Below are 57671 nucleotides of genomic sequence, written 5' to 3'. Positions count from 1 at the left end.
TGTGAGCGACTGTTTTTGGTGCGAGCGCTGCCAGTATAGAAGCCTTCATTAGATGGATCATCATAACGATGCGGATTATTAATATCTTGAGTTGGTAATGTAAATTTCAGATCGTTGCCATTTGCTCCGTAAATATCCCAACGATAACCGCTAGTAGCGAGCACTAAATCATGAGAAAGTGCACCTGTCATCACATGACCATTAACATTGACTGAATGACTTAAAACAGTAAAACGACCATAAGTAGAAGGAACGGATAACGTTGGTGTAAATTGCTTACCATCATTACTTAGCTGATTAGAAACAGAACGGAATCCGCGATCAGCCGTTTGATAGCCAATTGCTGCACTGATTTGCCAATCTTCGTTAAAATCATGTTTTAGTCGGCTACTTACTGTTCTGGTATGAAGATCAACACCCGCAAAAGCTTGACCATAGCCCGCTTTAGTTGGATCTGGCGCATCAGGTAATGCGGTGACCTTTGGTCCATACGAAAATGCACCCGGATAACCCATTTTTTTAAACCAATAATCACTAAAATTCACTTCTAAGACAGTATCAGACGAGATATTCCAATCAAATGCGGTACTGATTAGCTGGCGACGTGTTTTACTACCTGAGACATAACCTTTACCTTCATCATGCATTAGATTAATGCGATAACCAAAAGTGTTGTTATCATCAATAAAACCACCTAAATCAAGATGGCCTTTAAATTGGTTATCATTGACATAAGTAGCATTCAGTGAAGTTAAGCGTTTTAAGGTTGGGCGTTTTTGTGTGAAATTAAATTGCCCACTTGGACTTGCTGGTCCATAAAGTGAACCTGTTAGGCCATTTATAATATCTACGCGTTCAAGCATTTCGACAGGAAATGCAGTGGTAGAAATAATATTCACACCATCTAAACGAGAGTTAGCGACAACATTACCCTGCATTCCGCGGTTTTGAGGACGACCAACATCCATACCACCACGTGCTTGCATTTGAGAGGAGGCATTATATTTTAAAATATCCGCAACACTGGTAACTTGTTGATTTTCAATCATGGATTGAGTGAAGGTATTTGTTGTGTAAGGTGTATCTAACCATTTTTTTTCACCTAATGGTCCCATATCAACTTCACGAGTTACAAATCCAGCACCGGCTTCACTATTATTCACTGGTTGTGCAGTAACGACGATTTTCTCAGCATTTTCAGCGGCTACACTTGCTGATACGGCTAATGTTTGTGCTATAGCACAAGCTATTGTCGAAATGATAAATTTCTTCACGATAGACTCCCAAAATATAATTTTTAGTTATTTAACTCCATCGATATTAAAAAATTTATACAACGATGCTCATCGCAAATGTGATGCAATGTATATCATTGTATAGGTTTTTATATAGCGAGGATGGGCGCTGACTATACACCGAATAACATGTAAATAAAATGATATATTTGCTAATAATAAGATTATGAAATTGTTTCTGAATTAAGATCAAAAAAATGCCCGTTTATACGGGCATTTTAGATAATAATCTTTCTGTAAGGAGTAACCAGAGGGGATTAATGCTCTGCTTTTTTAGTTACTGAACCATGAGTATCATGTTTTTGGTGGCGATGATGACCATCAACCATACTGCGGAATGTCTGTGTAAAAGTGTCACCTAATGTACATAAATAGAAGTGAGCACAAATAAACATTAATGCCACAATACCCAAAACTAAGTGTGCTTTTAACATCCAATAGCCATAGCCAAGTACTTCTGGGTATAAACATAATAATCCAGTAACAAGTAACAGTGGCACTAAACCAAACATCACACCTAAGTAAGCAAGTTGTTGAAGAGGGTTAAACTTATCAGTTTCAGTTGCAGCAAAAGGATGTGGTTCACCTTTCATTATGCCATAGAGGTAAAAGCGAGCTTGTTTGATACAACGGCCAATTAACCCATTAAATCTTACTTTGTAATGTACACCGTTACTGGTTGTTAGATTAATCAGAATAAAACCAATCCAGAACGCGATAAGTACAAAACCACAGATTTTATGTAATAGCACCATTGAAGTGACATTTCCGATAGAGAAATGCCCTAAAAAGCCACTTAGTAATAATAGGATAAACAATAAAGCATTACCCCAGTGCCAAAAACGGATCGCTTTAGAATATAAATAAACACGCTCTTCTTCGTAATGGCCTGAATGTTTTGGTGCAAGGGCATAGCGTAGCAAGCCATGAATAACTAAAATGGCTATCATAGCAACGATTAATAAACCTGCCGCCATTAACCATACAGGCCAATAATCTGGCGTATAATGGAGTTCTGCTCCCCAGATACTAGTCATGCTTTATCCCCCTGATGGATTTCTTTACGACGGAATAAACTTGGTTTTCCGACATTATCTAACTGGTATTGATAAACGGATTTTTGTTTGATCCAAGCCTGAATTTCAGGCGAGTCGATACGACCAAAAGCAAGTGCATCCGTTGGGCATACCGATACACACGCAGGTAATTCACCTTCAGCTAATCGAGTATCTGAGCAGAAATTACATTTATCTGCGATATGCGTCATTGGGTTGATATAACGAACATGGTAAGGACAGGCACCAACGCAATAATCACAGCCAATACACAACTCTTTTTTTACCTGTACGATGCCATTTTCATCAATAAAAGAGGCGCCAGTTGGGCAAACAGAAACACAAGGTGCATCTTCACAGTGCTGACATGAAACACGGAAAAATTGATAATGTGGATCACCCGCTTCATCGTTGTGTGGGCCTTGAATTTGAACTTGAAGTCGGCTGAAACCTTCAGGAATGTCATTGATGACTTTACACGCAACAGTACAGGCCTGACACCCAATGCAACGTTTTTCATCATGTAGCATGACAAATTGTTTATCATTATTGTTCATCGTTATTTTTTTCCTTAAGCACGACTAATTCTGACACCTGATGTATGCACATCAGTACCCGATACAGGACTAATTTCATGAGGTAATAAGTTGCCACAGTGAACACCTGTTGTAGTCGCTGCTGTTTTTGCACCCGCTTTTGCACCCGAACCCATATAAACAAATACAGTGTCAGGGCGAATACCTTCAGTGATTAAAGCGTGTGCTTTTTCTTTGCCTATATTGTTTTCCAGAATGATTTCATCACCATGTTTAATACCGTGGTTTTTTGCTGTTTCTGGATGAAGCCAAACTGGGTTTTCCCACATTAATTCAGCTAATAACGGTACATATTGTGTTGCACCATTAGTATGAACGGCGACTTTGCCTTGAATAAAATAAAGCTCATCTTTTTCTTTTAATGGGAAGTTGTGGAAGCGAGGAATACCGTAATTTTCTAAACGGCTTTCTAATTCTTCAGAGTAGATTTCAATTAAGCCACTTGGTGATTTAAATGAGAGCGCTTTTTCCATTGTGTTATTGCTATCAACATGTTTGATGGCTTCTGGATATTGCTCAACAAAAGCTTTTACATAAGAAGGTTCGCGTAACAATAATGGAATTCCATAAGAGACATAGCCTTTTTTATGCATCTCTTTGTATAGCGCTTCGCTACCATTAACTTGATAAAGCTGCCTTACCCCCATGTTTTCCCAAGGGAAATAAGCTTCTAATCCCAGCGCTTTACCTAATTCCATCCAAATTAACCAACTTGGTTTGGTATCACCAATAGGTTCGACAACTTGCTGGCGTAATGCATAAGCGGGATTTAAACCTGAAACATCAGCAACTTCTTCATCACGTTCTAAATAGGTGCATTCAGGTAAAAGGTAATCGGCATAAGCGGCACTTTCGCTTAAATACACGTCACAACTAACAATTAAGTCCAACTTCTGTGCTGCTTTTTCTAACTCAGGACGGCAACTGACTGTTTGGAATGGGTTATGACGAGACATAATCCATGCTTTTGTTTGATATGGTACGCCTTCTAATGTTGAGTCGATAATGGATTGAACAATACCGCCGCCTTTATTGATATATTTAAATTGGGGCGCTGTTGCATCAATGCGTTTTGCGGTAATTTCAGGCATACCTTTAACACTTGGTTTTGCCAATTCAGGAGCAATATTAATACCTGCTAATTTATTGTATTTTGCTGCTGCCTTTTTCTGATACATACCACCTTCACGTTCAATGTTGCCTAGTAAGGCATTGAAGGTGAAGATCATTCTGCGCATATTGATCTCTTCTTTATTAAAGGTCGCGCGGTGACCTGGCATAATCAGTGCATGAGGAGCTTTTGCTGCAATTTCTCTAGCGATACGAGCAATATCTTTAGCGGGAACATCTGAGTGTGCTTGAGCCCATTCAGGGGTTGTATCTTGTAGAACTTCTTTTAATTGTGGGAAACCTACCGTAAATTTCTCAACAAACTCTTTATCGTAGAGATCTTCTTTAATTAAGATATGGCACATCGCCATTAGAACAGGTAAATCGCCACCAGGGCGGATTGCGAACCACTCGTCTGCTTTACTTGAAACGACAGATAAACGAGGATCAAAACTGACTAATTTTGCACCACGTTCTTGTGCTGTCATTAATTCATGCGTTTCAGCAACTTCAATGCCCTCATAAAGGTTATGACCAAAAGAGAGAATATATTTAGAGTTCGCTAAATCCATTGCAAGATCACCACCCATCATAACGGATGCAGCAATGGCTTTACCTGCTGGGCAAGTAGTTGCGTGTGTAAATGTATTTGGAGAACCAAATGCGGCCGCTAAATGGAAAAGGTGAGAAGAAAGCGATCCTGACTTAGATGAAAAAGAGATGCTTTCAGCTCCATAGCTTTGTTTTATAGCATTCATCTTTTCAGCTATTTCTTTATAGGCTTGTTCCCAGCTTATGACTTCCCATTCACCTGCACCTCTAGGGCCTTTGTGTTTCATGGGTTTGACAATACGGTTTGGATCGTTAACCAGACTAACGCCACTTCCACCTCTGGCGCAAATACGGCTACTTTGATGCTCTGCGTTTCTGTTTCCTTGGATAAATACAGTTTTATTGTTAACAACCTGAGCTTCTATAGGACAACGATAAGAACACATCTCACATAGACTTGGTGTTAATGTTGACTGACCCTTAAGAGAATCTACAGGATTAAATGCAAGTGCACCCGGTGGTAAACTACTCACAGTACAACCCACACATCCTATCCCCATCCCCTTAATGAAAGAACGACGACTAATACTCATATAACCTCCAGTTTCTTCTTATAGCTAAATATTATATACAGACGGTTAAATAAATATTTGAAGGCGTCTCCAGTTTATTAATCCATAAGTGATGAGTTAGTTGTAAATAATAAATAATAGAGAATAAGACGTTAATAAATGTCACAAAATAAATTAACTAAAATAGACAAAATCAAATGATAATTATTTTCTTCTATTAACTCGTATTATAAAGATTTTGAGGAGAAAGAGAGGATCTTCGAGGCTGTGGCATTAATGCTTACTTCTTTTAAATTCACTTACTTACGACATTAATTTATTTTATTAAAGTGTATTTTAAATATATGATTAAATACAATAAATAATTGACAAAAAAACCTATCGATATATAATTATTTATATATCGAGTTTCAACGTTATTGTAATTAATTTGTTATTTAAAAATCAAACTAAATAATATTTTTTAGCGTTATTTAAATCCAGTTTCTTCTTAAAATATATTTTGTAAAAAATAGCTAACTTATTATTTTGATGATAAATACGAATAAAAGAGAAAAATAAAGAGATGATAATTTGTGCAGAAAATGCTCAGTGAAACGTAATCAAACTGATACTAAAAATGAGACAATCTATAAATTATTATTCATTATGTTTAAACATTAATTAATGAAGCTAATAGTTATGGGGCTGTATGTTGATTGTCAAAAAGAGCTGTTTTTTGTTTTATACATCTTAATAATATTAACGCCAAGTAAATATGCGTAGGAAAAGGTTTAAAGCAAATGTTAAAAATAAAGTGACTCATTGAATATTGAAAGCCACTTTGTTTGCGTGTTGTCAAAATTGTTTTTCTGTTTATCTTTTTTATATAAAAGAAAGGATTTAAAACAACATAACGATTAAGACAAGGCTCAGTAATAAGGGATAAACTCTTGCATGCCATTTATCGGGAATACGAGATAAAAAGCGCTCAGAGATCTTTAACCCTATCCATGTGCTACAAATCAGAATAAAGGCTGCCTTTAGCCAAATATAACCAATAAAGCCAGATTCACTATTTAAAGGTGATGCAAAGGAAAGTGCGACATAAGTGAATGTTGCAGTGAGAGCTAAAGGTAAGGTTAAGGCATTTGCCATTGCTGCAGATTGTGCCATTGGTGTACCTCTACGACGTAATAGAGGAACTGTCATTACACTTCCGCCAACCCCTAAAAAAGCGGCAATAATACCAATCACAGTGCCATTAATGCTTTCTTGTGCTTTGGTTACCTTTTTTGCGTTGTGAGTCGGTGCCATAAAACCAGGGCGAAAATAGCAATCTAAAATAGTGACAAAGAGATAACCAATAAAGATCCATTTGATCCAAGTACCTTCAACGGTTAATGCGAGAAGGGCACCTAAGATCCCCCCAAACGCAATCCCAATAAAAAGGATGAACATGATATGCCAATCAAGCCTTTTTGCCTTATGGTGTTTAATGGTTGTGACTGTTGCAGAAAACAACATAATTAATGCAGAGGTGGCAACTGCGATTTGCATAGCATGTTCGGCAGGTAAACTGTCTATTCCCCAGAGCGTCAGAATAAGTGTATAGAGTAAGGGAACAGTGACAAAACCACCGCCAAAGCCAAATAGCCATGTTGTGATGCCTGAAATTAAACCAAAAGAAATCAGCCAGAGTGTCATTTCAAATCTCCTGTTGAGTCAGGAGATTAACAATATAGAATAAAACGATGGCTTACCCACGCGATAATGACAAGTTTATATGAATTTAGGACAATTTTAATATTATGCGTAATATCGATATTAACAGTGTGGATCATCTTCCTCGTGATATTTTAGCATTAGGCTCTGATTATCCTTATGACACATTACTTGAAGCACATCATCATCGGCGAGCCCAATTTTTATATGCACCCAATGGCGTAATGAAAGTCAAAACAGAAGATGGCCAATGGATTGTATTACCTTACAGTGGTGTGTGGATACCTGCAGAAAAGGTACATCAAGTACTAATGTTGGGTAGCAGTACTTATAGCCTTTATATTGAGCCGAATAAAATTCCTCGCCATTCAGAATATTGTGAGGTTTTACACGTTTCTCCTTTGCTCCATCAGCTATTACTTTCAGCCAATGAACTCCCTTTACTTTATGATTTAGGTGGGAGAGATAGCGCTTTATTAACGTTACTTTGTCATGAATTAGCTCAGGCCAAACCATTACCTTATTTTACGCCATTACCGCAACATGCTTTATTAGATGGGTTGTGTACTGAATTTATGTCACAACCGAATATTCGTACTACGCCAGAAATGTGGGCTGAAAAGTTAAATAAGAGTCTACGCACTTTTACGCGTTTATTTCATAAGGAAACAGGACTTTCTTTTCGAGAATGGCGTCAAAAAGCATGTTTAATGTATGCATTAACGGCGTTAAAGAAAGGTCATTCAGTTACCGAAATTGCTTTAGAATTAGGATATGAGAATCCGAGTGCCTTTAGTGCAATGTTTAATAAAGAGATGGGATACTCACCGAAATTATTTTTGAAGCAATTGAAAGAATTTTAGTAAAACAGTTATATATAAGAATAAACACAATCATTGATGATGGTATTTATTATTCCCTTTTAAGGTAAATTTCACTGTTCAAAAAAGAAACAAAAAAATTCCTTCCAATATCAGTGCGTTAAAACTTGATTAATAGAGAGTGAGGGAGGTAAAATACAGCCCATCCATTAGTCATACATTACCCCCATTACGTATGTTCCCTTAGTTAAATGGATATAACAAGCCCCTCCTAAGGGCTAGTTACAGGTTCGATTCCTGTAGGGAACGCCATCTATTGCCCATTCGGTCATTTTAGAAATTATTCTTAGAGCCACGCTTATCAATTCAGGCTATTATCGCTATTGTTTTACTTCCTCATTCAATAACCAACAATAAATTTAGGTTTTTATATGGATATAAAATCAACTAATGATATTCGCTATTTAAAATTTTTATTTATTGTTTGTTTTTTTCTGCTGGTGGGATGTAATTCAAGGCCAACTGATATTCTTGTGCCGCCTGAAAACTTTTACCAAGTTTCAGAAAAAGTTTATCGTTCAGGGCAACCAACGCCGGGTGAGATGAAATGGTTGGAAACCCAAGGCATAAAGACGATTATTAATTTACGTGAATATCATAGTGATAGTGATGATGTAAAGAACACGCAACTAGAAGCTTTTCAAGTAAAAATGAACGCAGGTAGAATAACGGATGAGGATATTATTGCGGTATTGCGCAAAATAAAAAGTACGTCTGGGCCAGTATTGGTGCATTGTTGGCATGGTAGTGATCGTACAGGAACTATCATAGCAATGTATCGATTAATCTTCGAAAATTGGACAAAAGAGCAAGCAATTACTGAATTAAGAAAAAAAGAGTATGGCTATCATGAGCTTTTTTTCCCTAATATTGTTCAGTATTTAGAAGAAGTGGATATTTCAGCAATAAAACAACAAGTATTCGATTAATAAGTGATAGATAAATAAACAATTTATTGATTTTATACGCTATTGAAAAATAAAAAGAGCGTATTCTAAACAACAAAGATGATGTTTAGAAATTTATGTGGAAATAAAATGTCAAATAATCAGATTAACTTGATGTCAGAAATCACTTGCCCGCATTGTCATACGAAAAAAATGGAAACAATGCCAACGGATGCTTGCCAATGGTTTTATGAATGCACACATTGTCATGCTTTATTAAAACCCCTTGAAGGAGACTGTTGTGTATTTTGTTCTTATGGAACAGTACCTTGTCCACCTATTCAAGAAGCCAAATTATCTGGGAAAACATCATGTTGTTGCCAATATGAGAGCAAATAATTATTTATCTATAACAGTTAAATAAAACAGTTTTATATTCAAAGGTAAATTAAACATCAATTAATTTATTGGTTTGGTTTTAAAAATATATTCTTGTTTAAAAAATAAATTACTGCTAGATTCTATTTAGTCTATTTATAAGGTTTATTTTTATGTCATATTTTACAACCTCTCCAGCAATTATTATTACCATCACTTAGTGGTGGGGATTGGTTGTATTAAGAACCCGCCAGATAAGCGGGTTTTTTTATTTTAAACTCCTTATCTGGTACAAAGAAAAGATAAGGATAAAAAATGTTTACTCCACAAGAAGTTGAACAACATACCCAATCGCTAACACAACTAATTGCAAATGCAGATCAAGCTATTACTGACGAAAATTTTGAGTATTTAATGAACTTTTATACTGAAAATGGCACGTTGGTGGTTAAAGATGATTTGCATGTTTCTGGTAAGCCTTCACTGAAAAAAGTATTTATGGCGATTGCTGAATTTTTTAATCACTCACTGCAAGTTTCTCAAGGTAAAGTAAAAGTTATTTTTGGTGAAGATTGTGCGCTTGTTTTAGCACAAACACTTTTAAGTGCAAATATGCCAAATGAAGGAAAGTTTAATACGGTAAGAGAAGCTACTTATGTTTTTAAACTTATTAATGACCAATGGCTTTGTGTTATCGATAACTCTTATGGTACTGATTTATTAAAGTTATCTTCTGATGCTTGTTTGCATTTTTTCTGTGGAAAAATTGCTTCTGGTAAATCAACGTTAGCAAAATCATTTGCTAAATCACCAAGAACGGTATTAATCAATGAAGATGAATGGTTATCGCGACTTTATCCAAATCAAATAAAGACAGTAACTGACTATATTGAAAAAAGTGAGTTAGTGAAGAGTGTATTAAGCGAACATATTGCAGTTCTTCTTAAAGCTGGAAATACCGTTATTATGGATTTTCCGGCGAATACAGCGAAGCAACGACAATGGTTAAAATCATTAGCTGATAATACGGGAATGCCCTATTTATTTCATGTTTTGAAAGTAGAAAGTGCTGAGTGTAAAAAACGATTATCTTTACGTAATCAATCAGATGAGAACCCGTTTAAAACCACAGAAGTAGAGTTTGATTTTATTACAGAGCATTTTTCGTACCCTGTTCCAGAAGAGCGATTAGTGATAAAAGAATATAATTAAATAACATCATAGATTTTTATATTAGCCCATAATATTGGGCTAATATTTTACATCAGCTCAATAAGATAATCACAAAAACCGAATTATCTTATAAGATCAACACCTAATAAAAGTACCACTTATCATGCATTGACAGTATTATGTGTGGAGTTTATGAATATGCGAACTATGATGCTGTCCATCATAAGATAATTAGCGGAGAACATTATGAAGTATCGCCTGTGCGGTGTTGCTCTTTCAGTCGCCTTACTTTCAGGATGTGCAAGTACCCCTAATAATGGGGAGGGGCGCTCTGACCCATTGGAAGGGTTCAACCGCCAGATGTTTGATTTTAACTACTATGTTTTAGATCCCTATATCTTACGCCCTGTTGCGGTTGTTTGGCGTGATTATGTGCCACCACCAGCAAGAAATGGCTTATCTAACTTTTTAGGTAACTTAGAAGAGCCTGCAAGTATGGTGAATAGCATATTGCGTGGTGACTTTGAGAAAGGTGCGAAACACTTTGGTCGTTTCTGGATTAATACCGTTTTTGGTATGGGTGGCTTAATAGATGTCGCGGGTATGTCTAAAGAAACGATGGAAAAAGAAGTCCCAATGCGATTTGGTAGCACGTTAGGTCATTATGGTATGGATTATGGCCCTTATGTGGTTGTTCCGGGCTATGGTAGCTTCACTGTCCGTGAAGAGGGTGGTGACTGGGCTGACTTAACGTATCCTATGCTGAGTTATTTAACGTTTTGGATGTCAGCAGGTAAGTGGGCATTAGAAGGCATTGAAACACGGGCACAATTGCTCGATTCTGATGCTATTTTGCAAAATTCGTCTGATCCTTACTTAATGATGCGTGAAGCTTACTTCCAGAGTAATGACTTCAAAGCTGGTACGGTAAAAGAGAACCCTAACGCGAAAGCGATTGAAGATGACTTAGATTCTATCGATTAGTTTATTATCTTTGTTAGCTTGATGAATAAATAAAAAATGGTCTTAAAAAAGACCATTTTTTGTATAAAAAGCACAGTGAGAAATTAGAAACGGTAATTAAAGTTCATACCGTATAACCATGCTTTACCTGATGACTCGAATTCATAGGTAGGGGAAAGTGGTGTTTCAGCCAGTTTCTCTTTGATTGTGACTTTTTTACCGTGCATATATGCTAAGCCAACATCAACAGACATATCTTTGTTAAATGCATAGGTTGTACCCGCACTTAACCAGAAACGATCTTGGTCTGGAATAGAGATAGAACGTTTATCAGCAGGGACTGGGCTATCATCGAAAGCGATACCGGTACGGAATGTCCAGTTATCATCGTGATAATAGGTTGTACCTAAAGCCACACGCCATGCATCACGGAAGCCTTCTTCTTTCCTGAACAGTTGTTGACCATCACTTTTACGTGTGGCCTTTAACTCTTCAAACGTACTCCAGCTTGTGTAAGCGAAGTTATAGTGAACCGCCCATTTTGGTGCAACACGGTGATAAGCGGCAAATTCCCAAATCTCTGGTAAGTTAAGATCAAGTTTACCTTTAATGGTTTCGCCGTTGGTGCCAATAATACCCATCGCATCAAGTGCAGGCAGTGGTGGTAGATCGTTTTGGTATTCACCGTCTTTAAATTTCACTTTAACTTTAGAACGATAAGTGAAACTAACTCGGTTACCTTCGTCAAATTCATATAATAGACCGGCGTTCCAACCAAAGCCCCAAGCATCACCTTTAAGTTGAGCAACTCTCGCTGAAGGTGATACAGGAAGACCAAGCATTCCAGGTAGTTCACCAGCATGGCGGGTAATTTCAGCATCAGCATAAAGGGCATTTAATCCTAAGCCGACACTAAATTGGTTATTAACACGATAACCTGCACTTAAGTTTAAGTTCATGGTTTTTAAATCAGTTTTACCGCCGATAATACCAGCAGCATAATCCTTTTTAAAATCAGTCGCTAAGCCAAAGTTTGTTGTGCCTGAGGCACCAATCGCCCATTTATCATTAATAGGGGCAACAAAGTGGATATTAGGGACTAATGCACTTGGTGCGATATCACCAGCATTAGTGCTAGTTCCTGTAAGTGGAGATTTACCTTTAATGTCGACGCTTGGGTTAATATGGATAGCACCAACAGAGAATTCAGGACGATCAAACATAGTGAGTGCAGCTGGATTACGGCTACCTACGCTTGCGTCATCGGCAATAACGCCTTCTCCTGAAAATGCACGCCCTAGTGCTGAAGTAGAATATTCATTTAACTGAAAACCGGCAGCGCCTGCTTGAGAGGAGATAACACCTACCAAGGCAGCTAGTGCTGTGCGGGTAAACAGGTTTTTACGGTTCATGACCTAAACCCTCATAATTTTTTTAAGTTGTTACTTCTGATTAGAAGCGCTGGATTTTAGGTGCGGTTGTCGCTATGACAAATCAGACCAGTTGTTTAAGTATAAAGTTGAACACCCTAAATGTTGCAAGTATGTTTTACAAATATTGCCGTTTTGATTTAATAATTGGGATTTACTTAACATTATTTTCACAAAACATCCCAATAAAGATATTTTTGATTGTTAAATAAACAGAATAATCAATTATTTTTGTAAAATTGTAAGATAATTTGAGCTAAAGCAGTTTATTTTATTTTTTTGCAATTATGATAGATAATTAACATTTCTTTCGTTGGGAGACTAAAATGGCAGACGCAATTAATCGTTGTAGTGCAGAAGAAACCGCTGCTTGCTGTTGTGTAGATGTGGGTACTATTATTGACAATAAAAATTGCACTGCGTCATATCAGCATGTCTTCGCTGATAAAGTAGAAGCGCAAGCAATGTTGGATCAACTCAGTGCAAAAGCACAATCTATCGCTTCAGAGCCTTGCAAAATTAATCAACAATTTGCTGATGTAGATGGTGGTGTTCAACTTACTGCTGATTTTACATTTTCGTGTGAAGCAGAAAACCTGATCTTCCAGTTAGGATTACGTTAATCCGCTGAAAATAAATAGATTTAAGGCTGTTGAAATTCAACAGCCTTTTTTATTGCCCACCATTGTGTTTTTTATCCTTTCTATCGTTATTGTTGGGTTTCAGACATTCTATCGAAATAATGCGCGCTAACTCCCACTTCTCATAAAATGATGTTTCTGATAGGTGAAATTTTTGTTAACACTATTGTCAGGTCAGACCTCTTTGGTGTTAGGAACTCATTTTGTCAGGAGCCGTTATGAAGTCATCAACGAACAGTGCTATGAAAGATCGCATCGCCATTGTCAGCGGGCTACGCTTACCTTTTGCTAAACAAGCGACTGCGTATCGAGGAATACCTGCGGTTGAATTAGGGCGTTCAGTGGTTCAAGAATTAGTGACTCGCAATGAAATTCCTCCCGAAATTATCGATCAACTTGTTTTCGGACAAGTGGTTCAAATGCCAGAAGCACCGAACATTGCCAGAGAAATTGTACTGGGTGCTGGCTTAAGTGTAAAAACAGACGCTTACAGCGTTACAAGAGCATGTGCAACAAGTTTTCAAGCGATTGCAAATGTTGCTGAAAGCATGATGGCAGGGCATGTTTCTGTTGGTATTGCGGGTGGCGCAGATTCATCATCAGTTTTACCAATTGGTGTCAGTAAAAAATTAGCGGATGTCTTATTAAGTCTTAATAAAGCAAAATCATTAGGCCAGCGTTTAAGTTATTTAAGTCAATTGCGGTTTCGTGATCTTCTTCCTGTTGCTCCTGCTGTGGCTGAGTATTCAACGGGATTACGTATGGGAGATACCGCTGAGCAAATGGCAAAGACTTATCATATTTCTAGAGTTGCTCAAGATGAATTAGCACATCGTTCTCATCAATTAGCCACTAAAGCATGGGAAATGGGAAAACTAGATAATGAGGTAATGACCGCTTTTTTCCCGCCTTACAAAGAAGGTTTCCATCAAGATAACAACATTCGTAAAAACTCCGTTCTTGATTCTTACGCCAAGTTAAAACCGGCTTTTGATCGTCGCCATGGTAGTGTTACTGCTGCAAACAGTACGCCATTAACGGACGGCGCAGCCGCAGTATTAATGATGAAAGAGTCAGTTGCAAAAAGCTTAGGTTATCAACCGATTGGTTATCTACGTAGTTATGCGTTTACTGCAACAGATGTCTGGAAAGATATGTTATTAGGACCATCTTATGCCACGCCACTTGCGCTTTCTCGCGCAGGCCTCTCTTTGAGTGATCTAACATTAATTGATATGCATGAAGCTTTTGCTGCGCAAACGTTGAGTAATTTGACGTTATTTGCGAGTGAACGATTTGCTAAAGAGCAATTAGGATTATCTAAGGCAATTGGAGAGGTGGATATGGATAAATTTAATGTGCTAGGTGGTTCTATTGCTTATGGACACCCATTTGCAGCAACTGGGGCAAGAATGGTGACACAGACGCTCCATGAGCTTAAACGCCGAGGTGGTGGGTTTGGGTTAACGACCGCATGTGCGGCTGGTGGATTAGGTGCAGCTATGATTTTGGAGGTGGAATAATGGAACAACAAACAACACTAGAAAAACCTTCCGTTTTCCAATTTTCAGTTCGTAACGATAAAGTCGGGGTTATAACAATTGATGTTATCGGCGAAAAAGTGAATACCTTAAAAGCTGAATTTGTACAGCAGTTCCAAGATGTTTTGAAACAAGCGCAACAACATTCTGGTGTAAAAGGATTAATTATCACATCAGGTAAGGCAGATAGTTTTATTGCTGGCGCTGATATCTCAATGATTGCGGGTTGCAAAACAAAAGAAGAAGCAAGTGCACTCGCAAAAGCAGGACAAGACCTTTTTACCCAACTTGAAAATTACCCATTACCCGTTGTTGCAGCTATCAATGGTGCATGTCTTGGTGGGGGACTTGAATTAGCATTGGCCTGCCATGGACGAATTTGTTCGGATAATAACAAAACACGTTTAGGGCTTCCTGAGGTGCAACTTGGTTTATTGCCCGGCTCAGGGGGAACTCAGCGTTTACCTCGTCTTATTGGTGTGACGTCGGCGTTAGATTTAATTTTAACAGGTAAACAAATCAATGCTAAACGAGCGTTGAAATTAGGTCTTGTTAATGATGTTGTTTCACAAGATATTTTATTAGATGTTGCAGCAAAATGGATTTTGTCGGGTAAAAAAGAGCAGAAAAAACATTCAATCATGGATCGTTTCTGGGCAAATACCACATTAGGGAGAAATATACTTTTTGGGCAAGCGAAAAAACGAGCATTAGCTAAGACAAAAGGGCATTATCCTGCAGTTGAACGTATTTTGCATGTAATAGAGCGTGGACTCGAAAAAGATATTCAAACAGGGTTTAAAGAAGAGGCAACTGCTTTTGGTGAGTTAGCGATGACACCAGTTTCATCGTCGTTAAGACATCTCTTTTTTGCTTCAACAACACTTAAAAATGAGACAGGATCATCTGAAAAACCAGATAGTTTGCATCACATCGGTATTTTAGGTGGGGGATTAATGGGGGGCGGTATTGCTTTTGTTACTGCCACAAAGGGCAATTTACCTGTAAGGATCAAAGATATTAGCGATAAGGGAATTGCTCAAGCCTTAAATTATAGTTGGAAGGCGCTTTCGGCCAAGGTCAGTAAAAAAAGATTATCTGCACGTGAACGTCAACGCCAAATGAGCTTACTTTCTGGTTCATTGGATTACAGCGGTTTTCATCAATCCAACATTATTGTTGAAGCAGTGTTTGAAGATCTTGCTTTAAAACAGAAAATGGTGGCAGATATTGAAGATGTGGGGAAAGGTAAAATTATTTTTGCATCTAACACATCTTCATTACCTATTCATGAAATTGCAAAGACAGCGAAATATCCAGAAAAAGTGATTGGGCTTCACTATTTTAGCCCTGTAGAAAAAATGCCATTAGTTGAAGTTATTCCACATGAAAAAACTAACGAAAAAACTATTGCAACAACGGTGGCTTTCGCTAAAAAGCAAGGTAAGGTTGCGATAGTTGTAGGTGATAAACCCGGATTCTATGTTAATCGTATTCTAGCTCCTTATATTAGTGAAGCATTGACCTGTTTAGTACAGGGTGAACCGATTGAAAATATTGATAACGCACTCGTTCAGTTTGGCTTTCCTGTAGGGCCTATTCAGTTATTGGATGAAGTTGGTATCGATATTGGTACAAAAATAACACCAATATTAGTGAATGCATTTGGTGAACGATTTGCTTCTCCACCTGCTGTTGATGCCATTATTGCTGATGATAGAAAAGGGCGTAAAAATGGCAGAGGTTTTTACCTTTATACGAAACATGTTCTGCCTTTTTCATTTAGAAAAAATAAAAAACAGCCCGATCCTACTATTTATCGTCTTTTACAAATTAAACCCAAAAGCCAATTGTCTTACTCTGAAATCACAGAACGTTGTTTGTTATTGATGCTAAATGAAGCGGTTCGTTGCTTAGATGAAAATATTATAAAACAACCGCGTGATGGTGATATTGGTGCTGTTTTTGGTATCGGTTTCCCTCCTTTCTTTGGTGGACCTTTCCGTTATATGGATAGCATGGGAACAACAAAAGTAGCAGAAAAACTTAATCAACTTGCTGATAAATATGGTGAAAAATATCGTCCTTGTGAACGATTAGTTGAAATGGCTAAACGAAATGAACGTTTTTATGACTAATTAAACCTCTATACCATTGCATTTTCCTTTTGTGACACTTGTTTCGATTGAGGCGCTTAGGCGCCTTTTTTCTTGTACTTTTTGCGTCAGATTAATAATTGATGAATTTTTAATGGAAAAAAGGGTCGAAAGTGTTAATGATAGCCAGATATGGCAATATAGTTATTTGAAAATAAATTTAAAAATGAAGTTTTTTAAAATAAAATCCTGAAAAATGACATGAAATTTGTAAAACAATGGCATGATTTTAAATAGGTGAATTATGCAATTGCAATTAGGACATTGGCGATTTGATATAAGAATATATTCATTTTATCTTGATTAGATTAATTATCTTAAAAACGTTAATGCCAGTAATTACAAAAAATAAAATAGGTTTAATAATTTACTATGCAAATTTTTATTATGCGCCATGGAGAAGCAGCGCTTGATGCTGCTAGCGACGCACTACGACCACTGACTGAGCGTGGAAGAAGTGAATCAATAAAGATGGCTGAATGGATGACAACGCAAGGACATCCTATCGATTATGTTTTAGTTAGCCCTTATTTACGAGCTCAACAAACATTAGAGGCTGTAAAAACAGATTTAGCGCTACCAAGCAAAATAGAAACCGACGAAGGGCTTATTCCTGGTGGTAATCCTTCACATATTGCACATTATTTACGTGCTTTAGGAGATACAGGATATCAAAATATCTTGGTTATATCCCATTTGCCTTTAGTCGGCTATGTTGTGGCTGAATTGTGCCCTGCAGTGTGTGCGCCTATGTTTTCAACATCAACGATTGCTTGTGTTGATTTTGATTTGTCAAAAGGTGCTGGGGAGTTGCTATGGCAAGTCTCACCCTCAACATTGAAATAAATTAGTTCAATAAAAATAATTAACGCCTTATTTCACCATTTGGGTGATTTAAGGGTTAATGCTTGAGATAACTGATACGTCAACGACGGGCAATATCATCATTTTCGACTAACACTAATAACGCGGCATCACCTCCCCATTCTTTTGGGGCTTGATGGAATGCAATGACATCTGGGTGCTGTGCTAACCAAAGTGGTGTTTGTTGTTTTAAAATATGTTTGCCATGTCCATGCATAATACAAGCACAGTAAACGTGCTCTCGCCTACAGGCTGCAATCAAAGCACCAATCTCTTGTTTGGCAATTAGTTGCGTTAAACCATGTAAATCTAGAAAAAACTCAGGAACATAATCGCCACGACGTAGTTTTTTCAACTCATAAGCATTTGCGCCTTCTCTTAGGTAGCGCATAGGGCCTTCTGTCGCTAAATTAGGTTGAAATTCATCAGAAAAATAATATGAAGCATCAACTTGTTCTTGTTGCAAACGTTCAATAGCGTAGTGTGTCACTTTTTTACGTTTTGGTGAGTGAAGTATTTTATCTTGAGGTAATTTCTTTGTACCTTTTATCATTTCCTGAAATAACTCAATTTCAGAAGGTGACAGTGAAAATTTTTTATTCATTTTTTATGATTCTTCATAGTGTTACTGTTTTTATAAGGCAATAGTACATGAAATAGTGTCAGAGATAAAAAAGTATAGGTTATAAATTTTGCATAAAAAAAGGCAGGGTATCTACCCTGCCGAAATAGTCACATAGCTAGCAAATACGAGGTGATTAACAAATTGCGTTGCTCAGAATATCTGTGGAACATAAACTTTTTTATATCTTAAGCTTGCGGTAAAACTAAGATAAAAAGATATCAAAAAGAGTTTTCAAAAATTATGTATTTGTTATCAAGTGACTGCACATTGAATGAAAAACATCTCTAGGCGCATATTGGTATACAGTTAATTCTTTCATGTATTAAGTATGGTTCATTTTTAATTTCTTGCTAATGAAAGTTAAATTAAAAGTATAAAATATCAAATTTTAATTTTAAATGGTTCGTATGTTTTGCTTTTTATTCTATGACTGAAGTATAAAACCATAATAAGTGTGTTGATATAAGGCGTAGTGATAACGTTGTTATGTTTTTTTACGGTTTCCCGCTGATTTATCACCATCTTCATGGCAAACTACAGACTTTCTATTTCTTCAGAGGACAACCATTTTGGATATAACATTAAAAGAGGAAGCAGTTGCTGATTTAAGCACTATCCTAGATATGCTACGTTGGGCTATGAGTCAGTTTAATTCATCTGACATTTATTATGGTCATGGCACAGATAACGCATGGGATGAAGCATTACAGCTTGTATTACCAACTATTGCACTTCCTTTAGATATTCCAGATGCGCTGTTATCGACTAAATTAACAACCTCTGAAAAAATGGAAATTATTACTCTGATTGAAAGTCGAATTGAGGAAAAGATCCCTGTTCCTTATTTAACTCATCGTGCTTGGTTCTGCGGTCATGAATTTTATGTTGATGAACGTGTACTTATTCCTCGTTCCCCTATTGGTGAATTAATCAATAACCATTTTGATGGTTTAATCCAGCAAGAGCCAACACGTATTCTTGATTTATGTACCGGAAGTGGTTGTATCGCCATTGCATGTGCTCATGAATTTGAAGATGCAGAAGTGGATGCGGTTGATATTTCTGTAGATGCTCTGGAAGTGGCAGAATTTAATATTGAAAACCACGGTCTGGCTCATCGTGTTTACCCAATGCAATCTGATTTATTTAACGCTATTGTTCCAACGCCTTACGATATTATTGTGACGAATCCGCCTTATGTTGATGTTGAAGATATGGGTGATTTACCAGATGAATACCAAGTTGAACCAGAATTAGCATTGGCATCAGGTATTGATGGTCTTGATATTACACGCCAAATTTTACTAAAAGCGCCTGAATATTTAAGTGAAAAAGGTGTTCTTGTGTGTGAAGTAGGAAACAGCATGGTTCATCTTATCGAACAATTCCCAGACGTTCCGTTTACATGGCTTGAGTTTGATAATGGTGGGCTTGGTGTCTTTATGCTAACTCGCGAACAGCTTGTCGAATATTCAGCGTGTTTTTCTACTGATAAACGTTGATGTAACAGCAATGAGACGGTAGATTGTTATTTATTGCAAATAACATATTGATAACATCACACAGTAAAAGATAGGAATAAAGGGATGGCAGGAAACAGTATCGGACAATTATTCAGAGTGACGACTTTCGGTGAGTCTCATGGTGTTGCATTAGGTTGTATTGTTGATGGTGTGCCTCCTGGATTACCTTTAACAGAAGCCGATTTACAAGTTGATTTAGATAGACGTAGACCCGGAACTTCACGCTATACCACACAACGTCGTGAGCCTGATCAAGTTCGTATTTTGTCGGGTGTATTTAATGGTGTTACTACAGGAACTAGCATCGGTTTGTTGATTGAAAACACCGACCAACGCTCTCAAGATTACAGTGAAATCAAAGATGTTTTTCGTCCTGGTCATGCTGATTATACCTACGAACAAAAATATGGTTTACGTGATTATCGTGGTGGTGGGCGCTCTTCTGCTCGTGAGACAGCTATGCGTGTTGCCGCAGGTGCAATTGCAAAAAAATACCTAAAAGAGAAATTGGGTATCGAAGTTCGAGGTTACCTATCTCAATTAGGGCCAATTACGTGTGATCTTGTTGATTGGTCTATTGTCGAAAGTAATCCATTTTTCTGTCCTGATCCTTCGCGTTTAGATGCACTTGATGAATATATGCGCGCACTTAAGAAAGAAGGCAATTCTATTGGCGCAAAAGTCACCGTTGTTGCTCAAGGCGTACCAGCTGGATTTGGTGAACCTGTCTTTGATCGACTAGATGCTGATTTAGCACATGCTTTGATGAGTATTAATGCTGTTAAAGGTATTGAAATTGGTGATGGTTTTGGTGTTGTAACATTAAAAGGTACAGAGAACCGAGATGAAATCACCAAGAATGGTTTTACCAGTAACCATGCTGGTGGGATTTTAGGTGGAATTAGCAGTGGTCAGCCTATTGTTGCACATATCGCATTAAAACCGACCTCTAGTATTACGATTGCAGGCAAAACAATTAATCGTGACGGTGAGGAAGTCGATATGATAACTAAGGGGCGTCACGATCCTTGTGTGGGAATACGCGCTATTCCAATTGCAGAAGCGATGATGGCAATTGTATTACTCGATCATGCATTGCGCCAGCGTGGTCAGTGTGGTGATGTTGTGCCACCTTTAATGCAGTGGTAATCATTCTACATCAATAACGTGATTGATAAGCTGTAGTAAGTTTGATGTTAGCTTTAAAGGTGTGAGCGCCTAATTTTATTATGCTCAGACTGTGTTGCTGTTACTCTCTTCAAAATAAATAAACGAAAGAGACAGCAACACGTCCTTTCATTTCTGATAATTCGGATAGATAAATGGATTGGCTCTTTTCAGATGGCATCTACCTTCTTCTCTTCTTTGTCGCTTTAATTGCAGGTTTTATCGATTCAATTGCTGGTGGCGGCGGTTTAATTACTATTCCTGCTTTACTTTCGGTCGGTATTTCACCAGTACAAGCGCTTGCAACCAATAAACTGCAGTCTGTTGGTGGTTCATTTTCTGCAACACTCTATTTTATACGTCGCAGGGTTATTGATTTAAAATCCCAACGATTTGCGATTTTAATGACCTTTATTGGTGCGGTTTCTGGCGCTATGTTGGTGCAATTTATTAATCCAGAGGTTCTGAAACAAGCACTTCCTATTCTCACTATTGCTATTGGTCTTTATTTTCTTCTTACTCCGTCAATTGGTGCTCAAGACAGTAAACAACGTATTGGTTACTATACATTTGGCGCAATATTAGGCGGAGGTGTGGGTTTTTATGATGGTATTTTTGGACCTGGTACAGGTTCTTTTTTCGCTTTAGGTTATGTCATGTTACTTGGATATAATCTCTCAAAAGCGACTGCCCATGCTAAGTTACTCAATTTCACCTCTAATTTTGGATCCCTACTATTTTTTATTATTGGTGGGCAAGTTATTTGGACTCTTGGTTTAGTTATGCTTTGTGGGCAATTTATTGGTGCTCGCTTAGGTGCAGGCTTGGTTTTAACGAAAGGGCAAAAATTAATAAGGCCTATGCTGGTCATTATCTCCTTCTTGATGAGCATCAAACTCATTAATGACAATCATGGCGATACTATTGCACTTTGGTTCTCTGCACTTTTTAATTAGGAATAAATGGTTTTTTAAATGTCAGCACATCATTACCAACAGTTAATTGATATCTTTAATCAATGTTTTAGCGAAAGTTTTCAAACCCGTTTAGTCAAAGGGGATGATGAGCCGATTTATTTGCCAGCAAATGAAGAGACACCTTATCACCAAATCATTTTTGCTCATGGCTTTTATGCGAGTGCATTACATGAAATATCACACTGGTGTATTGCAGGCGCGGCTCGTCGTCAACAAGTTGATTATGGCTACTGGTATTGCCCCGATGGACGTGACGAAACGACGCAAGGGCAGTTTGAGGTGGTAGAAATTAAACCTCAAGCACTGGATTGGTTATTTTGCCAAGCTGCGGGTTATCCTTTTAATGTCAGTTGTGACAATCTAGAAGGTAACTTTGAGCCTGATCGCTATGAGTTTAGAAACAAGGTCAGAGAACAAGTGCTTGCTTATTTACGAGATAAAAACGCGCCACCTCGTGCTCAGCTATTTATTAATGCGTTACATTTGTTTTACAATACCCCTGAGCTAACGGAAGAGATGTTTCCTTATCAGGAAAACCCTTTAGTTAATTAAGGATTGCGAGAATAACTATCGCTTATCCACTGTGAAGGTTTTACCCGATAGGGTGGAGTCTGATGTAGTAAGGTTGCTGTATCATACGTTTTCTGCATTGATAATGCAGTGTAGATGCAGAATACAGCAACATTATATATTGAGGATAAATAATGCTTTCTGAGTATGAAACGTACTTGTTAGATAGAATTGATAGCCGTGTTGAACATGCCACTGACGATGAGTTATTTGCTGGTGGATATTTACAAGGCCATATAACACTGGCTATTGCTGAGCTTGAGCAAGAAAACAACACACAATTAGAAGCGCTAAGAGCGCGTGTGGAAGAGAGCATTCAAAAGGCAATAAAAGCAGGTGAGCTATCGCCACCTGATCAAGTATTAGTATTATCTACGTGGCACGATTTAGTTAATTCAATTAATTAATTCTATATGTCTACCTAAGAGAACAACCGGCACAATCGGTTGTTTTTTCTTTCTTAAAATCTTATTAAAATAATGACACTTAAGTCATATTTAGGATATTTGCTGTTGAAAAAGGTGAGTGTTTAGTCAAAAATCAATCCTCACTATTTATCAATTGTTTTTATTTGATTTTTCAAAGTCGATGTATCTCTCATTGATTAAGCATAATAGTGCTATCTTTTGTAACACCTTGCCATTTCTGTAAAATTACTTTTAAATGTTTTTTAGGAATGTTTCTCGGGATGCAAATGATTTGCATAGAATATTTATGATAAGGATAACGATACGATGAAAAATTTCTTTAAAATAAGCCTACTTACAAGCGCTATTTTATTTTTGTCTGCTTGTGATCAAGTTGATTTAGATAATAAAAAAAATAAATTTTATTACAGTAATCCAAGCGAAAATATGATCAGCTTTAGTGTTGATGGTAAAGAATATCAGGTTGAACCTGGTAAAAATGGCTATATTACATTGTCGCCTGGTGAGCATAACTTAAAAGACAGTGCAGGCAATAATGCCCTTTTTATGGTTTATGACAACAATAATGGTGGCATATTAAACCCTGATAATTTCATGTACTACACCCTTTCTGAAGTGTATGCCGTGAAAGGGAAAACAGACCAGTTTAAAACGGTTGACTACCCACTGATTATTAATGGTTACGAGTTTGAACTCCCCGTACGTAGCACTAATGCTACATTAATTGATGGTAATACCTTTCAATGTACCTACCCTCTAGGCGAGCCATTTCCTAATGAAATTCGTACACGCAATAAAAATAATGACGGTGGTATAAAAAATAAGTGTTTTGATAAACCAGAATTTATTAAATATATTTCTGCTGAGTACGCTAAAGATTTAAATCCATTTACACAAGAAGATGAGTATAACGATTCGGTGAATCTCAATTTAGATTACATGCTACCGACGGCAGAATTTACTGATCCCGATATTCAAGCAGAAGCAGAAGAGCTTGTGTCGCTTTTAAATCAAATTCAGGAAAGTGAAGATCCAAAGATCCACAACGCATTAAAAGATAAACTTTATAAGGCGACATTGGCAGTCTCTAATGCGTATGCTAATAGGGCTGTAAAGGACTCTGTAGAAGATAATAAATATTACACACGTTTTATTGAGGCGAGTGGTCAGTTCCAATCCTATGGTATTTTACCGAAAGATTAAAATAGCTGAAAAAGTAGTCATCAATTTAGTGTTAATGTAAGCCATCCAATAGGATGGCTTTTTAATAAGTTTAATTATCAAAGTATTAAAGTATAGAACTGGAAATAGATATGACGATCACACAAAATAAAATAAAAAATAATGGTATTACACTTCGTCAAACACAAATTGATGATGCCATTAAATTACCTACGATTGAGCAATCTGCAGGGCAACTTTTTAGCATATTAGAAGACTTAAAGTGGATCAGCGAAAGTGATGTCCAAGGGGTTGAAACACATCTAGAATTTATTAACCAACATGAACATTGGGTCGCGGTTAATCACGACAATGAACCTGTGGGGTTTATTATGACGCAAGCATTGCCTGATAGTTTATTTATTCATGAACTCTCTGTCAGCCAAGATTGGCAAAATAACGGAATTGGTAAATTACTTATTCAAAAAGTCAAAGATGAAGCAAAGGCGCGCCAATTCAGTACCGTTACATTGACAACATTTCGTCATGTTCCTTGGAATGCACCGTATTATCAACGCTTAGGTTTTTCTATTTTGCCAGAAAATGAAGTTCCACACTCTTTGCAAGAAATCTTAGACGATGAAGTTGAAAGAGGGGGATTCGTGAAAGAAACGCGCTGTGCAATGAAATGTAAGATTTATTAGTTCATAACATTAAAAAAATAATAACGTTAAAATAAGCAACCTAAAGCGGTTGCTTATACACTAACGGGAGAAGCTACTTTTACTTTTTTACTTCAATCGGTTTTCCGCGTAGTAAAGGCCTTACCCAAAAACGATTAGGGTGTAAGGCATTCAATACACTATCTTCAACCGGGAAGGGTTCATCAAAAATTTGGCTTGCGAGAATTTCGGCTGATAACGGTGCTGAACATAATCCACGAGAGCCTAATGCACTGATGATATAAAGCTGATGATAAGCAGGCGCTAAAACGGGCGTTTGTCTTCTACGCTTAAACCTATCTAAATGAGTGTATGCTAGTAGCAAGTTTTCAAAGTCGGGTACTTCACCTAATAGCGGTAGATGATCGCGTATCGTACAACGAATACCGACTCGTGCATTGTTTTGGCTAAAATCAACATCAAAGCACCAAGGTGTTTTGGCTAAACAGTGCGTAAGATGATATTGATTGTCTTCTTGCTCCTCACTGGAAACCGTTAAATCTAACCTATCTCTGCGAAAGCTGGCGCCAACACAATGCAAATGATCTTGATTATCAACAGGTGTAAAATAGCCATCATAACAAAGCACTGTTTTTAATTTTGATAGTGTCTTTGTTGTTGGAATATGACTAACTTGGCCTCTAACCGCACTAATCGGTAACTTGGCACTTTGGGTAAAGTCGGTAATTCGATGTCCATTTGCCAAAATTACGCAATCATGTTGTGATTGAATTTGTGTCACATGATTATCGTTATGATGAACGATATTTAAGCTCCAAGATGAGTCATGTTGCATTATCTGCGTAACTTGATGATTAAAATGCAGTGTTAAACCCAATTGTTGAGCATGTTTTAGTGCTTGAGTGGTTAATTCAGTGGGAGAAAGCCAGCCAGCTTGCGGGTAAAAAAGCCCTTCGTAATTAATATCTAACCCGCACTGGGTATTTATCTCATCTTGAGAAAGGTAACAAGCTATTTCATGAAAAGATGCAGAATGATTAATTATTCGTTCTGCTTTTTTTCGCACTCTATCATTATAAATAAGTTGAGCAACACCAGACCATTGGTGAGAAAACATAATGCCAGCTTGGCTTAGATTGTCATAAGCACGTCGAGCAAATAAGAATGCGGTTGTAAAAAATTGCTCTATTTCGTCTGACTTACCATTTAACAAAGGGTATAAAACACCTTGTCTATTACCTGATGCATTTGTTGCGGGCTGTTTATCTTCACAATATAAGGTGACTTTAGCGCCTCTTCTTAAGCAAGAAAGTGCGATAAAAGTGCTAGCAATACCACCACCTATGATAGCGATATCTTGTGCTTGTGTTGCATGAGGTCGTGCATAATAAGGTAGGTATTCGGGGGAAGGTGAATGAGGGAATACACCTGTCAACATCTCTCTTTTTTGCCCAAATCCTTTGATTTTTTTTATCTCGAACCCAACACTTTGCAAACCTCGTTTTACAATACCGGCAGCAGTAAATGTCGAAAATGTGCCATTTTCTCTCATTGAATCTGCCATGGATTGAAAGAGTGTTTCACTCCACATTTGTGGATTTTTAGAAGGGGCAAAGCCATCGAGAAACCATGCATCTACTTTATTGCGTAGTGCTTGGCGAGTTTGCGGTAACAAGGTGTTGATATCACCAAACCATAAATCTAGTGTGATTGCCCCATCTGCGAGAATAATACGGTGGCAACCAGCGATAGGTAATGGCCATTGAGAACAAAGTGCTTTTGAATATTTTTCAAGTTCAGGCCAATGGCAATGCGCGGATTGTAAATCATTTTTTGTGAGAGGGAATTTTTCAAAGCTAACATAGTGAAGTCGCTTTAAACATGCATTGGGTGATGTTTGTCTAAATTGCTCAAACGCTTGCCACAGTGTTAAAAAATTCAGTCCAGTACCAAACCCTGTTTCTGCAATAACACATTCAGAGCGTACATGTGTACCAAAACGTAATGGAAAATGATTTCCCTGTAAGAATACGTGTCTTGTTTCTTCTAAGCCATCTTGGTTTGAAAAGTAAATATCGCCAAATTGTTCTGAGATAGGCGTACCAAGTTCATTCCAACTTAAAGATGCGGTATTTATCGGGCTATTATTCACGGAACTGCCTGTATTTCTCCAAAAAATTGTCTAATATCTTAGCGCTGTTAGCCAGGTTGTACCAGCCTTTAACGGGGAAGTGTTTTATCAGCTTATCTGCATTTTTGTAAAAAAGATCCTGATCGGACTTGTTCAGCGTACAACTGTACGCTAGAGTGCTACTCAGAAATCCCGCAGCTACAACTATTATTGTAAAGAGGTATGAATGAAGCGCGCAGTGATCACGGGTCTGGGTATTGTTTCGAGCATTGGTAATAACCAGAAAGAAGTGCTGGATTCTTTAAAGGAAGGCCGTTCCGGGATAACTTTCTCAGAAGAATTTAAAGAGATGGGGCTTCGTAGCCACATTTGGGGCAACGTTAAGCTTGATACTGAAGGTCTTATTGACCGTAAAATCCGCCGTTTTATGAGCGACGCATCGGTTTATGCCTATTTATCTATGCAAGAAGCGATAGCAGATTCAGGTCTGAGTGAAGACCAAGTTTCTAATATTCGTTCAGGTTTAGTCGTAGGATCTGGTGGTGGTTCTCCACGTAACCAAGTCCAAGGTTCTGATGGCATGAGAGCAAAAGGTCTACGTGGCGTAGGTCCTTATATGGTGACTCGTGCAATGGCATCGGGTGTTTCAGCGTGTTTAGCAACACCTTTTAAAATTAAAGGCGTTAACTATTCAATCAGTTCTGCTTGTTCAACATCAGCACACTGTATTGGCCACGCCGTTGAGCTTATCCAATTAGGCAAACAAGATGTTGTGTTTGCAGGTGGTGGCGAAGAATTAAGTTGGGAAATGACCTGCGAATTTGACGCTATGGGCGCACTTTCAACGAAATATAACGAAACACCAAGTAAAGCTTCCCGTACTTACGATAAAAACCGTGATGGTTTTGTTATCGCTGGTGGTGGCGGTATTGTGGTTGTTGAAGAGTTAGAACACGCATTAGCGCGTGGTGCACATATTTATGCTGAAGTTGTAGGCTATGGTGCAACTTCCGATGGCGCAGATATGGTTGCTCCTTCTGGTGAAGGTGCTGTTCGTTGTATGCAAATGGCAATGCAAGATGTTGAGAAAGTTGATTACATCAATACACATGGTACTTCAACGCCAGTTGGTGATTTAAAAGAACTTGAAGCTATCACTGAAGTATTTGGTACACATACACCAGCTATTTCAGCCACTAAAGCGATGACCGGTCACTCATTAGGTGCAGCTGGTGTACATGAAGCAATTTATAGCTTATTGATGTTAGAGCATGGTTTTATTGCACCAAGCATTAATATTGAAGAATTAGATGATAAAGCACTGGGTATGAATATCATTACTCAGCCAACAGAACAAAAGTTAAACACTGTAATGTCAAATAGCTTTGGTTTTGGTGGTACTAATGCTTCATTAGTAATGAGTAAATATAAAAACTAGTTAGTTATACTTATATTTTCTTATTAAAAAAGGCAGGCTTCATTTTAATGAAGCCTGCCTTTTTATTTTAAATTCACAAGTTAAAATAAATTATTATTCTAATAAAGATACTTTTCGAGTAAAAACTATTTAAAAAAGATTATATAAATAATCTTTAAAAATACCCCTTCTAATAGTTACCTATTTTATTATTCTAATAAAATAGACGATTTTTTATAACTAATTGTTTTAAATAATTAAATGAAACTAATCGTGTTTTATTTCAATCGTTTAATTTAATTGTAACTAAAATCATTAAATGTTTTGTTTTATATGGAGTTAGGTTAATAGAAAGGACTAATAGGACAAAAAGAGCTGTAAAAAATTGATCTGGATTATTTTATTACAAATAAGTAGAAGCTATTTAATATAAAAGTTGGTAATGTTTGCCACGGATACTTGTATTACTTTATATTTTATACTTTGATTTCTTATGTCAGTTTTATTTATAAAACCTAACATCATGAATGTGACCGGCTAAGAATTTAGCCGGTATTTTTTTATTGTTGTCTTTTTGACATTGACTCACATCTCCTGATGACAATCTGCTTTTTTCGTTGCAGACTGACGTCGGAAATTCAGTGGTGTTCTCAGTTGTTGCACTAAGAGCACACCCAATAATACAATACCACCACCCACTAAATGATAACTATGCATTTCTTCACCAAGAAGTGTGATAGCAATCATTGCTGTAAATAATGGCATTAGGTTCATAAAAATAGAGGTTGTATTCGCACCTAATTTCATCACACCTAAGATCCACAGGTAAGGTGCAAGAATAGAAGCACCAATCCCCGCGAAAATCACTAACCCAATATTGTCTTTCGTTAATGCCACGCTTTCTGCAAGAAAGAAGTTTGGTAATAATAACAGAACACCAAACCCAATTTGAACATAAAGTGATTGCCAATTAGGTAGTGCGATAGACCACCGTTTTGTTAAAACGCCATAAAGTGCGTATGATGCCGAAGCAATAAACATCATTAGCTCGCCATATCCCAATCCTTGAGAAAGTAACTGAGTCGGTTCTCCACGACTAATTAGCCAGACCAAACCACTAATTGAAAGCACAGTACCGAGCACTATTCCGACAGTAGGCACAACGCGTAAAACAAAAATACTGATAATGACAGTCAGTAATGGGATCAACGAGTTCAAGATGCCCATAAATGTGGCGCTGACATAATGTGCAGCATAATAAGCCAAACTCTGGTACATCACCATTCCTAATGCACCAAGAATAAATAATTTCCACCAATATTGTTTGACGGTTTTACGATGGTGCCAAACAGGCATGATCAAAAAAGGCGTCATAATTAAAAAGGCGAGAAACCAACGATAAAAAGAGATAGCCGCAGGATCGATAACAGACGCAGCTGCTTTATTGACGACGGCATTAATGGACCAGATCAGTACCGCTAAAAGCGGAAATATTGCGTTTTTCATTGTTCTCACATCTATTTTTAAACCAGGTTGCTATTGTAAGCTTGTCTGATTAGATATATATAATGAAAACCAGACAACAGATAGGTCAATAAAGACAACATGACAAGAGAACAACATAAAGATGACAATTGAACAACAAAAAATGCAATGGTTATTGTCTGATCCAGATACAGTGCGATTTCGTGATGAGCAACTATTAGCTGAAACCGAGTTTGTTTATCATCAACATGATTTTGGTCAGTTGCTTTATGTGATTTCTGGTGTCATGGATTTAGAAGCTGGAGGACAGCGGTTTTTAGCACCCCCTGAATTTAGTGTGTGGATACCTAAAAATGTAGGGCATGCTAGTTATAATAAAAAGACACTCTCTTTTAAGGTGCTAGATATCGCACCAAGTTGGTGTGAAGGTTTGTTAGATAAACCGTGTTTAATTCAATTAAGTGCTATTTTTTCAACTATATTTTCTGATTTCTTTCATCGTGGTGTCTGTAAACCACAAACAGAAGAAGATTTTCGCTTAGCACAAGTGTTGATAGATCAGCTTAAAGCTTCACCGATTCATCATACATACTTACCTTCTTCTAAAGATAAATTACTTGCCCCAATACTTTCTGCATTAGAGCAGGACCCAGCGGATAATACTTCGTTAGAAGAATGGGCTAAAAAACGTTATACCTCAGAGAGAACACTTTCTCGTCGTTGCCAACAAGAATTAGGCATGTCTTTTAGTGAATGGCGTAAGCGCTTACGTTTTTTACATGCAATTTCTTTATTAGAACAAGGAAAAAGTGTGAATGAAATTGCGTTTGATGTGGGATACAGCTCTTCGTCTACATTTATTGCAATGTTTCAACAATTTGCTGGCACAACGCCAGAACGTTTTCGTCGATTACCCAATTGCTAAGTCTTCTTTTCATATATTTACTTAAAATCTAGGCAGATTTTACTGTCAATAATAGGCTTTGTTGTTAATAAGTGGCAAAATAGACCGCTTAAATTTATTTTTTGATTGATTGTTTACACACATAAATACCAAATCAGTGAGATAACACAGTGAAAATTCTGGTTGATGAAAACATGCCTTATGCGGAACAGCTTTTCCGCCAATTAGGTGAGGTAAAAGCGGTTTCTGGTCGTCCTTTACCTATTGATGAACTTAATGATTCTGATGCCTTAATGGTGAGATCGATTACTAAAGTCAATGAATCCTTATTATCAGGCAAGCCAGTGAGATTTGTTGGAACGGCAACGGCCGGTTTTGACCATGTGGATATTGCATGGTTAGAGCAACAACAAATTGGTTTTTCATCAGCACCAGGTTGTAATGCTATTGCTGTTGTAGAATATGTATTTTCTGCACTGATGATGCTCGCAGAGCAAGATGGCTTTCAATTAGCCGATAAAGTTGTTGGTATTGTGGGCGTGGGTAATGTCGGTGGGCGATTAGCAACACGCTTACGCGCATTAGGTGTCAATGTATTACTTTGCGATCCACCTAGAGCAGATAACGGTGATAATGAAGAATTTCATTCATTGGAAACGCTATTAGAAAAAGCGGACATTCTGACTTTCCATACACCTCTCAATAAATCAGGTCCATACAAAAGTTATCATTTGATAAATGAGAACAACCTCGAAAAATTACCTGAAGGACGTATTTTAATTAATGCGAGCCGTGGTGAGGTTGTTGATAATCAAGCACTATTATCTGTACTTGAGAAAGGTAAATCCTTACGTGTGGTATTAGATGTTTGGGAGCCAGAGCCAGATCTCTCTATTGAATTATTAAATAAAGTCGATATAGGCACTCCACATATTGCGGGTTATACCTTAGAAGGTAAAGCGCGCGGTACAACACAAGTATTTGAAGCTTATTGTGATTTTATTGGACAGCCTCAACAAGTTGAATTATCAACCTTGTTGCCAGCACCGACTATTTCAACAATTTCAGTACAAGGTGAGCTAACACAAACGTTATTAAAACAACTGATCCACCTTGTTTATGATGTGCGTCGAGATGATGCACCATTACGAAAAGTGGCCGGTGTAAAAGGAGAGTTTGATAAATTACGCAAACTTTATCCTGTACGCCGTGAATGGTCTTCACTACATGTAATTTGTGATAACCAAACCACGGCCAATACATTAAGTGCGATTGGTTTTAGTGCTACATACAAAAGTGTTACACGCAAATAAAGCACAACATTATTTTTAAAATTTTATGGTATTGGAGGATATCTTATGGGAGAAGGTTGGAATATTGCTGTTGTTGGTGCAACAGGTGCTGTTGGTGAAGCTATTTTAGAGCTGTTGCAAGAGCGTGAATTTCCCATTGGTGAACTGACGGCAATCGCAAGCGAAGACAGTATTGGAAAATCTGTGCGTGTAAACAGCAAAAGTGTTGCTGTTCAAGGTATTCACAATATCGAATGGGCAGATATTCAATTAGCTTTCTTTGCTGCTCCGACAGAAATTAGTGCGCAATATGCACAGCAAGCAGCAGACTCAGGCTGCATCGTCATTGATTGTAGTGGCATATTTGCTATGGATTGGGATGTACCACTGATAGTACCCGGCGTGAATAGCTCAATGCTTGCAGAATATCGCACCCGTAATATCGTTTCTATTGCTGATAGTATGGTAAGCCAATTGTTACGTGCGATTAATCCATTAACAGAAGCTGCTGGTTTGACTCGTCTTAGTGTGACCAATTTAATGTCAGTCTCCCGTTTTGGAAAACAAGCAGTTGATGAACTTGCTGGACAAAGTGCTCGTTTACTTAATGGTGTTCCACCTGAATTAGGCCGTTTTAATAAGCAACTAGCCTTTAATATTCTACCTCTTATGGTTGATGACGAAGGCTCAGTACAAGAAGAGAGTCGCATGGTTGACCAAATTCGTAAAATCTTACAAGACGAAGGCCTTCCAATTTCAGTCACTACATTACAAGCTCCAGTTTTCTATGGTAATGCGCAATCAGTGCAATTAGAAACATCACGCCCAATGGGCAGTGATGAAGCACGTGGAACATTGCAAGAAAATGAAGACCTGAGTATCAGTGATGAAAATGATTTTCCAACACAAGTGACCGATGCTTCGGGGAATGTGAGCCTAAATTTAGGTTGCTTCCGTAATGATTATGGTATGCCAGAAGCCTTACAATTTTGGTCAGTGGCAGATAATGTGCGCTTTGGTGGGGCATTAATGGCTGTTGAAGTGGCAGAACAATTAATGCAGGAGCAGTTTTACTAATGAATGCGCCAGTGAGTGCTGAAGTAACAGAACAACCTTTGACTGAGTCAACGGTTATTTCTGAAAGCACAACAATCAAAATCGCGTTAGGCGTTGAGTATGATGGTAGTCGTTATTATGGCTGGCAACGCCAAAATGAAGTGCGCAGTGTACAAGAACGGTTAGAAAAAGCCCTTTCACAAGTGGCTAATGAACCTATATCAGTTTTTTGTGCCGGAAGAACAGATGCTGGAGTGCATGCAACGGGGCAAGTTGTCCATTTTGAAACAACGGCACACCGTAAAGATCCCGCATGGACAATGGGTGTTAATACCCATTTACCTGCGGATATCGCTGTACGTTGGGTAAAAACGGTTTCTGATGATTTCCATGCACGTTTTAGTGCAACGGCAAGACGTTATCGCTATGTGATTTTTAATCATCGCTATCGTCCCGCTATATTATCATCTGGAGTGACGCATTTTCATTACCCTTTAGATGCTGAGCGTATGCATCAGGCCGCCCAATGTTTATTGGGTGAAAATGATTTTACCTCTTTTAGAGCCGTTCAATGTCAATCACGAACGCCATGGCGTAACGTTATGCATGTTAACGTTTCTCGATATGGTGATTATGTTGTGGTGGATATTAAAGCGAATGCTTTTGTACACCATATGGTGCGAAATATTGTCGGTAGCCTTTTAGAAATAGGGTGTGGCAATCAGGACATTACTTGGATGGCTGAATTATTAGCCTTAAAAGACAGAACCAAGGCCGCTGCAACAGCTAAAGCAAATGGCTTGTATTTGGTGGCAGTGGATTATCCTGAGCATTTTGAATTACCAAAACCTGCAATGGGCCCACTATTTTTAGCGGATAACCCTATTGAGATATCTCAATCATAAAAACACCCAGTTCTCTGAGGATTTATGGAAATATTAACGCAATTTGTTGATTTGATAAAATTTCTAATTGATTTTATTTTACATATTGATGCGCATTTAGCAGAGCTCGTCGCGCAATATGGTACATGGGTCTATGCCATTTTGTTTCTGATTGTTTTTTGTGAAACGGGGCTGGTGGTAACGCCATTTTTACCTGGTGATTCATTACTGTTTGTTGCTGGTGCTTTAGCTTCTTTAGATACCAATGATGTGAATGTCCATATTATTGTCTTACTATTGCTTTGCGCCGCGATTTTAGGTGATGCAGTGAACTATTCTATAGGGCGACTTTTTGGCGAAAAGCTATTTAGTAAGCCTAATTCACGTATTTTCCGTCGTGAATATCTGGATAAAACCCATGCTTTTTATGAAAAACATGGTGGTAAAGCGATTATTTTGGCAAGATTCGTGCCGATTATCCGAACTTTTGCGCCATTCGTTGCAGGAATGGGAAAAATGTCATATCGTCATTTTGCCTTTTATAATGTTACTGGGGCAATTGCATGGGTACTGTTATTTACTTATGCGGGATACTTTTTTGGTGACTTAGATATAGTTCAAAAGAACTTAAAATTGCTAATTGTTGCCATTATTGTTATTTCTATTTTACCGGGCGTCATTGAGATCATACGCCATCGCAGAGCGAGTGCAAAAGCGAAGAAAGAAAGTGATAGCAAAGAGGTTTGAGCAGTTATCATTAGTTTTTGCCGTAGAATAGCCATAATAAAGAGATGCGCTGAAATTCAGTAAGCGGTATCATCATAAACTTTGCTAACCACACAGCCAGTGCATTGTGGTTGATACGCTCACAATAATTTTACTGGCGAAGGTCAGATTCAGACGAAAAGGTCCGTTAATGAGCTGGATTGAAAAAATTCTAAATAAAAGCACTATCACAAGTTCACGTAAAGCCAATATCCCAGAAGGAGTTTGGACTAAATGTGATAGCTGTGGACAGGTACTCTATCGCGCAGAATTAGAGCGTAATTTAGAGGTTTGTCCTAAATGTGATCACCATATGCGCATTTCAGCGCGCCGTCGCCTTGAGACTTTCCTTGATACAGGAAGTACCACAGAATTAGGTAGTGAATTAGAGCCTAAAGATATTCTGAAATTCCGCGACTCCAAAAAATACAAAGACAGAATTAGCGCTGCTCAAAAGCAAACTCAGGAAAAAGACGCATTAGTCGTCATGAAAGGAACATTGAAAAAGATGCCAGTTGTTGCTGCTTCTTTTGAGTTTGCGTTTATGGGCGGCTCTATGGCTTCTGTGGTTGGGGCGCGCTTTGTTCGTGCTGTTGAACAAGCACTAGAAGATAATTGTCCTCTGGTTTGCTTCTCTGCAAGTGGCGGTGCGCGTATGCAAGAAGCGCTGATGTCATTAATGCAAATGGCAAAAACCAGTGCAGCATTAGCAAAAATGCAAGAACGTGGTTTGCCTTATATCTCAGTGATGACTGATCCTACAATGGGCGGTGTTTCTGCAAGTTTAGCCATGTTAGGCGATATTAACGTTGCGGAGCCTAAAGCACTGATTGGTTTTGCAGGCCCACGCGTTATTGAGCAAACTGTACGTGAGAAACTGCCAGCAGGTTTCCAACGTAGTGAGTTTTTGTTAGAAAAAGGGGCGATTGATATGATTGTTCGTCGTCCAGAAATGCGTGATGAGCTGGCTGAATTACTGGCTAAGCTGACTCAATATGATTTAGTCGAAGATGAAGATGAAATTATTGGCGAAGAAATGATTGCTGATGAAATTGAATCTGCTGATAACGAGCCAGAAATTAACATCGAAACGAATAAAAAAGAAGATGTCTAATATCATAACTGCTCCTAAAGCCACATCGCCTCTGTCGGTGTGGCTTTCTTATCTTGAACACTTACATTCAAGCGCCATTGATATGGGGTTGGAACGTGTAGGCGAGGTAGGAAAAATATTAAATGTGTTACGCCCTGCACCTAAAGTCATTACTGTTTCAGGTACAAATGGAAAAGGCACAACCTGTCATATGCTAGAGTCAATCTTGATGGCATCAGGATTGAAAGTCGGCGTTTATAGCTCACCTCATCTTGTTCGCTACACAGAACGTGTACGTATTCAAGGCAAAGAACTTTCCGAAGATGCTTTTTGTGAAGTTTTTGCAGAAATTGAACAAGCTAGAGGCGATATTTCGCTGACCTTTTTTGAATATGGCACTCTGGCTGCGCTGAAGTTATTTCAACAAGCACAACTTGATGTTGTTATTCTTGAAGTAGGATTAGGCGGTCGATTAGATGCGACGAATATCGTTGATGCAGATATTGCGGCTATCACAAGTATTGCACTCGATCATACTGATTGGTTAGGTGCAGATAGAGAGCATATTGGTCACGAGAAAGCTGGTATTTTCCGTGCTAATCACTACGCAGTTGTGGGTGAGCCAGATATGCCTCATTCCATTGCTGAAGTTGCCAATGGAAAACAGGCTAAGCTTTTCCGTCGAGAAACGGATTGGTCTTTTGTTATTGAAGGTGATCATTGGCATTGGCGTTGTGCTGATTGTGAATTTGATGCGTTGCCTATCCCTAATATTCCGCTAGCCAATGCGGCGACAGCGATGGGGGTCATCCGTTGCTTGCTCAAATCTGATGATAAGGTCAGTCAAGCAATAACACAGCAAAGCATTGTTGAAGGTATGTCTCGAGCACAATTACCTGGACGTTTTCAGGTAATTTCACAGCATCCTCTAGTTATCTTTGATGTGGCACATAATCCTCATGCAGCAGGATATTTAGCTGAAAAATTATCACAATTACCGCGTAAGTCTGATACCAAAGTGCGTATTGTTGTTGGTATGCTAGGTGATAAAGATATTGCGGGAACATTAGCGTGTTTAATGCCATTGGCGGATAATTGGTATGTTGCGCCACTTAATGAATTTCGTGGCGCTTCAGCGGATGTACTTGCTCAACATCTTGAAAACCCATCGGTATTTGAGAGTGTAGAGGCGGCATGGAAACAAGCTATGTCCGATGCTAATCCTAATGATATCGTCGTGGTTTGTGGCTCATTTCATACAGTCGCACATGTGATGGAACTTTTGGAAAAGGAGAGTGTGGGTGGCGAGTAAATTTCAAAATCGCTTAGTCGGAGCCGTGGTATTAGTGGCTGTAGGGGTTATTTTTTTACCTGCGTTGCTTGACGGCGATAAGAAATATAACGAAGACCAATTTGCCGCTATTCCTTTAGTACCAAAACCGGGCGATGAACAAGAAATTGAATCTATCGCTCCTATAGAGCAAACAACAACGCCTTCAACACCATCAGAAGGCGCTTCTGAAGCAATGCTTTCTGAAGCAGTCACGGGTGTTGAACAATCTACGGCAACAGCACCACAACCACCAACCGTTGTTCCTGTTACGCCACCAGTACAACCAACGCCGACACCTCCTGTACAGCCAACGCCTGTACCACCGGTGGTCACACCACCTGTACAACCACCAGCACCACCAGTGCAAGAAACCAAACCACCAAAAGGTGAAGCTTGGGTTGTTCAATTAGGTGCATTGAAAAATGCGGCGAAGGTTGAAGAAATTATTGCGAAAATGCATTTCTCAGGTTACCCGGTGTATACCGTACCCGCGCGTCCTGTTGCTGGTCAAATGACTCGAATTTACATTGGGCCAAGTGCATCTAAGTCAGAATTACAGGCTATTTTGCCTCATTTAAAAGAGCTTACAGGCTTACAAGGTGAGGTAAGGGCATATAAGCCTTAATTTTTCTAAACGAGTCATCTGATGAGTGATGTAACAAAGCGTTAACTTATTGCGGCGATTATGATTTTTCATATCGCCGTAAATTATTTTGAAATTAGCGAAAATTAGCATTACGCAAACGTTTTCGTTTTCTGTTAGAATGCTTCCGTATTAATGCGGAGCATCATTATTGGATAAAGAATTTATGGTCTGGATAGATTACGCCATCATTGCCATTATTGGTTTTTCCGCATTAGTTAGCCTGATCCGTGGCTTTGTTCGTGAAGCATTGTCACTCATCACCTGGGGTTGTGGTTTCTTTGTTGCTAGTCAGTTTTATCCTTATCTTGCCGTCTATTTTACCCGGTTTGAAGATGAACTGGTTCGTAACGGGATTGCAATAGTCACTTTGTTTATTGCGACATTGATTGTTGGTGCTGTCGTGAACTATGTGATTAGCTCTCTTGTTCAACGCACAGGGTTATCAGGTACAGATCGAGTTTTGGGGGTCTGTTTCGGGGCATTAAGAGGCGTGCTGATCGTGTCAGCATTATTGTTTGTTTTAGGGGCATTTACGCCTATGGCAGATAGCGCTGATTGGCAACGTTCTGAACTTATTCCTCAATTCAACCATATTATTAGGTGGTTCTTTGACTACCTGCAAAATGCGTCAAGTTTCGTGTCGGAGAGAATATAACCTCTCCGTCTGGCTGATGAGGATCTATTCATGTGCGGTATTGTCGGTATCGCTGGAGCGAATCCAGTAAACCAATCAATTTATGATGCGTTAACGGTGTTACAACACCGAGGTCAAGATGCAGCTGGCATTGCAACGATAGACGGTAACAACGGTTTCCGTCTTCGCAAAGCTAATGGACTGGTTAAAGATGTGTTTGAAACCCGTCATATGTTGCGTTTAAAAGGTACTATCGGGATAGGGCATGTCCGTTATCCAACAGCGGGTAGTTCTAGTGCATCAGAAGCGCAGCCTTTTTATGTGAATTCACCTTTTGGTATTACGTTGGCGCATAATGGTAATTTAACCAATGCGCATTTATTACGTCGCCAATTATTTGAAACAGCGCGTCGCCATATCAATACCACCTCTGATTCTGAAATCTTACTTAATGTATTGGCATATGAATTAGACCGTTTTGACCATTTCCCTCTAGAGCCTGATAATATTTTTGCTGCAGTCGCAGCAATGCATAAAAAATTATGTGGTGCTTATGCTTGCGTTGCGTTGATCATCGGTCATGGTTTATTAGCTTTCCGTGATCCCTTTGGTATTCGTCCTTTAGTTCTCGGTAAACGTACATTAGAAGATGGTCGCCATGAATATATGGTCGCATCTGAAAGTGTTGCATTAGATACTTTAGGCTTTGAGTTCTTGCGTGATGTTGCACCCGGTGAAGCGGTTTATATCACTGAACAAGGACAACTCTTTACCCGCCAATGTGCTGAAAATCCGCAATTAATGCCTTGTCTATTTGAGTATGTTTATTTTGCTCGCCCAGATTCCTTTATTGATAAAATTTCTGTTTACAATGCACGTTTGCGTATGGGGCAAAAATTAGGCGCTAAAATTGCGAAAGAGTGGGAAGATTTGCAGATTGATGTGGTCATTCCTATTCCAGAGACCTCGTGTGATATCGCATTAGAAATCGCTCATATTCTTAATAAACCGTATCGCCAAGGCTTTGTAAAAAATCGCTATGTGGGGCGTACTTTTATTATGCCTGGTCAACAAGAACGTCGTAAGTCAGTAAGACGTAAATTGAATGCAAATCGTGCAGAGTTTCGTGATAAAAATGTTTTGTTGATTGATGACTCTATTGTTCGTGGTACAACGTCAGAGCAAATCGTCGAGTTAGCAAGAGAAGCAGGAGCGAAGAAAGTCTATTTTGCTTCAGCTGCGCCAGAAGTTCGCTTCCCTAATGTGTATGGTATTGATATGCCAAACGCTAATGAGCTCATTGCTCATGGACGTGAAGTGGATGAAATTCGTAAATTAATTGGTGCTGATGGGCTTATCTTCCAAGATCTCTCTGATTTAATTGCCGCTGTACAAGAAGAAAATCCTGATATTAGTCAGTTTGAATGTTCTGTATTTGATGGTGTTTATATAACGAAAGATATCGACCAAGATTATCTAGATTATTTAGAAAATCTTCGTCGTGATGATGAACACAAAATTCGAGATCAAAATGAAATAGAAAACTTGGAAATCTATAACGAAGGTTAGTTTTTCGGTAATATAATGCCCTTATAAAGCGTCGATGCTAGCGTGTTCTGCATCGGCGCTTGTTTTTTGAGGGTTAATCATCATAATGATTTATGTTGATATATATTCTGAGGATTATAATGAAAAAGCTGATAGTTGGGCTAACCGGTGCCAGTGGTGCAATTTACGGTATACGTTTATTAGAAATTCTGAAATCTGTACCGTCAGTTGAAACGCATTTAGTGATTAGCCAAGCTGCTCGCCGTACTATTTCATTAGAAACTGATTATTCGCTAAAAGATATCCATGCTTTAGCAGATGTGATTTATGATGATCGCGATATTGGTGCGTCAATTTCTTCAGGATCGTTTCGTGTCAGTGGGATGGTAATTTTACCTTGCTCAATTAAAAGTTTATCCGGTATTGTTCATAGTTATACCGATACTTTAGTCACTCGTGCTGCAGATGTTGTGCTGAAAGAAGGGCGTAAATTGGTGTTGTGTGTGCGTGAAACGCCTCTGCATTTAGGCCATTTGCGCTTAATGACACAAGCATCTGAATTAGGTGCAGTGATTATGCCACCAGTTCCAGCTTTCTATTTTCAGCCTAAAACCATTGATGATATTGTCAATCAAACGGTTAATCGTGTACTTGATCAGTTTGAGATTGATTTACCTGATGATTTGTTTCAAAGGTGGGAAGGCGATAAGCCTGCCCGCTAAGTATACTCGTCGTTACTCGTCATACTTCAAGTTGTAGCGTTGTTGACTGGGCTGATTCGCACTAGCCACATACTATTGTATGTGACTAGTGACTCATTTACTTGTCGCCTAGCTACACCTTGAATTATTTAGAGTATCTATTAGGTAGAATATTTATTCGCACTAGTCACATCGAATTATTGAAAATAGAAAAAGAGATTATTTTCCTGTGGTAATAATATCTTTTAATGCCTCTTCTAAATGTGGGTAGCGAAACTCAAAGCCAGCATTAAGTAATTTTTCAGGGATGGCTTGTTGCCCACCTAACACTAATGTGGCGCTTTCTCCCATCACTAAACGTAATACACTTTCAGGAACCGTCATTAAGGCGGGGCGATTAAATGCTTTTCCTAATAAGCGAGTAAATTCTTTATTCTGTACAGGGTTAGGTGCAGTTAAGTTAAAAGCGCCTTTAGCATCTTGAGTCTTAAGCAAGAAAATAATCGCACTGACCATATCATCAATATGGAGCCACGGCATATACTGTTTCCCGTTTCCTAATTTGCCACCTAATCCTAACTTAAAGGGTTTACTCATTTTAGGTAGTGCGCCACCGAGTGTTGAAAGCACAATTCCTGTACGTAACAAACAAACACGAGTTAATGGTGTTTGTGCTTCAAGAGCAATACGCTCCCACTCAGCACAAAGCTCATGTGTAAACTCAGGGTTTGCTGGCGTCTGTTCAGTGACTTGCAAATCACCTTGGTCACCATAAAAGCCAACCGCAGAACCAGATATGAAAACAGAAGGAGGAGAGTCGCTGGCCTTAATTAACTCAACTAATTTTTGAGTTAAATCACAACGGCTGTTAATGAGTTTGTGTTTTTGAGCAGGTGTCCAACGGTTATCGGCAATGGGTTCTCCAGCAAGATTAATGACCGCATCAAACCCATTAAGATTTTGTTTATCACTGAGTTGAGTCCAACAGGTAATTTCATTACAAAAGTGCGAGTAGACTTTTTGAGGTGAACGAGAAAGCACTGTAATATCATTATTAGACAGTGCAAGTTCACACACTAATGCTTTGCCAATTAATCCTGTACCACCTGTGATAAGTATTTTCATCACCATCCTCCTGATCATCTTGCCTAATAAAGAATAAATATCATCCTGACATTATGAATTGCTTTTATTCACCAAAGAGTTTTTTAGCTGCTGGGCGCTGGTTGATCTTATTTAGCCATTTTTCTATTGCAGGATAATTAGCCAAATCAATATTGTGGTGAGCATGAAGACGGGCCCATGTATATGTAGCGATATCCGCAATGCTGTATTCTTGGCCACCAAGGTAAGGTGATTGCGCTAATCTTTTTTCCAATACGCTATATAGACGCTGTGTTTCTTCAGTATAACGTTTAATTGCATAAGGGACTTTTTCTGTGGCATAGCGGGTGAAATGATGATTTTGTCCTAACATGGGGCCAAAACCTCCCACTTGCCAAAACAGCCATTGTAGTTGTGTTGTTTTTTCGCGTAAATTTTGGCTAATTAATTTGCCACTTTTTTCAGCTAGATAGATAAGAATAGCACCAGACTCAAAAATAGAGAGTGGTTCGCCTCCATCTGCTGGTGAATTATCAACGATGGCAGGAATTTTGTTGTTAGGGGAAATTGCTAAAAACTCAGGCTTAAATTGATCACCTTTACTAATATCAATGCGATGTAACTGATAAGGTAGGCCTGCTTCTTCGAGAAAAAGTGTTATTTTCTGGCCATTTGGGGTATCTGCGTAATATAAATCAATCATTGAAAGCTCCAAAGTAAAGTAGGCACGAAATGTTTAGTATATCCACAGTCTGCCTTCTAACATCATAAAAAGCAAAAAAGCGCAAGATGGATAAGACAAGTCTCGTATGATTATTGTAGTGGTGAAAAATAGTGATTTTGGTATATTCAGGATAAAAATTACGATCGTTTAGTATCGGTTAAAAAAGGTTTGTTGAGGATGGAACAAGAAAAGACGGCATTGGTTGAGTGGGTTGATATTGTTGATGATAAAAATGAAGTCGTTGCACAAGCAACACGTCAACAAATGCGAGCTGAAAACCTACGACATAGAGCAACGTATATTGTTGTTCATGATGGGATGGGTAAAATTTTGGCGCAACGTAGAACAGAAACAAAAGATTTTTATCCCGGTTGGTTAGATGCCACAGCAGGTGGTGTTGTCCAACAAGGTGAAAATTTACTGGAAAGCGCGCGTCGTGAAGCAGAAGAAGAACTCGGCATTGCGGGGGTTCCTTTCGCTGAACATGGGCAATTTTATTATGATGATAAAAGCTGTCGTGTCTGGGGAAGTCTATTTAGTTGTGTTTCTCATGGGCCTTTCGCTCTGCAAGCAGAAGAAATAGAGGAAGTATGCTGGTTAACTCCCTCTGAAATCACAGAGCGTTGTGACGAATTCACGCCAGATTCACTAAAAGCGCTTTCTCTTTGGTTAACACGTAATAACAGTACACGTTTAGAAACCCGAGAAACCGTCGATTAAGGGGTACTTTGCCCTATTTCAAAGCGATAAGCATAGTTGATAACGGTATCTTCGAATATAGCGTTATCATCTTCGTCTTTTAAGCGTTGTAAAAGGGCGATAAGGTGTTTTCCTGCCTCTTTTCCCATTTTGTGATAATCAAAATGAATTGACGTAAGAGATGGTGATATTTGATCACTATTATCAGAGCCTTCCAAACAAGCAATGGCCAGATCTTGAGGGATCTTAATTAATCGCCTTTGGCACTCAAAAATCATTCCTAACGCAATGCTCTCATGACTACAAATAACTGCATCTAATTCCGGTTGCCGCAATAAAATTTCTGTTAAAGCTTGTCTACCATAAGCCATAGATGCGGGATCAGGTGTAGTGACACTTTGCTCAGCATTTAAATAATTTTTCAGTAAAGCTCGTGACCAACCTGTTATTTGCTGGTGGTGTAAACGCTGGCCTTGTAAAGCGCCAATATAACCGATACAACGTCTTCCTTGGGTGACTAAATGACTAGTTAAATCATATGCAGCTTGCTCATAAGAGCAATCAATACTAATGGCGGCTTGTTCATCAGATTGACTCGCAACACTGACAACCGGCACGTTGGCATTACTAATATGTAAAAAATGAGTGGGACTGAGTTGTGAACCAAAGACAACCAATGCGGCAGGATTGCTTTGTAATAGCATATTAATCACATCACTGGCTTTATGTGGTTGATGTTCATAACAACCAACGAGAATTTGATATTGGTGGCGATTTAATATTTGCTGTAAAGATTGCATAAAATCAGCACTGGCTTTATCTGTGAAAGAGGGTAACAGCACTGCAATAATATGACTTTGAGCCGAAGCTAACGCGCCTGCTGAGGCATTAGGAATATAACCAAGTTCCTCTACGGCTTGATTAACTTTCTCTCTTAACTTATCAGAGACCAACTCAGGGGTTCGTAATGCACGCGAAACGGTCATTGAACCGACTCCAGCGTGTTTAGCGACATCTTGTAATGTGACGCGACCTGTATTTCGGCGCTTACGTGTTTTGATCATGTGTGATTATGCTTGCTTAGCCTATTTTATTAACCGCAGATCCTACCTGAAATCTTTCTATTATGCTGAAACAATACAGTGTCAATTGTTGGCATTTTCTGCAATTAACATTTTATTAAAATGATAGCGCTATCACAATTACGAATGATCTATCTAGATAGCGCTACCATTAATGATTACTATCCTTAATAACGAAGCTCAAAGAGAGTCTTATTGAGGTTACAAAGATGCTTAAAACATTATTAACACCTGATGTGGTACAAGTGGTTCCAAGCGTTAGCGATTGGCGAGAAGCCGTTAAAGTGGCGTGTCAGCCATTAGTTGATAAAGGGTGCGTTGAACCTCGTTACATCGATGCTATTTACAAATCACATGAAAAAATAGGGCCATATTATGTTTTAGGTCCGGGTATTGCGATGCCTCATGCTCGTCCTGAAGATGGTGTTAACCAGCTTTCTCTTGCATTAACGATTGTTGAGCAAGGAGTGGAATTTGGTGCTGATGAAAACGATCCGGTGAAATTACTGATTGTTTTAGCTGCAACAGATAACGATAGCCATATTAATGCCATTATGAAATTAGCTGAACTTTTTGATAACGATAAAGATATTCAAACGCTATTTAATGCGAAAAGCAAAGCGGATGTATTAGCAGTTATCAACAACTATTAATGACAATTTAAAATTACCAAGGGGAATACCATGAAAATTACAGTTGTGTGTGGAAATGGTTTAGGCAGTAGCTTAATGATGGAAATGAGTATCAAAAGTATTTTAAAAGATCTCGCTGTCAATGCAGAGGTGGATCACGTTGATTTGGGTTCAGCAAAAGGTACGCCAAGTGATATCTATGTTGGAACTCGTGATATTGCAGAACAGCTTAACTCTCAAGCCGTAAATGGAAGAGTAGTTTCACTGGATAATATGATTGATAAAGTTGCGATGAAAGAAAAACTTTCTGTCGCATTACGTGAATTAGGCGCGTTATAAGGAGCCTATCATGGACTTTTTCCGCTTTCTAATGAGTGATGTGCTTTCAGAGCCTTCTATTTTAGTGGGTTTGATCGCATTGATTGGATTAATTGCCCAGAAAAAACCAGTTACGGAATGTATTAAAGGCACGGTAAAAACCATTATGGGTTTTGTGATTTTAGGTGCTGGTGCCGGTCTTGTCATTAACTCACTGGGTGATTTCTCAACGATTTTCCAACATGCATTTGGCATTCAAGGTGTTGTGCCTAATAACGAGGCAATTGTCTCTATTGCACAAAAAAGCTTTGGTAAAGAAATGGCTCTGATTATGTTCTTTGCCATGTTGATTAATATTTTAATTGCTCGTTTAACACCGTGGAAATTTATTTTCTTAACGGGTCACCATACATTATTCATGTCAATGATGGTGGCAGTTATTCTGGCAACAGCAGGCTTAGAAGGCGCTGTATTAGTTGCGGTAGGTTCATTAGTTGTTGGGGTTTCAATGGTGTTTTTCCCAGCCATTGCACACCCTTATATGAAAAAAATCACCGGTTCTGATGATGTTGCATTAGGACACTTCTCAACTATTTCTTATGTCGTTGCGGGCTTTATCGGCAGTAAATTTGGTAATAAAGAGCATTCAACAGAAGAGATGAATGTGCCTAAAAGCTTGCTATTTTTACGTGATACGCCAGTCGCAATTGCCTTTACTATGGGCATTATTTTTGTCATCACATGTTTATTTGCGGGCGATACTTTTGTTCGTGAAGTTAGTGGTGGTAAAAACTGGTTTATGTTCTCGTTAATGCAATCTATAACCTTCGCAGCAGGTGTTTATATTATTCTGCAAGGTGTGCGTATGGTTATTGCTGAGATTGTTCCTGCATTTAAAGGTATTTCAGATAAGTTAGTTCCTAATGCAAAACCTGCTTTAGACTGCCCAGTTGTATTCCCTTATGCACCCAATGCGGTATTAGTTGGTTTTTTAAGTAGCTTTGCTGCAGGTGTTATCGGCATGTTCATACTGTATGCCTTAGATTGGACAGTAATAATTCCTGGTGTAGTTCCTCATTTCTTCGTGGGTGCAACAGCAGGGGTATTTGGTAATGCGACCGGTGGACGTCGTGGTGCGATTTTAGGGGCATTCGTTCAAGGCTTATTAATTACTTTCTTGCCTGTATTCCTATTACCAGTACTTGGAGACATCGGTATTGCTAACACCACATTTAGTGATGCAGACTTCGGTGTTATCGGTATTTTATTAGGTATTATTGTTCGTTGATAGTATTTGTTTATTGAACTTTAATAGATGCTCGACTTTCTAATCAGTCGGGCATTTTTTTTGTAGAAATAATACACTTAAATTTTTTTATATATTCAATATATTATGATTAGTTCCCCGTATGCACAGGGATAAACCGGGGCAGACGCTAAAGCGGATAATGTTCAAGCTGTGTTCCCAGTATGCACGGGGATAATGATAAATAGTATTGTAATAATATAAATATTTTGTTATTTCATTTTAATGGTGATTTTTTTGCTAAGAGGATTTAGATAAATATCCGGATAAAATATAACTAGATATAGCTCTAATTTTTGATATTAAATTTAGAAAATGATGCCTATAAATAATAGACTCTAAATTATGTAAAATAATGATTGGGTTAATATGAATAACGATTATTATAATTATTGGGGAAAATTCACGTCGGAAGAAAATAATGAGTGTTACCACTTACTTCCTTATCATAGCCTTGATGTCGCTGCAGTTGGTGCAACACTCTTTTCTGTAAATAAAAAAATTATAAAAGATATTTCTGAATACCTACAAATTAGTCCTGAAAACTTCTCTAAATTTTTTTTATTACTACTTTCTCTTCATGATATTGGTAAGTTTTCATCGTCATTTCAGTATATTAATAAAAATATTATCGATAATAATAAAATTCCGGAAAGTAGATTTTCTTACGATGGAAAAAAATATCGTCATGATTGTTTAGGATATCACTTTTGGAAAGAAATAAAAGATACAGTTTACTCATCAATAATACTATCTGATGGGAATTATAATAACCGTAAACTATCAAAAGGTTTCCTGATAATTATTGAGACCGTATTAGGGCATCATGGTAAACCAATTAATAAAAATGATATTGATTATATGGGGAATTTTACTCATGAAAATAATAAAAAAGCGGTGTCAGAATTTACAGTTGATATATTAAAATTATTCAAACCTCAAATCTCTGTAGATCTTTTCTTGAACGATGATTGGCTAAATAGGTTAAAACAAATCTCATGGTTACTCGCCGGAATGTCAACTCTTTCAGATTGGATTGGTTCTAATAAAGATTATTTCCCTTATCGTAGAAATAAAATACCTTTATCTGAATACTGGCTTTTAGCCCTAAAACAAGCCAAAAAAGCAACGCTAGCAAGTGGTTTTAATCAGGATCATGTAATCTTGTCATTTATTTCCGTTGAGCATAGTTTTGGCTATAAACCAACGCCATTACAACAATGGGCAGAAAATGTACCTATAAATAAATATCCACAGCTTTTTATATTAGAAGATACGACTGGTTCTGGTAAAACAGAGGCTGCATTAACATTAGTTCATAGATTAATGGAAGCTGATGCAGCGGATGGATTTTATTTTGGCTTGCCTACACAGGCGACATCCAATGCCATGTTTTCAAGGATAGCGAATTATTATCCCAATATATTTCATAAAGATAGTGATATGCCAAGTATTGTACTTGCTCATGGGGCTAGTGCTATGAATGAGCAATTTATGAATATGATCCAAAATGGCAATGAACAATATAATCGCGCGGATAGTACTGCATCAGCACAATGCTATCAATGGTTATCAGATTCACGAAAAAAGGCATTATTAGCAACAATTGGTGTGGGGACTATAGATCAAGCTTTACTTGCTATGTTACCGCGAAGACATCAATCTTTAAGATTGTTAGGGCTAAATAGAAAAGTCATTATTTTTGATGAAATTCATTCTGCGGATGAGTTTATGTTTGAAATTATTGAACATTTATTATCAGCACATTTATATCAAGGTGGTTCAGTTATTCTATTAACTGCAACGCTATCATTAAAGCAAAGGCAGAGGATTATCAACAGTTGGTTTAGTGCACTTAATCAACCAAAAGAGGAAATTAAATCAAAACATTTTCCATTAGCCACACATTTAACTTATTTTCCTGATGTAACGCTGAAAGAATATCCACTGGAAAGTAGAAAAGAGGTTAGCCGAAAAGTTAAAGTAGAAATTGTTAATGAAGAACAAGAATGTATTAATATTGTTATCGATGCTGTTAATAATGAAAAATGTATTGTTTGGATAAGGAATACAGTTAATGATGCAATTAATGCTTATCGAGAAATAAATAAAGTCTTACCTGAGAATAGAGATAATTGTCTGTTATTTCATAGTCGTTTTACGTTGAAAGATAGAAAAATATGTGAAGAGCAAGTACTGAGGCGTTTTGGGAAGTCCAGTACAGCCCAACAAAGAAAGGGTACAGTATTAATTGCCACACAAGTATTTCAAGAGAGTTTAGATGCAGATGCAGATATTATGATTTCAGATATCTGTTTTATTGATGATCTTATTCAACGTTCAGGGCGATTACATCGACATACTAGAACAGAAAATGGGGATTATATACCTGCTTCAATCGATAGGCGACAATCTCCTATTTTATATCTACATGCACCTTTATTTACAGGTACACCATCAAATAACTGGTTAGTAGAACATTTTTCATCGACAGAGGCTGTTTACCGTTCTCCTGGTCGTTTGTGGTTAACATTAAGAAGCCTAATTCAATTAGGAGAAATTAATATGCCACAAGATGCTAGGCAATTAATTGAATCTGTTTATAGCGATAACGCTTATAATGAAATTCCACAGGCTCTAATTTATAAAGAAAATAATGATTTAGGAGAGCGTAAAGCACAAACGGTTAAAGCCAAGCTACAACTATTGAAACTAAATAAGGGTTATAGTGAAGAGAGCTCAGAATTTTGGACAGAAGATCATTATGATATAAGTACGCGATATAGTGATATGGAAACAGCTAATATTCTTTTGCTGAAAAGAGTGGAAGATATATATCTTCCTTGGATAGCTGATGAGCGCCACTCTATTGAGCTAAGTACAGTTAAGATTTCGAAAAATAAATATGCAGATAAATTAGCTTCAGTATCTCAAGAAATAACGGAGAAAATAAATAAACAATATCCACAAACTCGATATTTACAATTGTGGATCCCAGAAGAAGATCACTATTATCAGTATGATCCTCTAATCGGTTTTAGTGAAAGACAGGAATTGTCATGAATATTATTAATCAACCTTGGCTACCTTTTCATTTTCGTAACGGTGAGATTAAAACGCTTCCTATTTCTGCTATTTCTCATCCTGATATTGTCGACTTTGCTTTAAATAGAGCCGATTTCCAAGGTGCAGCTTATCAATTTGCCATTGGGTTATTACAAACTGTATTTGCGCCAAAAAATGAGGATGAATGGGAAGAATATTTTGAATCACCACCTTCTGATGAGGAGTTAAAAAGTGCTTTTAGTAAAGTGGCTCATGCTTTTAATATAACGGGTAGTGCTCCTTTATTTATGCAAGATTTCTCAAAATTAGAAGAACAAAAAAATATCCCTATAGCTCAGTTGTTAATTGATGCGCCGGGTGAAAACGGAATAAAGAAAAATACTGATCATTTTATTAAGCAAGGTATTGCTGATGTAATGTCATTAGAAATGGCAGTATTTGCATTATTTACCTTACAAATAAATGCCCCAAGTGGTGGCCAAGGTCACTTAGTTAGCTTAAGAGGAGGTGGCCCTTTAACGACATTAATATACCCCACGGAAGAGCATTCAACATTATGGCAAAAATTATGGCTAAATGTGATTAATAGAGAATTTTGGGAATATGCTGAACCGAATTTTGATGATGGCAGTGTTTTTCCTTGGCTAGTTCCCCTAGATTTAAAAGAAGGAAAAGGTGAAAAAATTTCGCCTGGCGATGTTCATCCTCTTCATATGTACTGGGCAATGCCTCGTAGAATCAGATTAAAAGTAGAAAATAAACCTACCATTTGTCAAATTAGTGATAAAAAGAGTCATTCTTCAGTTAAATATTATTTTACTAAAAACTATGGTTTAGATTATCAAGAAGGTTGGTTGCATCCATTGACACCATATTATTGGGATGCTAAGAAGCCAGAAACTTTTCCTAATTCTCTTAAAGGAAGACAAGGCGGTATTCATTATAATCTTTGGGACAGATTATTGCTATCAAGTGATGAAAATGGGCAAAAAAGTGCTGCCGTTGTCAGTCATTACTTAAAGTTATATCAACTATTAGAGTTAACAAGAAAACCTCGATTGCTTATTTTTGGTTATGATATGGATAATATGAAACCTCGAGGATGGTACGCCTTAGAAATGCCTATTTTTCATGTAAGAGATAAATATCATAATCAAATAGTGAATGAAATAAAAATCATCCAAGCATTGACAGTAGACTGTTTGAAGAGAGTAAAAGAACAGATAAAAAAAGCATGGTTTAATAGTCCTAAAGATATTAAAGGAGATATTAGTTTTATTGATTTAACTTTTTGGCAAAGAAGTGAAAATATATTTTTTGAAGTTGTTCAAAATATTATTGTTCAAACACAGAAAGAGGATTTTCTAACTCCAGAACAAGCAAAAAAATGGTTAAATACAATTAGAAAAATTAGCCTTTCTATTTTTGATGAATATGCTTTATCTGCATTAGGAACACCAAAATCAGTTAGTGGATGTATTAAAGCAAGAAATGATTTAATTAATGATCTTTATGGTAATAAAAAAGTAAAAATATTCACTGAAAACTTTAAAATTACCAAAAGAAATGGAGAGTGATATGGGAGCTTATAAATTAGATAATATTACTTTGTATGGATATCCAGAATTACAATCAAATGTATTACGTTGGTGGGAAAGTTTATTTTTATCATCAGGTGAATTAAATAAAAAAGGTATTATCTCTGCACCAAGTCGATATAAAGCAGAATTAAAACGTTGTGAATCAATTACTGCTATTATGTTGACTGAAGGATTTCGTGCATTATGGTTAAGCTTTCCCTCTGAGCTTATTAATCAAGCTAAAACTGAAGATATTGAACGTTGGGCAGTCATTGTCGCTGTATTAGTTTACATCACTCAAAATGGTGAAAAACACTTTGCTACTATTGCTGGTGAAAAAGATGAAAGTAAAAAATCTTGTATTAGTGAATCACGTTTTTTACAACTACAATCTTCCCGTAATTATGATGAGTTTATAAGGCGACTAAGACGGATTTTAATTCAAATTAAAGGAAAATCCTCAGTTTTATCTATGTGTAAAGATCTTGAAAAATGGGTTTTAGAAAAACAACAAATTCGTTCTGTACAAGCAAGTGAACAAGTTATTGTTGAATGGGCAATGAAATATTATCGAGCAGCCATTTAACAGTTTAATTAATTTAATAAGGAAATGAAATGAGCCAATTTATTCAATTACATATTTTAACTTCTTATGCTCCTTCTAATTTAAATCGTGATGATTTAGGTCGTCCAAAAACGGCAATAATGGGAGGGGTTGAACGCTTAAGAATAAGCTCACAAAGTTTAAAACGTCATTGGCGTACATCAGAGTTATTTAATGTTGCATTTTCTAATAATATAGGTATTCGCACTAAAAAATTCGGATTACAACTTTATGATGCATTAATTGAAGGTGGGATTGCTGAAAAAAATGCCAAGAAATGGACTGAGTTAATTATAGAACAATATGGAAAAATAAAGAACGGCTCTATTGAAACAGAACAGCTTGTTCATATTAGTCATTTAGAAAAAACTTTGGCATTTGATTTGATCAATTTACTTATTAAAGAACAAAGAGAGCCTAAAAAACAAGAACTAGAGAATTTAAAAGAAATAAGTACCTCAGTAGATATTGCGTTGTTTGGTAGAATGTTAGCTTCAGCACCGAAATATAATATAGAAGCAGCTTGCCAAGTTGCTCATGCTATTAGTGTTCATAGTACGGTTGTTGAAGATGATTATTTTACTGCTATTGATGATTTAAATAATGGTGAAACAGATATGGGATCGGCTCATATTGGTGAAACAGGTTTTGCAGCTGCACTTTTTTATAGTTATATCTGCATTAATAAGACTCAATTAATTGAGTCTTTAGACGGTAATGAAGAACTTGCAAATAAAGCAATTCAAGCATTAACTGAAGTGGCAATTAAAGTTTCGCCAACAGGTAAACAAAATAGTTTTGCTTCTCGTGCTTATGCGAGCTACGTTTTAGCGGAAAAAGGAAGTTATCAGCCACGTTCTTTATCTGTTGCGTTTCTAAAACCAATTGATGATGACGATATGGAAACTGCATCTATTAATGCATTGAATTCTCGAATGGAGAATTTTGATAAAGTTTATGGGGCTTGTGCAGATTCTCGCTATAAGCTCAATGTAGCGCAAGCTGAAGGTTCGCTCTCTGGATTATTACAATTTGTTGCTGAGTAATGAGGAGATATTATGGCTCAATATCTCGTTTTTCGTCTTTATGGACCACTTGCTAGTTGGGGGCTACCAGCAGTAGGTGGTGATAGACAAACAGGATTAGCTCCTTCACGTTCAGCTATTTTAGGCTTACTGGGCGCCGCGTTAGGTATTAAGCGAGAAGATGAAAACAAATTAACCCAATTACAGCAAAGCATTTTAGTTGCTGCAAAACAATTTGTACCAAGTACGTTATTAAGAGATTTCCATACGACACAAGTGCCTTCAGTTCGTAAAAATATTACACATGCTACTCGTCGTAGTGAATTAGCTGAAAAAGAGTTGAATACTATTTTATCTAGTCGTGATTATCGATGTGATGCTATATGGGTTGTCGCGATTAAATTAACACCAAATGCACAATATACACTTGAACAGTTAAAAAATGCGTTATTAACGCCTGTTTATGTTCTGAGTTTAGGGCGTAAATCTTGTCCTCTATCTTTACCGATGATGCCTAAAATTGTAGAAACAAAGCAATTACAAGAGGCATTAGATACTGAATTTCCTAATATAACAGCATCTACCAAAGCCGATAATTATTGGTTCAGGTCGGATGGATGGGTGACGTATTTTTGGGAAGGAAGCCATCAAGATATTGAGGGTGAAAATATTATGATATTACACCCTTGGGATGATCCTATAAATAGACAGCATTGGCAATTTCGTCAACGTAAAATGTATCAAATGAGCGTAAAAAGGGAGAGCGAATAATGTATTTATCAAGGATCACAATAGGCGGTTCTTCTGATTATTTGCACTCTTTATTGACGAATAAGCAGCAGGCAGGATATACGATTCATCAGCTATTATGGCAGTTATTTACTGAAGAAAAAGAACGCTCATTTTTGTATCGAATAGAAATAGAAAAAAATGGTACACCCATTTTTTATATTCTTTCTTCGGTGACTCCAGCAATTAAACACGCTTTTTTTAAGATAGAAACTAAACCTTTTTTACCAAAATTAGCCCCAAAAATGAAATTAGCATTCTCATTAAGAGCAAATCCAACAGTTTGTATTACTGATAAAGAAGGGAAGCAACATCGTCATGATGTTCTTATGCATGCTAAGAAACAAGCTCAATTAAACGGAAATTATTCTAGTCATGATGATATTCAACATTTGATGCAACAAGCTGCATTAAATTGGATAACTTCTGAAAGTCGTTTAAATAAATGGGGGATTTCATTAACCCAGCTACCTGATATTAAAGCTTATACACCTGAGCGTATTAAAAAACCGTCAGGCAAAATAATGGCTTTTTCTTCAGTTGATTATCAAGGTGTGCTAACAATTGAAGACCCACATCTATTTTGGCAACAATATCAGCAAGGATTTGGTAGAGCAAAGGCCTTTGGTTGTGGGTTGATGCTCATTAGGAGCATCTAATGGTCTTTATTCCTTTAAGACCCATTCCAATTAAAGATAGGCATTCAATGATTTTTATTGGAATGGGACGAATTGATGTGAAGGATGGTGCTTTTGTTGTTATTGATGAAATTAATGGCGAAAGAATGCTTATTCCTGTGGGGTCATTAGCATGTATTTTACTGGAACCAGGAACTCGTATTAGTCATGCGGCAGTTAAGTTGGCGGCAACCGCAGGAACATTATTAATATGGGTTGGTGAAGCAGGTGTACGACTTTATTCTGTTGGACAACCTGGTGGCGCGCGATCAGATAAGTTGTTGTATCAAGCAAAATTAGCACTTGATAGTGATTTGCGTTTAAAAGTTGTTCGTAAAATGTTTGAACTTAGATTTGGTGAGCCTGCTCCTTTAAAAAGGAGCGTGGATCAACTGCGTGGTATAGAAGGAGCTCGAGTTAGAAAGCAATATCAAATGTTAGCTAAGGAATTTAAGATTGATTGGAAAGGGCGACGTTATGATCCAAAGGATTGGGAGTCTGGAGATATTATTAATCGTTGTATCAGCGCCGCTACAGCCTGTTTATACGGAGTTACTGAAGCGGCAATTTTAGCTGCAGGTTATGCTCCTGCCATTGGTTTTGTGCATACAGGAAAGCCACTTTCGTTTGTTTATGATATTGCGGATATCATAAAATTTGACACAGTTGTGCCTGTTGCATTTAAGGTTGCATCATATAAAGCAATTGCACCCGATCGTGAGGTACGTGTTGCTTGTAGAGAAGCGTTTCGAAAGCATCAAACACTCAATAAACTTATACCTCTAATTGAAGAGATCCTTTCTGCTGGTGATATTCTTCCTCCTGAACCACCTATTGATGCTCAACCACCTGCAATTCCTCAAGCTCGCCCTTTTGGTGATGAAGGGCATAGAGAAAAATAGTAATGAGTATGATTGTTGTTGTAACTGAAGCTGTACCGCCTAGATTAAGAGGGCGGTTAGCTGTGTGGTTATTGGAAGTTAGAGCAGGGGTTTATATCGGCAATGTTTCTGCTCGAATAAGGGAAATGATTTGGCAACAAGTTAATACGCTTGCCGAAGATGGTAATGTTGTTATGGCATGGGGAACTAATACTGAATCCGGTTTTGATTTTCAAACGTATGGTGAAAATCGTCGAGAGCCTATTGATTTTGATGGCTTAAGGTTAGTGTTGTTTAAACCTTTAGACGATGAATAATTTTGGTAAAAATAAATATATTTTTTTATTTAATTAAATCAAATGGATATAATTAGAGTGTTCCCCGTATGCACGGGGATAAACCGATGGTGGTTCGATTGCCTTGCCTCCTCTAGTCGTGTTCCCCGTATGCACGGGGATAAACCGCAAAAGATATTGGTCGAGCAACCTACAAACAAGTGTTCCCCGTATGCACGGGGATAAACCGGTATTTATGATGACTGGGTGCGCATTCAGGGTGTGTTCCCCGTATGCACGGGGATAAACCGCTATATTGATTGTTTCTCCTGCACTATGCTTTGTGTTCCCCGTATGCACGGGGATAAACCAGGCTATCTACTCATGGCAATTATCCGGAAATGGTGTTCCCCGTATGCACGGGGATAAACCGTGATTATGGATACGAGCACATTTCCTTTAACGGTGTTCCCCGTATGCACGGGGATAAACCGCCAAGATTAGTGATGTATCGGCATCAATAAACGTGTTCCCCGTATGCACGGGGATAAACCGGTGCCTTTACGCCCGAGCAATTGGAAGCGTTAGTGTTCCCCGTATGCACGGGGATAAACCGCCACCAGCAAATGATAAAAAATACACTCCTAAGTGTTCCCCGTATGCACGGGGATAAACCGGTTGATGCTTATCTATCTGATGCGAAAGAGAGGTGTTCCCCGTATGCACGGGGATAAACCGCCATTTAATAGTTTAATGGTTTATTCAATAGAGTGTTCCCCGTATGCACGGGGATAAACCGGAAACTAATTAACGGATTTTAATTTCCCGTCAGTGTTCCCCGTATGCACGGGGATAAACCGCAATGAAAATAATCTCACAACTGATCTCGGCAGTGTTCCCCGTATGCACGGGGATAAACCGCGCAATTTGGCAAACAGCAGGGCATGATTAACGTGTTCCCCGTATGCACGGGGATAAACCGACCGTAAACAGTATGAAAACAAATATCTACGTGTGTTCCCCGTATGCACGGGGATAAACCGCAGAAAAATAAGTTTAGAGGGGCGGGGTAGGGGTGTTCCCCGTATGCACGGGGATAAACCGTTGAAAAAATGACACGCGGAATTCATAATAATGTGTTCCCCGTATGCACGGGGATAAACCGGTTTTAGGGCTTTAGCAAACCAATTAACATCAGTGTTCCCCGTATGCACGGGGATAAACCGCTATAACTGAGTTATCAGCTAATACATCTAAAGTGTTCCCCGTATGCACGGGGATAAACCGTGAATTCAGAATACGCACCTAAACTGGATATTGTGTTCCCCGTATGCACGGGGATAAACCAACGTTCCCTACAGGAATCACACCTATAATTTTTTTCCTTTTCTATTAATCTTCGTCATTGAGCCTATACATATATCACTTTGAATTAATATGTTTATTTTATGAATAATAATGCTATTATCCTGAGTGAATATTCACGATGTGTATATTTTCGTACCTAATTAATTATAAAAATAGGTTTAACATCACAATCACTAAGGAAAAAGAAGATGTCTTTTGGTATTCGATATCTTGCGTTGTTACCACTTTTTGTTATCACTGCTTGCCAACAGCCTGTTAATCACAATCCACCAGCGACTCAAACAGCTCAGGTTCAACCTGCAATCGTGAATAACTCATGGATTGAAATTTCACGTAGTGCGCTCGATTTTAATGTGAAAAAAGTACAATCACTTTTAGGTGATAAATCCTCGCTTTGTGCTGTTTTAAAAGGGGATGCATATGGCCATGATTTATCGTTAGTTGCACCTGTTATGATTGAAAACAATGTGCAATGTATTGGTGTAACGAATAACCAAGAGCTAAAAGAAGTGCGTGATCTAGGATTCCAAGGTCGTTTAATGCGTGTGCGTAATGCCACAGAGCAAGAAATGGCTCAGGCGACAAGCTATAACGTGGAAGAATTGATTGGTAACTTAGATATGGCTAAGAAATTAGATGCCATTGCTAAACAACAAAATAAAGTGATCCCTATTCATCTTGCCTTAAATTCAGGTGGAATGTCTCGTAATGGATTAGAAG

The 57671-nt window shown here is 37.8% G+C and carries 53 protein-coding genes, 1 tRNA gene and 1 CRISPR repeat array (2 of these 55 cut by a window edge); of the genes, 42 read left to right on the top strand and 12 right to left on the bottom strand.

What is annotated here, in order from left to right; genetic code table 11:
- The 5 genes from DK866_RS00515 to DK866_RS00495 form a co-directional block, all read right to left on the bottom strand.
- A protein-coding gene (locus DK866_RS00515; protein ID WP_244179627.1) for a TonB-dependent receptor crosses the window boundary here: on the bottom strand, positions 1-1274 show its 5' portion. 868 nt of this gene lie to the left of the window's left edge; the window shows 1274 of its 2142 coding nt (coding positions 1-1274); the start codon lies at positions 1272-1274; the stop codon falls past the left edge of the window.
- A gap of 278 nt (positions 1275-1552) precedes the next feature.
- Complete coding sequence (gene phsC, locus DK866_RS00510) at positions 1553-2332, bottom strand: thiosulfate reductase cytochrome B subunit (protein WP_109407292.1); 780 nt, start codon at positions 2330-2332, stop codon at positions 1553-1555.
- Positions 2329-2907 (bottom strand): 4Fe-4S dicluster domain-containing protein, encoded by a 579-nt coding sequence (locus DK866_RS00505; RefSeq protein WP_109407291.1) that lies wholly within the window; start codon positions 2905-2907, stop codon positions 2329-2331. Before DK866_RS00505 ends, phsC begins: the two co-directional genes overlap by 4 nt.
- Before the next feature lie 14 nt (positions 2908-2921).
- Positions 2922-5201 (bottom strand): thiosulfate reductase PhsA, encoded by a 2280-nt coding sequence (gene phsA, locus DK866_RS00500; protein ID WP_109407290.1) that lies wholly within the window; start codon positions 5199-5201, stop codon positions 2922-2924.
- 861 nt (positions 5202-6062) lie between these two features.
- Entirely contained in the window at positions 6063-6866 is an 804-nt protein-coding gene (locus DK866_RS00495) for a sulfite exporter TauE/SafE family protein (protein WP_109407289.1), read from the bottom strand.
- A gap of 104 nt (positions 6867-6970) precedes the next feature.
- Between DK866_RS00495 and DK866_RS00490 the strand changes: the two genes are divergently transcribed.
- From DK866_RS00490 to mlaA, 6 genes are all read left to right on the top strand, one after another.
- Positions 6971-7747, top strand: coding sequence for an AraC family transcriptional regulator (locus DK866_RS00490; RefSeq protein WP_109407288.1), 777 nt, complete (start codon positions 6971-6973; stop codon positions 7745-7747).
- 195 nt (positions 7748-7942) lie between these two features.
- A tRNA-Arg gene (locus tag DK866_RS00485) sits at positions 7943-8017 on the top strand.
- A 119-nt stretch (positions 8018-8136) separates the two neighbouring features.
- A complete protein-coding gene (locus DK866_RS00480) occupies positions 8137-8694 on the top strand; it encodes a fused DSP-PTPase phosphatase/NAD kinase-like protein (protein ID WP_109407287.1) in 558 nt (185 codons plus the stop codon).
- Between the two features lie 108 nt (positions 8695-8802).
- A complete protein-coding gene (locus DK866_RS00475; protein WP_109407286.1) occupies positions 8803-9051 on the top strand; it encodes a GDCCVxC domain-containing (seleno)protein in 249 nt (82 codons plus the stop codon).
- A 294-nt stretch (positions 9052-9345) separates the two neighbouring features.
- The gene (locus DK866_RS00470) at positions 9346-10242 is read left to right on the top strand and encodes an AAA family ATPase (RefSeq protein WP_244179626.1); all 897 of its coding nucleotides are present in this window, start codon (positions 9346-9348) and stop codon (positions 10240-10242) included.
- A 207-nt stretch (positions 10243-10449) separates the two neighbouring features.
- Positions 10450-11187 (top strand): phospholipid-binding lipoprotein MlaA, encoded by a 738-nt coding sequence (gene mlaA, locus DK866_RS00465; RefSeq protein ID WP_109407285.1) that lies wholly within the window; start codon positions 10450-10452, stop codon positions 11185-11187.
- A gap of 83 nt (positions 11188-11270) precedes the next feature.
- On the opposite strand, the gene fadL is transcribed toward mlaA, so the two are convergent.
- On the bottom strand, positions 11271-12578 hold the full coding sequence (gene fadL / locus DK866_RS00460; protein ID WP_109407284.1) for a long-chain fatty acid transporter FadL: 1308 nt from the start codon (positions 12576-12578) through the stop codon (positions 11271-11273).
- 344 nt (positions 12579-12922) lie between these two features.
- Here fadL and DK866_RS00455 point away from each other — a divergent pair, with 344 nt between their 5' ends.
- The 4 genes from DK866_RS00455 to sixA all read left to right on the top strand — a co-directional run bounded on the left by DK866_RS00455 (position 12923) and on the right by sixA (position 17780).
- A complete protein-coding gene (locus DK866_RS00455) occupies positions 12923-13219 on the top strand; it encodes a YfcZ/YiiS family protein (protein ID WP_082151772.1) in 297 nt (98 codons plus the stop codon).
- 236 nt (positions 13220-13455) lie between these two features.
- Positions 13456-14760, top strand: a complete 1305-nt coding sequence (gene fadI / locus DK866_RS00450) for an acetyl-CoA C-acyltransferase FadI (protein WP_109407283.1) — start codon at positions 13456-13458, stop codon at positions 14758-14760.
- Positions 14760-16916: a fatty acid oxidation complex subunit alpha FadJ gene (fadJ, locus tag DK866_RS00445; RefSeq protein WP_109407282.1), complete on the top strand. Its 2157-nt coding sequence runs from the start codon at positions 14760-14762 to the stop codon at positions 16914-16916. The genes fadI and fadJ overlap by 1 nt, the downstream gene beginning before the upstream one ends.
- Positions 16917-17306: 390 nt before the next feature.
- Complete coding sequence (sixA, locus tag DK866_RS00440; protein ID WP_109407281.1) at positions 17307-17780, top strand: phosphohistidine phosphatase SixA; 474 nt, start codon at positions 17307-17309, stop codon at positions 17778-17780.
- Positions 17781-17859: 79 nt separating this feature from the next.
- Here sixA and smrB read toward each other — a convergent pair whose 3' ends face one another.
- Positions 17860-18402, bottom strand: a complete 543-nt coding sequence (gene smrB / locus DK866_RS00435) for an endonuclease SmrB (protein ID WP_109407280.1) — start codon at positions 18400-18402, stop codon at positions 17860-17862.
- Positions 18403-18992: 590 nt separating this feature from the next.
- Here smrB and prmB point away from each other — a divergent pair.
- The 7 genes from prmB to DK866_RS00400 all read left to right on the top strand — a co-directional run bounded on the left by prmB (position 18993) and on the right by DK866_RS00400 (position 24953).
- Complete coding sequence (gene prmB, locus DK866_RS00430; RefSeq protein ID WP_109407279.1) at positions 18993-19925, top strand: 50S ribosomal protein L3 N(5)-glutamine methyltransferase; 933 nt, start codon at positions 18993-18995, stop codon at positions 19923-19925.
- Between the two features lie 84 nt (positions 19926-20009).
- The gene (aroC, locus tag DK866_RS00425) at positions 20010-21095 is read left to right on the top strand and encodes a chorismate synthase (RefSeq protein ID WP_109407278.1); all 1086 of its coding nucleotides are present in this window, start codon (positions 20010-20012) and stop codon (positions 21093-21095) included.
- A 173-nt stretch (positions 21096-21268) separates the two neighbouring features.
- Positions 21269-22069, top strand: coding sequence for a sulfite exporter TauE/SafE family protein (locus DK866_RS00420; RefSeq protein ID WP_072068644.1), 801 nt, complete (start codon positions 21269-21271; stop codon positions 22067-22069).
- 18 nt (positions 22070-22087) lie between these two features.
- Entirely contained in the window at positions 22088-22642 is a 555-nt protein-coding gene (locus DK866_RS00415; RefSeq protein WP_109407277.1) for an elongation factor P hydroxylase, read from the top strand.
- Positions 22643-22794: 152 nt separating this feature from the next.
- On the top strand, positions 22795-23067 hold the full coding sequence (locus DK866_RS00410) for a YfcL family protein (RefSeq protein WP_109407276.1): 273 nt from the start codon (positions 22795-22797) through the stop codon (positions 23065-23067).
- 327 nt (positions 23068-23394) lie between these two features.
- A complete protein-coding gene (locus DK866_RS00405; protein WP_109407275.1) occupies positions 23395-24291 on the top strand; it encodes a hypothetical protein in 897 nt (298 codons plus the stop codon).
- 110 nt (positions 24292-24401) lie between these two features.
- Positions 24402-24953 (top strand): GNAT family N-acetyltransferase, encoded by a 552-nt coding sequence (locus tag DK866_RS00400; protein WP_109407274.1) that lies wholly within the window; start codon positions 24402-24404, stop codon positions 24951-24953.
- A gap of 79 nt (positions 24954-25032) precedes the next feature.
- On the opposite strand, the gene mnmC is transcribed toward DK866_RS00400, so the two are convergent.
- Positions 25033-27084 carry a bifunctional tRNA (5-methylaminomethyl-2-thiouridine)(34)-methyltransferase MnmD/FAD-dependent 5-carboxymethylaminomethyl-2-thiouridine(34) oxidoreductase MnmC gene (gene mnmC / locus DK866_RS00395; protein ID WP_109407273.1) on the bottom strand — a complete coding sequence of 684 codons (2052 nt, stop codon included), beginning with the start codon at positions 27082-27084 and terminating at the stop codon, positions 25033-25035.
- Positions 27085-27289: 205 nt separating this feature from the next.
- Between mnmC and fabB the strand changes: the two genes are divergently transcribed.
- Complete coding sequence (fabB, locus tag DK866_RS00390; protein WP_109407272.1) at positions 27290-28501, top strand: beta-ketoacyl-ACP synthase I; 1212 nt, start codon at positions 27290-27292, stop codon at positions 28499-28501.
- Positions 28502-29065: 564 nt separating this feature from the next.
- On the opposite strand, the gene DK866_RS00385 is transcribed toward fabB, so the two are convergent.
- The gene (locus DK866_RS00385; RefSeq protein ID WP_109407271.1) at positions 29066-29986 is read right to left on the bottom strand and encodes a DMT family transporter; all 921 of its coding nucleotides are present in this window, start codon (positions 29984-29986) and stop codon (positions 29066-29068) included.
- A gap of 121 nt (positions 29987-30107) precedes the next feature.
- Here DK866_RS00385 and DK866_RS00380 point away from each other — a divergent pair, with 121 nt between their 5' ends.
- The 11 genes from DK866_RS00380 (at position 30108) to DK866_RS00330 (ending at position 40842) form a co-directional block, all read left to right on the top strand.
- The gene (locus DK866_RS00380) at positions 30108-30890 is read left to right on the top strand and encodes an AraC family transcriptional regulator (RefSeq protein WP_109407270.1); all 783 of its coding nucleotides are present in this window, start codon (positions 30108-30110) and stop codon (positions 30888-30890) included.
- A 149-nt stretch (positions 30891-31039) separates the two neighbouring features.
- A complete protein-coding gene (gene pdxB / locus DK866_RS00375) occupies positions 31040-32182 on the top strand; it encodes a 4-phosphoerythronate dehydrogenase PdxB (protein ID WP_109407269.1) in 1143 nt (380 codons plus the stop codon).
- Between the two features lie 45 nt (positions 32183-32227).
- Complete coding sequence (locus DK866_RS00370; RefSeq protein WP_109407268.1) at positions 32228-33238, top strand: aspartate-semialdehyde dehydrogenase; 1011 nt, start codon at positions 32228-32230, stop codon at positions 33236-33238.
- A complete protein-coding gene (truA, locus tag DK866_RS00365) occupies positions 33238-34122 on the top strand; it encodes a tRNA pseudouridine(38-40) synthase TruA (protein WP_227335730.1) in 885 nt (294 codons plus the stop codon). The genes DK866_RS00370 and truA overlap by 1 nt, the downstream gene beginning before the upstream one ends.
- A 24-nt stretch (positions 34123-34146) precedes the next feature.
- Entirely contained in the window at positions 34147-34848 is a 702-nt protein-coding gene (locus DK866_RS00360) for a DedA family protein (protein ID WP_109407267.1), read from the top strand.
- Between the two features lie 169 nt (positions 34849-35017).
- Positions 35018-35980: an acetyl-CoA carboxylase, carboxyltransferase subunit beta gene (gene accD, locus DK866_RS00355; RefSeq protein ID WP_109407266.1), complete on the top strand. Its 963-nt coding sequence runs from the start codon at positions 35018-35020 to the stop codon at positions 35978-35980.
- The gene (gene folC / locus DK866_RS00350) at positions 35973-37271 is read left to right on the top strand and encodes a bifunctional tetrahydrofolate synthase/dihydrofolate synthase (RefSeq protein ID WP_109407265.1); all 1299 of its coding nucleotides are present in this window, start codon (positions 35973-35975) and stop codon (positions 37269-37271) included. The genes accD and folC overlap by 8 nt, the downstream gene beginning before the upstream one ends.
- The gene (gene dedD / locus DK866_RS00345; protein ID WP_109407264.1) at positions 37261-37917 is read left to right on the top strand and encodes a cell division protein DedD; all 657 of its coding nucleotides are present in this window, start codon (positions 37261-37263) and stop codon (positions 37915-37917) included. Before folC ends, dedD begins: the two co-directional genes overlap by 11 nt.
- A gap of 184 nt (positions 37918-38101) precedes the next feature.
- Positions 38102-38593 (top strand): colicin V production protein, encoded by a 492-nt coding sequence (gene cvpA, locus DK866_RS00340; protein WP_023581692.1) that lies wholly within the window; start codon positions 38102-38104, stop codon positions 38591-38593.
- 30 nt (positions 38594-38623) lie between these two features.
- On the top strand, positions 38624-40141 hold the full coding sequence (purF, locus tag DK866_RS00335) for an amidophosphoribosyltransferase (RefSeq protein WP_109407263.1): 1518 nt from the start codon (positions 38624-38626) through the stop codon (positions 40139-40141).
- Between the two features lie 119 nt (positions 40142-40260).
- Positions 40261-40842, top strand: coding sequence for a UbiX family flavin prenyltransferase (locus tag DK866_RS00330; RefSeq protein WP_109407262.1), 582 nt, complete (start codon positions 40261-40263; stop codon positions 40840-40842).
- Between the two features lie 198 nt (positions 40843-41040).
- On the opposite strand, the gene DK866_RS00325 is transcribed toward DK866_RS00330, so the two are convergent.
- Entirely contained in the window at positions 41041-41946 is a 906-nt protein-coding gene (locus DK866_RS00325; protein ID WP_109407261.1) for a TIGR01777 family oxidoreductase, read from the bottom strand.
- 64 nt (positions 41947-42010) lie between these two features.
- Positions 42011-42628: a glutathione binding-like protein gene (locus DK866_RS00320; RefSeq protein ID WP_072068626.1), complete on the bottom strand. Its 618-nt coding sequence runs from the start codon at positions 42626-42628 to the stop codon at positions 42011-42013.
- Between the two features lie 198 nt (positions 42629-42826).
- Between DK866_RS00320 and yfcD the strand changes: the two genes are divergently transcribed.
- Positions 42827-43369, top strand: a complete 543-nt coding sequence (yfcD, locus tag DK866_RS00315) for an NUDIX hydrolase YfcD (RefSeq protein ID WP_072068625.1) — start codon at positions 42827-42829, stop codon at positions 43367-43369.
- Here yfcD and DK866_RS00310 read toward each other — a convergent pair.
- Entirely contained in the window at positions 43366-44412 is a 1047-nt protein-coding gene (locus DK866_RS00310) for a LacI family DNA-binding transcriptional regulator (protein ID WP_109407260.1), read from the bottom strand. The genes yfcD and DK866_RS00310 overlap by 4 nt on opposite strands.
- Before the next feature lie 227 nt (positions 44413-44639).
- Here DK866_RS00310 and DK866_RS00305 point away from each other — a divergent pair, with 227 nt between their 5' ends.
- The 12 genes from DK866_RS00305 to alr all read left to right on the top strand — a co-directional run.
- Positions 44640-45083 (top strand): PTS sugar transporter subunit IIA, encoded by a 444-nt coding sequence (locus DK866_RS00305; protein ID WP_072068623.1) that lies wholly within the window; start codon positions 44640-44642, stop codon positions 45081-45083.
- 30 nt (positions 45084-45113) lie between these two features.
- On the top strand, positions 45114-45401 hold the full coding sequence (locus DK866_RS00300; protein ID WP_088495113.1) for a PTS sugar transporter subunit IIB: 288 nt from the start codon (positions 45114-45116) through the stop codon (positions 45399-45401).
- 10 nt (positions 45402-45411) lie between these two features.
- A complete protein-coding gene (locus tag DK866_RS00295) occupies positions 45412-46668 on the top strand; it encodes a PTS ascorbate transporter subunit IIC (RefSeq protein WP_109407259.1) in 1257 nt (418 codons plus the stop codon).
- A 387-nt stretch (positions 46669-47055) separates the two neighbouring features.
- A complete protein-coding gene (gene cas3 / locus DK866_RS00290; RefSeq protein ID WP_109407258.1) occupies positions 47056-49749 on the top strand; it encodes a CRISPR-associated helicase Cas3' in 2694 nt (897 codons plus the stop codon).
- The gene (casA, locus tag DK866_RS00285; protein WP_109407257.1) at positions 49746-51329 is read left to right on the top strand and encodes a type I-E CRISPR-associated protein Cse1/CasA; all 1584 of its coding nucleotides are present in this window, start codon (positions 49746-49748) and stop codon (positions 51327-51329) included. Before cas3 ends, casA begins: the two co-directional genes overlap by 4 nt.
- A gap of 1 nt (position 51330) precedes the next feature.
- Positions 51331-51918 (top strand): type I-E CRISPR-associated protein Cse2/CasB, encoded by a 588-nt coding sequence (gene casB, locus DK866_RS00280; RefSeq protein WP_162556960.1) that lies wholly within the window; start codon positions 51331-51333, stop codon positions 51916-51918.
- Between the two features lie 29 nt (positions 51919-51947).
- Positions 51948-52982: a type I-E CRISPR-associated protein Cas7/Cse4/CasC gene (gene cas7e / locus DK866_RS00275; RefSeq protein WP_109407255.1), complete on the top strand. Its 1035-nt coding sequence runs from the start codon at positions 51948-51950 to the stop codon at positions 52980-52982.
- Between the two features lie 12 nt (positions 52983-52994).
- Entirely contained in the window at positions 52995-53732 is a 738-nt protein-coding gene (gene cas5e, locus DK866_RS00270; RefSeq protein WP_109407254.1) for a type I-E CRISPR-associated protein Cas5/CasD, read from the top strand.
- Complete coding sequence (cas6e, locus tag DK866_RS00265) at positions 53732-54409, top strand: type I-E CRISPR-associated protein Cas6/Cse3/CasE (RefSeq protein ID WP_109407253.1); 678 nt, start codon at positions 53732-53734, stop codon at positions 54407-54409. The genes cas5e and cas6e overlap by 1 nt, the downstream gene beginning before the upstream one ends.
- Positions 54409-55329, top strand: coding sequence for a type I-E CRISPR-associated endonuclease Cas1e (cas1e, locus tag DK866_RS00260; RefSeq protein ID WP_109407252.1), 921 nt, complete (start codon positions 54409-54411; stop codon positions 55327-55329). Before cas6e ends, cas1e begins: the two co-directional genes overlap by 1 nt.
- 2 nt (positions 55330-55331) lie before the next feature.
- Positions 55332-55625: a type I-E CRISPR-associated endoribonuclease Cas2e gene (cas2e, locus tag DK866_RS00255; RefSeq protein ID WP_109407251.1), complete on the top strand. Its 294-nt coding sequence runs from the start codon at positions 55332-55334 to the stop codon at positions 55623-55625.
- A 57-nt stretch (positions 55626-55682) separates the two neighbouring features.
- A CRISPR array of direct repeats spans positions 55683-56931; the repeat unit is 29 nt; unit sequence GTGTTCCCCGTATGCACGGGGATAAACCG.
- A gap of 208 nt (positions 56932-57139) precedes the next feature.
- Positions 57140-57671, top strand: partial view of an alanine racemase gene (alr, locus tag DK866_RS00250; protein ID WP_109407250.1) — the 5' portion only. 692 nt of this gene lie beyond the right edge of the window; 532 of the gene's 1224 nt are visible here — the first part of the coding sequence; the start codon lies at positions 57140-57142; its stop codon lies off the right edge, out of view.

Source organism: Proteus genomosp. 4 str. ATCC 51469, assembly GCF_003144375.1.
Classification (GTDB): domain Bacteria; phylum Pseudomonadota; class Gammaproteobacteria; order Enterobacterales; family Enterobacteriaceae; genus Proteus.
The sequence above is the reverse complement of the archived record's forward strand: the minus strand, read 5'-3'. Positions and strand labels throughout refer to the sequence as shown.

Bases quoted from the DNA above. Each gene is read 5' to 3' on its own strand.
- phsC (WP_109407292.1), bottom strand. From the start codon at position 2,332: ATGACTAGTATCTGGGGAGCAGAACTCCATTATACGCCAGATTATTGG.
- DK866_RS00505 (WP_109407291.1), bottom strand. From the start codon at position 2,907: ATGAACAATAATGATAAACAATTTGTCATGCTACATGATGAAAAACGT.
- phsA (WP_109407290.1), bottom strand. From the start codon at position 5,201: ATGAGTATTAGTCGTCGTTCTTTCATTAAGGGGATGGGGATAGGATGT.
- DK866_RS00495 (WP_109407289.1), bottom strand. From the start codon at position 6,866: ATGACACTCTGGCTGATTTCTTTTGGTTTAATTTCAGGCATCACAACA.
- DK866_RS00490 (WP_109407288.1), top strand. From the start codon at position 6,971: ATGCGTAATATCGATATTAACAGTGTGGATCATCTTCCTCGTGATATT.
- DK866_RS00480 (WP_109407287.1), top strand. From the start codon at position 8,137: ATGGATATAAAATCAACTAATGATATTCGCTATTTAAAATTTTTATTT.
- DK866_RS00475 (WP_109407286.1), top strand. From the start codon at position 8,803: ATGTCAAATAATCAGATTAACTTGATGTCAGAAATCACTTGCCCGCAT.
- DK866_RS00470 (WP_244179626.1), top strand. From the start codon at position 9,346: ATGTTTACTCCACAAGAAGTTGAACAACATACCCAATCGCTAACACAA.
- mlaA (WP_109407285.1), top strand. From the start codon at position 10,450: ATGAAGTATCGCCTGTGCGGTGTTGCTCTTTCAGTCGCCTTACTTTCA.
- fadL (WP_109407284.1), bottom strand. From the start codon at position 12,578: ATGAACCGTAAAAACCTGTTTACCCGCACAGCACTAGCTGCCTTGGTA.
- DK866_RS00455 (WP_082151772.1), top strand. From the start codon at position 12,923: ATGGCAGACGCAATTAATCGTTGTAGTGCAGAAGAAACCGCTGCTTGC.
- fadI (WP_109407283.1), top strand. From the start codon at position 13,456: ATGAAGTCATCAACGAACAGTGCTATGAAAGATCGCATCGCCATTGTC.
- fadJ (WP_109407282.1), top strand. From the start codon at position 14,760: ATGGAACAACAAACAACACTAGAAAAACCTTCCGTTTTCCAATTTTCA.
- sixA (WP_109407281.1), top strand. From the start codon at position 17,307: ATGCAAATTTTTATTATGCGCCATGGAGAAGCAGCGCTTGATGCTGCT.
- smrB (WP_109407280.1), bottom strand. From the start codon at position 18,402: ATGAATAAAAAATTTTCACTGTCACCTTCTGAAATTGAGTTATTTCAG.
- aroC (WP_109407278.1), top strand. From the start codon at position 20,010: ATGGCAGGAAACAGTATCGGACAATTATTCAGAGTGACGACTTTCGGT.
- DK866_RS00420 (WP_072068644.1), top strand. From the start codon at position 21,269: ATGGATTGGCTCTTTTCAGATGGCATCTACCTTCTTCTCTTCTTTGTC.
- DK866_RS00415 (WP_109407277.1), top strand. From the start codon at position 22,088: ATGTCAGCACATCATTACCAACAGTTAATTGATATCTTTAATCAATGT.
- DK866_RS00410 (WP_109407276.1), top strand. From the start codon at position 22,795: ATGCTTTCTGAGTATGAAACGTACTTGTTAGATAGAATTGATAGCCGT.
- DK866_RS00405 (WP_109407275.1), top strand. From the start codon at position 23,395: ATGAAAAATTTCTTTAAAATAAGCCTACTTACAAGCGCTATTTTATTT.
- DK866_RS00400 (WP_109407274.1), top strand. From the start codon at position 24,402: ATGACGATCACACAAAATAAAATAAAAAATAATGGTATTACACTTCGT.
- fabB (WP_109407272.1), top strand. From the start codon at position 27,290: ATGAAGCGCGCAGTGATCACGGGTCTGGGTATTGTTTCGAGCATTGGT.
- DK866_RS00385 (WP_109407271.1), bottom strand. From the start codon at position 29,986: ATGAAAAACGCAATATTTCCGCTTTTAGCGGTACTGATCTGGTCCATT.
- DK866_RS00380 (WP_109407270.1), top strand. From the start codon at position 30,108: ATGACAATTGAACAACAAAAAATGCAATGGTTATTGTCTGATCCAGAT.
- DK866_RS00370 (WP_109407268.1), top strand. From the start codon at position 32,228: ATGGGAGAAGGTTGGAATATTGCTGTTGTTGGTGCAACAGGTGCTGTT.
- truA (WP_227335730.1), top strand. From the start codon at position 33,238: ATGAATGCGCCAGTGAGTGCTGAAGTAACAGAACAACCTTTGACTGAG.
- DK866_RS00360 (WP_109407267.1), top strand. From the start codon at position 34,147: ATGGAAATATTAACGCAATTTGTTGATTTGATAAAATTTCTAATTGAT.
- accD (WP_109407266.1), top strand. From the start codon at position 35,018: ATGAGCTGGATTGAAAAAATTCTAAATAAAAGCACTATCACAAGTTCA.
- folC (WP_109407265.1), top strand. From the start codon at position 35,973: ATGTCTAATATCATAACTGCTCCTAAAGCCACATCGCCTCTGTCGGTG.
- cvpA (WP_023581692.1), top strand. From the start codon at position 38,102: ATGGTCTGGATAGATTACGCCATCATTGCCATTATTGGTTTTTCCGCA.
- purF (WP_109407263.1), top strand. From the start codon at position 38,624: ATGTGCGGTATTGTCGGTATCGCTGGAGCGAATCCAGTAAACCAATCA.
- DK866_RS00330 (WP_109407262.1), top strand. From the start codon at position 40,261: ATGAAAAAGCTGATAGTTGGGCTAACCGGTGCCAGTGGTGCAATTTAC.
- DK866_RS00325 (WP_109407261.1), bottom strand. From the start codon at position 41,946: ATGAAAATACTTATCACAGGTGGTACAGGATTAATTGGCAAAGCATTA.
- DK866_RS00320 (WP_072068626.1), bottom strand. From the start codon at position 42,628: ATGATTGATTTATATTACGCAGATACCCCAAATGGCCAGAAAATAACA.
- yfcD (WP_072068625.1), top strand. From the start codon at position 42,827: ATGGAACAAGAAAAGACGGCATTGGTTGAGTGGGTTGATATTGTTGAT.
- DK866_RS00310 (WP_109407260.1), bottom strand. From the start codon at position 44,412: ATGATCAAAACACGTAAGCGCCGAAATACAGGTCGCGTCACATTACAA.
- DK866_RS00305 (WP_072068623.1), top strand. From the start codon at position 44,640: ATGCTTAAAACATTATTAACACCTGATGTGGTACAAGTGGTTCCAAGC.
- DK866_RS00300 (WP_088495113.1), top strand. From the start codon at position 45,114: ATGAAAATTACAGTTGTGTGTGGAAATGGTTTAGGCAGTAGCTTAATG.
- DK866_RS00295 (WP_109407259.1), top strand. From the start codon at position 45,412: ATGGACTTTTTCCGCTTTCTAATGAGTGATGTGCTTTCAGAGCCTTCT.
- cas3 (WP_109407258.1), top strand. From the start codon at position 47,056: ATGAATAACGATTATTATAATTATTGGGGAAAATTCACGTCGGAAGAA.
- casA (WP_109407257.1), top strand. From the start codon at position 49,746: ATGAATATTATTAATCAACCTTGGCTACCTTTTCATTTTCGTAACGGT.
- casB (WP_162556960.1), top strand. From the start codon at position 51,331: ATGGGAGCTTATAAATTAGATAATATTACTTTGTATGGATATCCAGAA.
- cas7e (WP_109407255.1), top strand. From the start codon at position 51,948: ATGAGCCAATTTATTCAATTACATATTTTAACTTCTTATGCTCCTTCT.
- cas5e (WP_109407254.1), top strand. From the start codon at position 52,995: ATGGCTCAATATCTCGTTTTTCGTCTTTATGGACCACTTGCTAGTTGG.
- cas6e (WP_109407253.1), top strand. From the start codon at position 53,732: ATGTATTTATCAAGGATCACAATAGGCGGTTCTTCTGATTATTTGCAC.
- cas1e (WP_109407252.1), top strand. From the start codon at position 54,409: ATGGTCTTTATTCCTTTAAGACCCATTCCAATTAAAGATAGGCATTCA.
- cas2e (WP_109407251.1), top strand. From the start codon at position 55,332: ATGAGTATGATTGTTGTTGTAACTGAAGCTGTACCGCCTAGATTAAGA.